This is a genomic window from Prauserella aidingensis, from assembly GCF_024171865.1.
Classification (GTDB): Bacteria; Actinomycetota; Actinomycetes; order Mycobacteriales; family Pseudonocardiaceae; genus Prauserella; species Prauserella aidingensis.
The window spans coordinates 1-56,483 of sequence record NZ_JAMTCN010000026.1 but is presented as its reverse complement, the minus strand read 5'-3'; the positions used below and the strand labels follow the sequence as shown (position 1 = coordinate 56,483).

Annotated in this window: 52 protein-coding genes and 1 pseudogene (1 of these 53 running past the window's edge); 31 read left to right on the top strand and 22 right to left on the bottom strand. The window is 70.5% G+C overall.

All coding sequences use genetic code 11. From position 1 onward, the window contains the following. The 8 genes in view from LY13_RS21010 to LY13_RS20975 are tightly spaced (at most 12 nt apart) and all read left to right on the top strand, a layout consistent with a single transcriptional unit that may run on beyond the window. On the top strand, positions 1-290 hold the 3' end of the coding sequence (locus LY13_RS21010; protein ID WP_253830329.1) for a branched-chain amino acid ABC transporter permease. It extends 706 nt beyond the left edge of the window; 290 of the gene's 996 nt are visible here — the last part of the coding sequence; the start codon falls outside the window, past its left edge; the stop codon is at positions 288-290. Beyond that, on the top strand, positions 287-1,348 hold the full coding sequence (locus LY13_RS21005; RefSeq protein ID WP_253830328.1) for a branched-chain amino acid ABC transporter permease: 1,062 nt from the start codon (positions 287-289) through the stop codon (positions 1,346-1,348). The genes LY13_RS21010 and LY13_RS21005 overlap by 4 nt, the downstream gene beginning before the upstream one ends. Then, positions 1,345-2,082, top strand: a complete 738-nt coding sequence (locus tag LY13_RS21000; RefSeq protein ID WP_253830327.1) for an ABC transporter ATP-binding protein — start codon at positions 1,345-1,347, stop codon at positions 2,080-2,082. The genes LY13_RS21005 and LY13_RS21000 overlap by 4 nt, the downstream gene beginning before the upstream one ends. After that, positions 2,069-2,770: an ABC transporter ATP-binding protein gene (locus LY13_RS20995; protein ID WP_253830326.1), complete on the top strand. Its 702-nt coding sequence runs from the start codon at positions 2,069-2,071 to the stop codon at positions 2,768-2,770. Before LY13_RS21000 ends, LY13_RS20995 begins: the two co-directional genes overlap by 14 nt. Further along, positions 2,770-4,212 carry an MmgE/PrpD family protein gene (locus LY13_RS20990; RefSeq protein ID WP_253830325.1) on the top strand — a complete coding sequence of 481 codons (1,443 nt, stop codon included), beginning with the start codon at positions 2,770-2,772 and terminating at the stop codon, positions 4,210-4,212. The genes LY13_RS20995 and LY13_RS20990 overlap by 1 nt, the downstream gene beginning before the upstream one ends. After that, positions 4,209-4,883: an aspartate/glutamate racemase family protein gene (locus LY13_RS20985; protein ID WP_253830324.1), complete on the top strand. Its 675-nt coding sequence runs from the start codon at positions 4,209-4,211 to the stop codon at positions 4,881-4,883. Before LY13_RS20990 ends, LY13_RS20985 begins: the two co-directional genes overlap by 4 nt. Continuing rightward, on the top strand, positions 4,880-6,277 hold the full coding sequence (locus LY13_RS20980) for an FAD-dependent oxidoreductase (RefSeq protein ID WP_253830323.1): 1,398 nt from the start codon (positions 4,880-4,882) through the stop codon (positions 6,275-6,277). Before LY13_RS20985 ends, LY13_RS20980 begins: the two co-directional genes overlap by 4 nt. Positions 6,278-6,289: 12 nt before the next feature. Next, entirely contained in the window at positions 6,290-7,759 is a 1,470-nt protein-coding gene (locus tag LY13_RS20975; protein ID WP_253830322.1) for a dihydroorotase, read from the top strand. 26 nt (positions 7,760-7,785) lie between these two features. Here LY13_RS20975 and LY13_RS20970 read toward each other — a convergent pair whose 3' ends face one another. The 6 genes from LY13_RS20970 to LY13_RS20945 form a co-directional block, all read right to left on the bottom strand. Continuing rightward, entirely contained in the window at positions 7,786-8,535 is a 750-nt protein-coding gene (locus LY13_RS20970; RefSeq protein WP_253830321.1) for an IclR family transcriptional regulator, read from the bottom strand. A gap of 321 nt (positions 8,536-8,856) precedes the next feature. After that, entirely contained in the window at positions 8,857-9,783 is a 927-nt protein-coding gene (locus LY13_RS20965; RefSeq protein ID WP_253830320.1) for a GntR family transcriptional regulator, read from the bottom strand. A gap of 61 nt (positions 9,784-9,844) precedes the next feature. Continuing rightward, positions 9,845-10,900: a 4-hydroxythreonine-4-phosphate dehydrogenase PdxA gene (gene pdxA / locus LY13_RS20960; protein WP_253830319.1), complete on the bottom strand. Its 1,056-nt coding sequence runs from the start codon at positions 10,898-10,900 to the stop codon at positions 9,845-9,847. Continuing rightward, positions 10,897-12,252: a four-carbon acid sugar kinase family protein gene (locus LY13_RS20955; protein ID WP_253830318.1), complete on the bottom strand. Its 1,356-nt coding sequence runs from the start codon at positions 12,250-12,252 to the stop codon at positions 10,897-10,899. The genes pdxA and LY13_RS20955 overlap by 4 nt, the downstream gene beginning before the upstream one ends. Further along, positions 12,249-13,262, bottom strand: coding sequence for a 2-keto-3-deoxygluconate permease (locus LY13_RS20950; protein ID WP_253830317.1), 1,014 nt, complete (start codon positions 13,260-13,262; stop codon positions 12,249-12,251). Before LY13_RS20950 ends, LY13_RS20955 begins: the two co-directional genes overlap by 4 nt. A 321-nt stretch (positions 13,263-13,583) precedes the next feature. Further along, complete coding sequence (locus tag LY13_RS20945; RefSeq protein ID WP_253830316.1) at positions 13,584-14,708, bottom strand: AraC family transcriptional regulator; 1,125 nt, start codon at positions 14,706-14,708, stop codon at positions 13,584-13,586. Positions 14,709-14,962: 254 nt separating this feature from the next. Between LY13_RS20945 and LY13_RS20940 the strand changes: the two genes are divergently transcribed. The 3 genes from LY13_RS20940 (at position 14,963) to LY13_RS20930 (ending at position 18,732) form a co-directional block, all read left to right on the top strand. After that, the gene (locus LY13_RS20940; protein ID WP_253830315.1) at positions 14,963-16,090 is read left to right on the top strand and encodes an NDMA-dependent alcohol dehydrogenase; all 1,128 of its coding nucleotides are present in this window, start codon (positions 14,963-14,965) and stop codon (positions 16,088-16,090) included. Positions 16,091-16,165: 75 nt separating this feature from the next. Further along, on the top strand, positions 16,166-17,137 hold the full coding sequence (locus LY13_RS20935) for an alpha/beta hydrolase (RefSeq protein ID WP_253830314.1): 972 nt from the start codon (positions 16,166-16,168) through the stop codon (positions 17,135-17,137). Then, complete coding sequence (locus tag LY13_RS20930; protein WP_253830313.1) at positions 17,134-18,732, top strand: flavin-containing monooxygenase; 1,599 nt, start codon at positions 17,134-17,136, stop codon at positions 18,730-18,732. Before LY13_RS20935 ends, LY13_RS20930 begins: the two co-directional genes overlap by 4 nt. A gap of 14 nt (positions 18,733-18,746) precedes the next feature. Here the strand turns inward: LY13_RS20930 and LY13_RS20925 are convergent, their stop codons facing one another. Next, entirely contained in the window at positions 18,747-20,207 is a 1,461-nt protein-coding gene (locus LY13_RS20925; RefSeq protein WP_253830312.1) for an MDR family MFS transporter, read from the bottom strand. Positions 20,208-20,665: 458 nt separating this feature from the next. Here LY13_RS20925 and LY13_RS20920 point away from each other — a divergent pair, with 458 nt between their 5' ends. Further along, positions 20,666-21,445: a M15 family metallopeptidase gene (locus tag LY13_RS20920; protein ID WP_253830349.1), complete on the top strand. Its 780-nt coding sequence runs from the start codon at positions 20,666-20,668 to the stop codon at positions 21,443-21,445. Between the two features lie 89 nt (positions 21,446-21,534). Here LY13_RS20920 and LY13_RS20915 read toward each other — a convergent pair whose 3' ends face one another. Beyond that, on the bottom strand, positions 21,535-22,479 hold the full coding sequence (locus LY13_RS20915) for a TetR family transcriptional regulator (RefSeq protein ID WP_253830311.1): 945 nt from the start codon (positions 22,477-22,479) through the stop codon (positions 21,535-21,537). Positions 22,480-22,575: 96 nt separating this feature from the next. On the opposite strand from LY13_RS20915, the gene LY13_RS20910 reads away from it, so the two are divergent. Next, positions 22,576-23,061: a hypothetical protein gene (locus tag LY13_RS20910; protein ID WP_253830310.1), complete on the top strand. Its 486-nt coding sequence runs from the start codon at positions 22,576-22,578 to the stop codon at positions 23,059-23,061. Positions 23,062-23,155: 94 nt separating this feature from the next. Beyond that, the gene (locus LY13_RS20905; RefSeq protein WP_253830309.1) at positions 23,156-23,644 is read left to right on the top strand and encodes a glutathione peroxidase; all 489 of its coding nucleotides are present in this window, start codon (positions 23,156-23,158) and stop codon (positions 23,642-23,644) included. 76 nt (positions 23,645-23,720) lie between these two features. Here LY13_RS20905 and LY13_RS20900 read toward each other — a convergent pair whose 3' ends face one another. Further along, a complete protein-coding gene (locus LY13_RS20900) occupies positions 23,721-24,752 on the bottom strand; it encodes a M23 family metallopeptidase (RefSeq protein WP_253830308.1) in 1,032 nt (343 codons plus the stop codon). A 198-nt stretch (positions 24,753-24,950) separates the two neighbouring features. After that, positions 24,951-25,877: a cation diffusion facilitator family transporter gene (locus LY13_RS20895; RefSeq protein WP_253830307.1), complete on the bottom strand. Its 927-nt coding sequence runs from the start codon at positions 25,875-25,877 to the stop codon at positions 24,951-24,953. Positions 25,878-26,080: 203 nt separating this feature from the next. Here LY13_RS20895 and LY13_RS20890 point away from each other — a divergent pair, with 203 nt between their 5' ends. Beyond that, positions 26,081-26,455 carry an ArsR/SmtB family transcription factor gene (locus LY13_RS20890; protein WP_183653987.1) on the top strand — a complete coding sequence of 125 codons (375 nt, stop codon included), beginning with the start codon at positions 26,081-26,083 and terminating at the stop codon, positions 26,453-26,455. 24 nt (positions 26,456-26,479) lie between these two features. On the opposite strand, the gene LY13_RS20885 is transcribed toward LY13_RS20890, so the two are convergent. The 3 genes from LY13_RS20885 to LY13_RS20875 are packed head-to-tail and all read right to left on the bottom strand — an operon-like array spanning position 26,480 to position 29,477. Beyond that, complete coding sequence (locus LY13_RS20885; RefSeq protein WP_253830306.1) at positions 26,480-27,247, bottom strand: SDR family NAD(P)-dependent oxidoreductase; 768 nt, start codon at positions 27,245-27,247, stop codon at positions 26,480-26,482. After that, entirely contained in the window at positions 27,244-28,290 is a 1,047-nt protein-coding gene (locus tag LY13_RS20880; RefSeq protein WP_253830305.1) for a phosphotransferase family protein, read from the bottom strand. The genes LY13_RS20885 and LY13_RS20880 overlap by 4 nt, the downstream gene beginning before the upstream one ends. Next, positions 28,287-29,477: an acyl-CoA dehydrogenase family protein gene (locus tag LY13_RS20875; protein ID WP_253830304.1), complete on the bottom strand. Its 1,191-nt coding sequence runs from the start codon at positions 29,475-29,477 to the stop codon at positions 28,287-28,289. The genes LY13_RS20880 and LY13_RS20875 overlap by 4 nt, the downstream gene beginning before the upstream one ends. A 151-nt stretch (positions 29,478-29,628) precedes the next feature. Between LY13_RS20875 and LY13_RS20870 the strand changes: the two genes are divergently transcribed. Further along, complete coding sequence (locus tag LY13_RS20870) at positions 29,629-30,198, top strand: TetR/AcrR family transcriptional regulator (RefSeq protein ID WP_253830303.1); 570 nt, start codon at positions 29,629-29,631, stop codon at positions 30,196-30,198. A gap of 85 nt (positions 30,199-30,283) precedes the next feature. Here LY13_RS20870 and LY13_RS20865 read toward each other — a convergent pair whose 3' ends face one another. After that, positions 30,284-30,526, bottom strand: a complete 243-nt coding sequence (locus LY13_RS20865) for a ribonuclease domain-containing protein (protein WP_372493869.1) — start codon at positions 30,524-30,526, stop codon at positions 30,284-30,286. A 90-nt stretch (positions 30,527-30,616) separates the two neighbouring features. Beyond that, positions 30,617-31,393 (bottom strand): annotated as a pseudogene (locus LY13_RS20860) (endonuclease I family protein); the annotation flags it as partial. A 421-nt stretch (positions 31,394-31,814) separates the two neighbouring features. Here LY13_RS20860 and LY13_RS20855 point away from each other — a divergent pair. The 4 genes from LY13_RS20855 to LY13_RS20840 all read left to right on the top strand — a co-directional run bounded on the left by LY13_RS20855 (position 31,815) and on the right by LY13_RS20840 (position 35,792). After that, a complete protein-coding gene (locus tag LY13_RS20855) occupies positions 31,815-32,459 on the top strand; it encodes a C39 family peptidase (RefSeq protein WP_372493868.1) in 645 nt (214 codons plus the stop codon). A 290-nt stretch (positions 32,460-32,749) separates the two neighbouring features. Then, positions 32,750-33,955, top strand: a complete 1,206-nt coding sequence (locus LY13_RS20850; RefSeq protein WP_253830301.1) for a quaternary amine ABC transporter ATP-binding protein — start codon at positions 32,750-32,752, stop codon at positions 33,953-33,955. Next, positions 33,955-34,842, top strand: coding sequence for an ABC transporter permease (locus tag LY13_RS20845; protein ID WP_253830300.1), 888 nt, complete (start codon positions 33,955-33,957; stop codon positions 34,840-34,842). Before LY13_RS20850 ends, LY13_RS20845 begins: the two co-directional genes overlap by 1 nt. Positions 34,843-34,880: 38 nt before the next feature. After that, positions 34,881-35,792, top strand: coding sequence for a glycine betaine ABC transporter substrate-binding protein (locus LY13_RS20840; protein ID WP_253830299.1), 912 nt, complete (start codon positions 34,881-34,883; stop codon positions 35,790-35,792). 139 nt (positions 35,793-35,931) lie between these two features. On the opposite strand, the gene LY13_RS20835 is transcribed toward LY13_RS20840, so the two are convergent. After that, positions 35,932-36,363, bottom strand: a complete 432-nt coding sequence (locus tag LY13_RS20835) for a VOC family protein (RefSeq protein ID WP_253830298.1) — start codon at positions 36,361-36,363, stop codon at positions 35,932-35,934. A 172-nt stretch (positions 36,364-36,535) separates the two neighbouring features. On the opposite strand from LY13_RS20835, the gene LY13_RS20830 reads away from it, so the two are divergent. Next, positions 36,536-37,258 carry a GntR family transcriptional regulator gene (locus LY13_RS20830; protein WP_253830297.1) on the top strand — a complete coding sequence of 241 codons (723 nt, stop codon included), beginning with the start codon at positions 36,536-36,538 and terminating at the stop codon, positions 37,256-37,258. 15 nt (positions 37,259-37,273) lie between these two features. Here LY13_RS20830 and LY13_RS20825 read toward each other — a convergent pair whose 3' ends face one another. Continuing rightward, complete coding sequence (locus tag LY13_RS20825) at positions 37,274-38,725, bottom strand: glycoside hydrolase family 28 protein (protein WP_253830296.1); 1,452 nt, start codon at positions 38,723-38,725, stop codon at positions 37,274-37,276. Positions 38,726-39,235: 510 nt separating this feature from the next. Between LY13_RS20825 and LY13_RS20820 the strand changes: the two genes are divergently transcribed. The 7 genes from LY13_RS20820 (at position 39,236) to LY13_RS20790 (ending at position 46,987) form a co-directional block, all read left to right on the top strand. Beyond that, complete coding sequence (locus LY13_RS20820) at positions 39,236-40,198, top strand: LacI family DNA-binding transcriptional regulator (RefSeq protein ID WP_253830295.1); 963 nt, start codon at positions 39,236-39,238, stop codon at positions 40,196-40,198. A gap of 180 nt (positions 40,199-40,378) precedes the next feature. Further along, entirely contained in the window at positions 40,379-40,924 is a 546-nt protein-coding gene (locus tag LY13_RS20815) for a TRAP transporter small permease (protein WP_253830294.1), read from the top strand. Next, positions 40,921-42,216: a TRAP transporter large permease gene (locus LY13_RS20810; protein WP_253830293.1), complete on the top strand. Its 1,296-nt coding sequence runs from the start codon at positions 40,921-40,923 to the stop codon at positions 42,214-42,216. The genes LY13_RS20815 and LY13_RS20810 overlap by 4 nt, the downstream gene beginning before the upstream one ends. 33 nt (positions 42,217-42,249) lie before the next feature. Next, the gene (locus LY13_RS20805) at positions 42,250-43,257 is read left to right on the top strand and encodes a TRAP transporter substrate-binding protein (protein ID WP_253830292.1); all 1,008 of its coding nucleotides are present in this window, start codon (positions 42,250-42,252) and stop codon (positions 43,255-43,257) included. Positions 43,258-43,358: 101 nt separating this feature from the next. Then, entirely contained in the window at positions 43,359-44,234 is an 876-nt protein-coding gene (locus LY13_RS20800; protein ID WP_253830291.1) for an NAD-dependent epimerase/dehydratase family protein, read from the top strand. After that, on the top strand, positions 44,231-45,304 hold the full coding sequence (locus LY13_RS20795) for a mandelate racemase/muconate lactonizing enzyme family protein (RefSeq protein ID WP_253830290.1): 1,074 nt from the start codon (positions 44,231-44,233) through the stop codon (positions 45,302-45,304). Before LY13_RS20800 ends, LY13_RS20795 begins: the two co-directional genes overlap by 4 nt. A 51-nt stretch (positions 45,305-45,355) precedes the next feature. After that, positions 45,356-46,987 carry a thiamine pyrophosphate-dependent enzyme gene (locus tag LY13_RS20790; RefSeq protein WP_253830289.1) on the top strand — a complete coding sequence of 544 codons (1,632 nt, stop codon included), beginning with the start codon at positions 45,356-45,358 and terminating at the stop codon, positions 46,985-46,987. A 176-nt stretch (positions 46,988-47,163) separates the two neighbouring features. On the opposite strand, the gene LY13_RS20785 is transcribed toward LY13_RS20790, so the two are convergent. The 3 genes from LY13_RS20785 to kdgD form a co-directional block, all read right to left on the bottom strand. Next, positions 47,164-48,411 (bottom strand): Nramp family divalent metal transporter, encoded by a 1,248-nt coding sequence (locus LY13_RS20785; protein ID WP_253830288.1) that lies wholly within the window; start codon positions 48,409-48,411, stop codon positions 47,164-47,166. A gap of 174 nt (positions 48,412-48,585) precedes the next feature. Continuing rightward, positions 48,586-50,166, bottom strand: coding sequence for an aldehyde dehydrogenase (NADP(+)) (locus LY13_RS20780; RefSeq protein WP_253830287.1), 1,581 nt, complete (start codon positions 50,164-50,166; stop codon positions 48,586-48,588). Beyond that, positions 50,163-51,089: a 5-dehydro-4-deoxyglucarate dehydratase gene (gene kdgD, locus LY13_RS20775; protein WP_253830286.1), complete on the bottom strand. Its 927-nt coding sequence runs from the start codon at positions 51,087-51,089 to the stop codon at positions 50,163-50,165. Before kdgD ends, LY13_RS20780 begins: the two co-directional genes overlap by 4 nt. Before the next feature lie 106 nt (positions 51,090-51,195). On the opposite strand from kdgD, the gene LY13_RS20770 reads away from it, so the two are divergent. From LY13_RS20770 to LY13_RS20760, 3 genes are all read left to right on the top strand, one after another. Then, on the top strand, positions 51,196-52,134 hold the full coding sequence (locus LY13_RS20770) for a LysR substrate-binding domain-containing protein (protein WP_253830285.1): 939 nt from the start codon (positions 51,196-51,198) through the stop codon (positions 52,132-52,134). A gap of 238 nt (positions 52,135-52,372) precedes the next feature. Continuing rightward, a complete protein-coding gene (locus LY13_RS20765; protein WP_253830284.1) occupies positions 52,373-53,533 on the top strand; it encodes a P-loop NTPase family protein in 1,161 nt (386 codons plus the stop codon). After that, on the top strand, positions 53,530-55,251 hold the full coding sequence (locus LY13_RS20760) for an ABC transporter transmembrane domain-containing protein (RefSeq protein ID WP_253830283.1): 1,722 nt from the start codon (positions 53,530-53,532) through the stop codon (positions 55,249-55,251). The genes LY13_RS20765 and LY13_RS20760 overlap by 4 nt, the downstream gene beginning before the upstream one ends. 96 nt (positions 55,252-55,347) lie before the next feature. On the opposite strand, the gene LY13_RS20755 is transcribed toward LY13_RS20760, so the two are convergent. Together LY13_RS20755 and LY13_RS20750 are read right to left on the bottom strand one after the other, a co-directional pair. Beyond that, entirely contained in the window at positions 55,348-56,130 is a 783-nt protein-coding gene (locus LY13_RS20755) for a MerR family transcriptional regulator (RefSeq protein ID WP_253830282.1), read from the bottom strand. Positions 56,131-56,140: 10 nt separating this feature from the next. Continuing rightward, the coding region (locus tag LY13_RS20750) for an integrase core domain-containing protein (RefSeq protein WP_253829049.1) at positions 56,141-56,483 on the bottom strand (343 nt) is incomplete at its 5' end.

Genomic DNA, 56,483 nt, shown 5'->3' with positions numbered 1-56,483 from the left:
CGTTCGCCATCGGCGCCGCCTGTGCCGGTGCAGCCGCGGCGCTGGCCGTGCCGTTGCTGTCGGTCACGCCGACGCTGGGCGAGCAGTTCAACATCACCGCGTTCGTCGTGGTGGTCCTCGGCGGCATGGGCAACGTCGTCGGCGCGCTCGTCGGCGGACTGCTCATCGGACTGGTCGAGCAGCTCACCACGATCTACCTCGACGGTCAGAGCTCGTTGCTCGGCGTCTTCGTGGTGTTCGTGCTGGTGCTGTTCCTGCGTCCGCAAGGATTGTTCGGGAGGCGAACATGACCGACACCGCAGTCGAGTCGCGGCGGGAGGCGCGGTCCGCGGGACCGGCGCCGCCGCTGCGTCCCCAGAATCGCCAGTTCGCGGTGCTCGCCGTCCTGGTGCTGCTGGCGATCCCGCTGCCGTTGATCCTGCCGTCCGCGCAGGGCGCGGTCGCCGTGCGCATCCTGATCTTCCTGATCATGGCCGTGGGCTGGAACATCATGAGCGGCTTCGGCGGGATGTTCAGCTTCGGTCACGCGGCCTACTTCGGACTCGGTGCGTACACGAGTGCGTACCTGCTGGTCGAACACGGCGTGTCGCCGTGGGTCGGCATGGCAGCGGGCATGGTCGTGGCGGCGGCGGTCGCCATGGTGATCGGCTACTTCTCGTTCCGGTACGACCTCAAAGGCGCGTACTTCGCGCTGGCGACGTTCGCGTTCGCCGAGATGCTGCGGTTGGTGACCACGAGCAGTGACGCGGTCAACGGTGCCGTCGGTTACCAGGTACCACTGATCCAGGGCTCGTCGGTGTGGCAGATGCAGTTCCCGGCCGGATCGCCCGCGTACTTCTGGATCGCGCTGGTGCTGGCGGGCGGGGCCGTGGCGCTGAGCATCCTGTTCCGGCACTCGCCCGCGGGCCGCTACGTCGTGGCGATCCGGGACGACGAGCTCGCCGCCGCCTCGGTCGGCGCGCCGGTGATGCGGCACAAGCTGCTCACCGTCGCGCTCTCCGGTGCGATCACCGCGGTGGCGGGCGCGTTCTACACCCAGTACTACCTGTTCATCGATCCGCAGCTGGCGTTCGGTTCCTCGGTGTCCATCGAAGCGATCGTCACCGCCGTGATCGGCGGGATCGGCACGATCTGGGGTCCGGTCGTGGGGGCGGTGATCGTCGGCTCGCTCGCGGACGTGACCGCGACGTTGCTGGCGACCCCGCCCGAGTTCCTGAGCTTCCTGCAGGGGCGCAGCGGCCTCGACGTCATCCTGTACGCGGTGATGCTGATCCTCATCGTGCGGTTGATGCCGAAGGGCATCTTCGGGACGCTCGCCGACAAGTTCTCGGAAAGGCGGCGCCGATGAGCCTGCTCGAACTGTCCGGTGTGGACAAGAAGTTCCGGGGTCTGCACGCTCTGTCCGATGTGGAGATGTCCGTGTCGGAGGGTGAGATCGTCGGCGTGATCGGGCCGAACGGTGCGGGCAAGACGACGCTGTTCAACGTCATCTGCGGTGCGCTGAAGCCCGACTCGGGGTCGGTGCGGTTCGCGGGCACGGACGTGACCGGCCGCAAACCGGAGACGATCGCGCGCCGCGGCATGGTGCGGACCTTCCAGCTGATGCGCCCGTTCGCGAGCATGACGGTCGCCGAGAACGTGAGCCTGGCCGCGCAGCACCACACGCGTGGGGCGGAGCGACTGCGTGACCGCGCGATGGAGGTCGTCGAACGGGTCGGACTGGAGGAGTGGGCACACCGGCCCGCGACCGAGCTGCCCACGGCCGGCCTGAAACGGCTCGAACTCGCCAGGGCGCTCGCCGCGCGGCCACGGGTACTGCTGCTCGACGAGGTGCTCGCCGGCCTGCTGCCCGCCGAGCGTGAGCCCGTGCTCGACCTGCTGGCCGAACTGCGGGAGCAGGACGGCACGACGCTGGTGTTCATCGAGCACATCATGGCCGCGGTCATGCGGCTGTCCGATCGCGTGCTCGTGCTGGACCAGGGCGCCGTGCTCGCCACCGGTACGCCCGACGAGGTCACGGCCGACCCGCGCGTGATCGACGCCTATCTCGGGGAGGAGCCGACGCCCCATGCTGACGCTTGAGAAGCTGAGCGCCGGATACGGCCGCATGCGCATCCTGCACGAGGTGGACCTGCACGTCGGTGCGGGCGAGCTGGTCGCGCTCGTCGGCGCCAACGGTGCGGGCAAGACCACGACGTTGCGGAGCATCTGCGGTCAGCTCGCGCCGCAGTCGGGGCGGATCGTCTTCGACGGCGGTGACACCGCGGGACGCAGGCCCGACGTGCTCGTCCGGGACGGTCTGGTGCACGTGCCCGAGGACCGGGCCCTGTTCGGCACGCTCACCGTCGAGGAGAACCTGCGCATGGGCGCGTGGACCGCCTCGGCCGAGGACACGACGACGCGGCTGGACCAGGTGTACGACCTGTTCCCGATCCTCGCCGAACGCCGTGGCCAGGTGGCGCAGACCTTCAGCGGCGGCCAGCAGCAGATGCTCGCGATCGGCCGCGCGCTGATGGCGGGCCCGCGGATGCTGCTGCTCGACGAACCGTCGACGGGGCTGTCGCCCAAGCTGACGTGGATGATGCTCGACGCGGTGCGCGAGATCCGCGACACGGGCGTGTCGGTGCTGCTCGTCGAACAGAACGCGAAACAGGCGCTCGCCATCGCGGACAGGGCGTACGTGATGGAGAGCGGCTCGGTCGTGCTGTCCGGGGGCGGCGCCGAACTCGCCGACGACGAACGCGTACGGAAGGCCTACCTGGGACTGTGATGGACGGGCAGACGACGACGTCGTCGACGGATGCGGCCGCGGCGGCCACGGCCGAGCTCGGCGCGTGGGTGGCGCGGCTGGAGTCCGCCGCCGTACCGGCCGCGGTCCTCGACCGGCTCGCGCTCGTGGTGCTCGACGTCGTCGGGGTGGCGGCGGTGGGCGCCCGGACCGACGACCAGACCGCGCTGCGGCTGGCGTGGGCGGCGGCCGGGGGACCGGCACCGGTGTTCGGGGCGGGACAGACGGCACCGGTGGACACCGCGGCGTGGCTGAACGCCTCCGCGATGGCGTGCCTGGAACTCGACGAGGGCAACAAGTACGCCAAGGGACACCCCGCTGTGCACGGGTTCCCCGCGGTACTGGCGCTGGCGGCGGAGCGTGACGCGACGGGCGCCGACACCGCCGCGGCCCTGCTGGCCGCCTACGAGGTGGCGGCCCGGTTCGGCAGGGCGACGCGGTTGCGAGCGGGGGCGCACCCGCACGGCAACTGGGGTGTCGCCGGTGCCGCCGCCGGGTGTGCTCGGCTGCTCGGTCTCGGCCCGGACGTGTGCGCCGCCGCGATCGACACCGGAGCCGGCATGCCCGTGGCGGGGCACTTCGACTCCGCGACGACCGGCAACCCCGTGCGCGACGCCTGGCTCGGTGCCGCCAACACCGCAGGCCTCGCCGCGGCGCGCATGGCTGCGGCGGGTGTCGCCCGCAACACCGGCACGGCCGCGCTGTCGCTCGGCTCCCTGCTGGGCGCGTTCGACCCCGGTGAGCTCACCGCGGAGCTCGGTACCCGCTGGGACGTCACGGCCGGCTACTTCAAGCGGCACGCGTCGTGCTCGTTCACCCACCCGGCCGCGGACGCGATGCTCGAACTCGCCGACGGCAGGACCGTCGCCGACGTGCGCGTCGAGACGCACGCCCTGGGCGCCGGTCTGTCCAGGACGGACTGGGACAACCGGCTGTCGGCCATGTTCTCGACGCCGTTCGTCGTCGCGGCGGCGGCCCTGGACGGCGCCGTCGAGCCACGGACCTACGCCGACGGCAGGCCGGCCGATCCGCGACTGCGCGACCTGGCGCGGCACGTGACCGTCGTGGCCGCCGACGACCTCACGGCCCGCCTGCCCGGCAGGCGGGCCGCCCGCGTGACCGTGCGCTACACCGACGGCGACACCCGCACCGCCGAGGTGCCCAACCCGGTCGGCGATGCGGATCATCGGCCCTTCGACCGCGACGCCGTCACCGGGCTTCTCCGCGGCCTGCTCGGCGATGACCCCGTGCTGGACCGGCTGGTGGCGTTCAGCACGGGCTTCGCCGCCTCTCCGCGGGTGGGCGAGGCACTGCGCGGGCTGGCCGGGGTCCCGGCGACGACCCCTCCGGACAGCACGACCCCGGAAAGCACGGTCGCGGAGAACACGGTCGCGGAGAACACGGCCCCGAACGAGGAGGAATGACCGTGGTGCGCGCACTGGCTGTGACGCCCATCCACCTGCCGGACGAGGAGATCCAGAGGCGGCAGGACCGGTACGACCGGCTGGCTCCGCCCGGCCTCGAGATCGTGGTGCGCGACGTCGGCCCCGATGCACCGTCGGCGCTGGACACCGACGCGGCCGTGCGCACGTCGGAACGGGCGGTCACGGCGGCACTCGACACGGCGTCGGCGGATCGTGCGCCGGGCTGGGACCTGGCGTTTCCCGACTGTGTGCTCGACCCGGCGGTGCCCGACGGCGTCACGTCCGGCGGCGCCGCAGCGGGCCCGCCGGTGCACGGGCTGCTGAAGCTCTCGGCCGGCTTCCTCGCCGCCCGTGGTGAGCGGTTCGGCGCCGTCGTCCGCAACGAGGCGATCGGCGCGGAGCTCACCCGGCGGCTCGCGGCGTACGGTCTGGTGGCGTACTCGGCGGGGGTCGAGGTGCTGGACCTGCCGTTCGACGCCATCGCCGACACCGCGGCCTGGAACGCCGCGCTCGGCGAGGCGGTGACCCGACTCGCCGAGCGCGGAGCCACCGCGGTGCTTAACGGCTGCTCCGCGGTGGACGTCGAACCCGCCGACCTGGCCGCGCGCATCGTCGACCCGACCGCGCTTGCGCTGCGGTTGCTGACCGTGGAAGGAGCGCCGACCGCATGACCGGTCCCGACCCGACCGAGACCGACGGCCCCGACCTCGTCGTCGCCGGTGCCGGAGGTGGCCTCGCCGGTGCGCTGCGCGCGGCCGAACACGGGCTGAGCGTGCTCGTGGTCGAGGCCAGCGAACACTTCCGCAGGGGCAACAACACGTCGATGTCGACGGCGATGTTCCCCGGCGCCGGGTCCCGGTGGCAGGCCGAGGCGGGGATCGACGACGGGCCGGAACGGTTCGTCGCCGACATCATGGCCAAGACCCACGGCACCGCGGATGCGCGGCTGGCGCGGACACTCGCCGGGATCAGTGCCCCGCTCGTGGAATGGCTGGCCGATTCGGCGGGGCTGCCGCTCTCGCTGGTCACCGACTTCACCTATCCCGGCCACGCCGTGGCGCGCTGTCACACCATTCCCGGCAGGCACGGCTCCGGAGTGATCGACCATCTCGCCCGGCGCGCCGGTGAGCACCCGGACATCGAGCTGTTGGCGCCCGCGCGGTTGGTCGACGTGCGCCTGGGCGACGGCGGCGACGTCCGTGGGGTGATCGTGCGCTATCCCGACGGCGCGGAGGAGCGGATTCCGACCCGTGCGGTGCTGCTCGCCACGAACGGTTTCGGCGCCGACCGTGGTCTCGTGGCCGAGCACCTGCCCGAGATCGCCGATGCGCTGTACCAGGGCGGCGAGCACTCGCTCGGCGACGCGCTGCGGATCGGTGTCGGCGCCGGTGCCGCATCCGGGTTCCTCGACGCCTATCAGGGACACGGCGCGGTCGGCGCGAAGTCCGGAACGCTCGTCGGATGGGCGACCGTCATCCACGGCGGCGTCCTCGTCGATCTCGACGGCACGCGCTTCGGCGACGAGACGCGCGGCTACTCGGAGTACGCCGCGGAACTCGCCGCCCGCCGAGGGGCGACGGGGTGGATCGTCATCGACGAGACGATCCACGAGCAGTGCCTGCCGTTCCGGGACTTCCGGGACAACGTCGACGCGGGCGCGATCGTGTGGGCCGCCGACGCCGCCGAGCTCGCCGAGGTGACCGGCCTGCCCGCCGAGACGCTCGCCGCCGAGCTCGCCGACAGCGCCGCGGCAGCGCGCGGCGAGCGCGCCGACCGGTTCGGCAGGACGAACTGGGAGCGCCCGCTCGAAGGCAGGCTCGCCGCCGTCCGTGTCGTGCCCGCCCTGTTCCACACGCAAGGGGGGCTGCTGGTCGACGAGCACGCGGCGGTCGTCGACACCGACGACCGGCCGATCCCCGGTCTGTACGCCGCAGGGGGTGCCGCCGCCGGGATCTCCGGCCACGGCGCCGCCGGTTATCTGCCGGGCAACGGGCTGTTGCCGGCGTTCGGCCTGTCCTGGCTGGCCGCCGACGACGTGGCCCGCCGGTATTCGCACACGCAGTAAGGAGAACGACGGATGGCGACGACGGAACTGCTCATCACCGATGTCCGGGTGGTGCGCCCCGACGATCCCGACAACGCGACGCCGGAGGCGACCGACATCGCGGTCAACGACGGAAAGATCGTCCGTGTCGCGGGTGGACAGTCGCGCGAGGACGCCGCGAACGTCGTCGACGGGCGCGGCCTGCTGGCGTTCCCCGGCGTGGTGGACGCGCACCAGCACTGGGGCATCTACAACGAGCTGCCCGCCGACACGCGCACCGAGAGTCGTGCCGGCGCGCAGGGCGGTGTGACGACGGCGCTGACGTACATGCGCACCGGGCAGTACTACCTCAACAAGGGTGGGCCGTACCGGGAGTTCTTCCCCGAGGTGCTCTCGGCCGCGTCGGGCAACGCGTACGTGGACTACGCCTTCCATCTCGCGCCGATGATGTCGCAGCACATCGACGAGATCCCGTATCTGGTCGAGGAGCACGGCGTGACGTCGTTCAAGATCTTCATGTTCTACGGCAGCCACGGTCTCCACGGCCGGTCGGCGAGTCAGAGCGACTTCCTCATGACTCCGCCGGAGGAGCGGTACGACCTGGCGCACTTCGAGTTCGTCATGCGCGGCATCCAGGCCGCGCGCGAGGCGCTGCCGGACTACGCCGACCATCTCTCGCTGTCGCTGCACTGCGAGACGGCCGAGATCATGACCGCCTACACCAAGCTCGTCGAGCAGGACCCGTCGCTGTCCGGGCTGCGGGCCTACAGCCGGTCGCGTCCGCCGCACTCGGAGGGCCTGGCCGTGACGATCGCGTCGTACCTGGCCCACGAGACCGGCCTGCCGAACATCAACCTGCTGCACCTGTCGTCGGAGAAGGCACTGGACGCGGCGCTGCGGATGGCGACGACGTTCCCGCACGTGGACTTCCGGAGGGAGGTCACGGTCGGCCACCTGCTGGCCGATGTGGACACCGCCAGCGGTATCGGCGGCAAGGTGAACCCGCCGCTGCGGGAGCGCGAGGACGTCGAGGCGCTGTGGCGCCACGTGCTCGCCGACGAGGTCGACTGGGTCGTCAGCGATCACGCCTGCTGCAAGGACGAGCTGAAGTTCGGCGAGGACCGCGACGACGTGTTCGTCGCCAAGTCCGGATTCGGCGGCGCCGAGTACCTGTTGCCGGGACTGGTCGGCGAGGGCGCCAAGCGTGGCCTGTCACCGCAGCGGGTCGCGAAGCTGACGTCGTGGAACCCGGCGCGGCGCTACGGTCTCGTCAACAAGGGTGCGATCGCCGAGGGCTACGACGCCGACATCGCGCTGGTCGACCCGACGGTGTCGTGGACGGTCCGCGCGGCCGACTCCGAGTCCACCCAGGAGTACACGCCGTTCGAGGGCTTCGACATGACGGCCAAGGTCACCGACACCTTCGTCCGCGGCCACCACGTGTTCGCCGACGGCAAGGTCCAGGGTGACCCGCAGGGCCGTTACCTGCCCCGCGGTCGCTGACGTACTCGCCGCCGGGTGGGCCGGGATCAGTCCCGGTTCCCGCCCGCGGCGGGCCCGTCGGCCCAGTTCCGGATGATCTCGGCGGTGGCGTTGCGTACCAGCTCGCGGTAGCGCTCGATCTTGTCCGGAGTGAACCGGTACTCGGGCCCGCACACGCTGATCGCGCCGTGCACCTCGCCGTCCGGCGTGACGAGCGCGGCGGCGACGGACCCCGCGCCGCTCTGCCGTTCCCCGAGCGACACGGCGACGCCGTCGGTGGCGATGGCGGTGAGCTGTTCGGCCAACGTCTCCCGGTCCGTCACGGTGCGCTCGGTGAACGCGCCGAGGTCGCCGGCAAGGATGTCGTCGCGACGCCAGTCCGGCAGCTGCGCGAGGATCGCCTTGCCCGACGAACCGGCGTGCAGTGGGAAGCGCGTGCCGATGTCGACGGTCATCTTGATCTCGGCGCGGCTCTCGAACTGTTCGAGGTACACCCGCTCGTCGCCGACCAGCCCGGACAATGTCGTCGTCTCGCCGGTCTGGTCACGCAGCTTCCGGAGGACCGGGGCGGCCGCGATCTTCGCGTCGAAGCGCCGAAGGGCGCTCGCGCCCAGCGCCACGGCGGCGGGGCCGAGTCGGTAGCCGGTCACTCCGGGCGTCGTGGCGAGCACGTCCCGCGACACGAGCGATTGCAGGATGCGGTACACGACGGCCTTGGAGATGCCGAGTGTGCGGCTGATGGTGCTCACGCCGAGATACTCGGGGCCGCCGGTGAACATGAGGAGTACGTCCGCCACCCTCGCGGCGGCCTCCGTCCCGGTCCCGCCCTGGGCCGTCGCGGTGTGCGGCGGAGAGTCCTGCGCCTGCGGGTTCGGCGATCGCGGGTTCCGGGAGGACATGCGCTGTGAGGGGGTGCTGCTCCGCGAGGGTGTGCTGCCGGAGGGCGTGTCGGGAGAGGGAGCGTCGGGAGAGGGCACGGTGCTTTCGGCCACGACATCGTTTCTGTTGCAGGAATGGTGCGGCCGAGTGTCTCACCAGGTGAAATCAACGGTCAAGCAGGTCCACCATCGGGTGACAACGAACGACTGTTCCGCCAGGCGGAAAGATTCCGGTCGTGGTCAGCCGAGGATGCGGGCCAGCTCGGCGAGGAGCCTCCGGGCGCGCTCGAGGTCGACGTCGTCGTCGGTACCCGCGGGCCCGCGGTCGTCGAGGGCCGTGTCGTCGGGGGCGGCGCCGCTGGGGACAGCGTTGTCGGGGGCCGTGTCGTCGGCCGAGTGGTCGACGCCGGACGGGTCGGCCGCGTCGAGGCGCAGTGTCTCCATCGACTCGGAGACGTCGATGTCGAACACGACACGGTCGGCCCGATGCCAGGCGCTGAACCATTCCAGGGGACGGTCGTGCTGATCGGTCGTGCCGCCTTCGAGCAACAGCAGCGGGTCGCCTGCTGCGGTGCCGAGTGCGTCGGCGAGGCGTTCGTCCGCGGCCACGGCGTGCACCTGCCGTCTGCCGCGCATCGGGCGCAGGCCGTAGTCGCGGGTCAGCAGCCGGTGCAGCGACGCGTCGGTGAGGTGGTCGGCGTGCAGACCGGGCACGCGGTCGACGGGCAGCCAGGTGCGCACATAGGACAGTGGGTCGCCGTCGACGAGGCGCAGTCGTTCGAGGCGGACCGTGTCGTCGGTGCCGAGGAAGTCACGGCCACCGGGCGGCGGCGGTGCGGGGGAGAGGTCGAGGATCGTCGTGCGCAGTTGGTGACCCCGGCGGGCGAACTGGTCGAACATGCCGGTCGCACGCTGCACCAGGCGGCGGTACTCGGCGGGCGGCGCGACGATCGTCGGCCTGCCCTGCCTGCGGATCACCAGGCCGTCGCCGGCGAGTCCGGCGACGGCCTGGCGCACGACGCTCCGCGCCACGCCGAACCGCTCGCACAGCGCCGCCTCGCTCGGCAGCGCCTCACCCGGGGGCAGGTCGTGGCCGAGGATCTCCTGACGCAACGTGTTCGCGACCTGTTGGTGCAGCGGTGCGCGCGTGCTGCGGTCGACGCCCATGACGGTGGAGTCTACGAAGCCGGCCGGAGCCGGGAACGGCAGGTCGGCGCCGCCGGGCCGGTCATCGGTCCGCGGCCGACCGGGCGGTCTCCCACACCTGGTTCCAGCCGGGCGCGAGCTCGGCGGCACGCCGTGCGGCGAGCACCAGGCTGGCCTCTCGTGCGACGCCGGTGCCCGCGATGTCGAACGCCGTGCCGTGGTCGACCGACACCCGCACCACCGGCAGCCCGACCGTGATGTTCACGCCGTCGTCGCCGTAGACGGCCTTGAACGGCGCGTGTCCCTGGTCGTGGTAGCAGACGACGACGAAGCGCCACTTTCCGTTGACGGCCTGGGGAACGAGCGCGTCGGCGGGCAGCGGCCCGACGGCGTTGATGCCTGCGGCCCTGGCACGCTGCACGGCCGGTTCGAGCACGTCGGCGTCCTCGTCGCCGAACAGCCGGTTCTCGCCGGCGTGCGGGTTCAGGCCCGCGACGCCGATCGCCTCGTCGGGGATGCCCAGTGCGCCTGCGAACGAGCCGACGAGCCGGAGCACGTTGTCGGTCCGCTCGGCGTTCACCCCGGTGATCGCGTCCCGCAGCGAGACGTGCGTCGTGAGGTGGAAGAAGTACAGCTCGCCCGCCGAGAGCACGAGGCTGAAGTTGTCGACGCCGAACTCGTGCGCGAGCAGTTCGGTGTGGCCCGGCCAGTTGTGCCCGCCCGCGTGCATCGCCGCCTTGTTGAGCGGCGCCGTCACGATGCCGTCGACCTCGCCCGCACGCGCGAGCGAGCACGCCCGCATCACGAACCGCGCCGCCCCATCACCGGCGTCGGGGCTGAGCTCGCCGTACGGCACGTGGCCGAGCGACGGCCCGTCCTGGACGACCTCGATCGCGGCCGGATCGTTCGTCGCGTCGGCGGGGCGGTCGATCACGCGGACGACGCCCGCGTCCCGGCCGAGCACCTCGGTGACCGCGCGGCGCAGCGCGTCGGCGTCCCCGACGACGACGGGACGGCAGATCGCGCGGAGCTCGTCGTGGTCCAGCAGCGTCCGCGCCGTGATCTCGGGGCCGATGCCCGCGACGTCGCCGAGCGTGAGGGCGAGGGTCGGCACTTGGGTCTGCGTTGCTGCCGTCAACGGTCACTCCTTCTTCTGCGGACCGCGTCTGCGGCCGTGATCAACACGTCGGATTCGCCGAAACCACCGGCTTTGGTCGCGATCGGCAGGCCCTCGGCCCTGCCGCCGACGACGGTGCCCGTCGCGACACCCGCCCCCGCATCGGTGCCGGTCGCGTCGAGCCGGATGCCACTGCTGCCGAGACCCGCCAGCAGGGCGCGGGCGCCGTCGCCGCCGGTGACGACGAGCCCGGCGGGCTCGGTGGTCCGGACCAGTTCGGCCGCGGCGTCGGCGAGGCGATGTGCGACGAGGCCCGGTGGCACGTCGGTGTCGCCGCGTTCCGGGGCGCTGAGCACCACGGTGGTCGGTCCGGACGCGGCCGTGTCCGTGGCCGTCGGCGGGTGGGCGAGGTGCTCGAGCAGGGCGTGCCAGGCCCCGTCGTCGAGCAACTGGTCGGGCGTGGGCCGGTGATGGGTGGCACCCGCGTCGACGAGCGCCTGCACCTGCGCGCGCGCCGCGGCGTGCAGGCTCGTCACGACGACGAGGACCGCGGCGGCGGGGTCGGTGGGTGCGGGTGCGGACTCCGGTGCGGTGGCGGGTGCGGCCGGGCGCCACCGGCGGGCGAGCGCGCCCGCCAGTCCCGCCGCGCCGACCGGCAGGCCACCGTCGCCGAGCACGTCGAGGGCGCGTGCGAGCCGGTCGAGGTCGTCGTCGGTGGCGGCATCCACCACGACCACGGGGCCGGCCTCGCGGAGCCGGGCGGCCCACTCCGCCGGGCCGCCCGCCGGGTCGAGGCGTACCTGCGCGGCGCCGAGCAGGGTCGGCAGGTGGCTCTCGGTCACCGGCGTGACCGGGTCGCGGCCCACCGGGGTGTCACCGACGGGCACGCCGTCGACCAGCACGGTGCCGTCGACGACCGTGCGGCCCACCCCGGGGAACGCCGGGCACACGACAGCGACCGCGTCCGGACCCAGCTGCCCCAGCAGCGCGTCGAGCTCGGCACGGATCGGGCCGCGCACCGTCGAGTCGATCTTCTTGAACATCCGGTTCGCCCGCGTGCCCGCGGCCGCCTGCAGGACGCGCTCCGCGGCCTCGGCGTCCGGGCACGCCCGCGAGTCGCTGCTCACCGCGACCACCTGGACGTCACCGCCGCCCGGCTGCAACCGCAGTTCGGCCGTCCACCCCGCCTCCGCGAACTGCACCGCGGTGTCGCCCGCTCCGGTGACGTCGTCGGCGACGATCACGACGTCGTGCGCGTGCGGTGCGCCGTGGATCGCCACGTCGTCACCTCCTGTGTCGCCGTCTCCTGTGTCGGCGGGTGCGGGGTCGGCCGTCGGCGCCCTGCCGACCCCTGCGGCGCCCGCTGCCGTCATGCCGATTCCACCGGACCGGCCGGTTCCGCCGCCGGATCCTGCTTCGTGAGCTCCCCGGAGCGCTTGAGCACGAACGCGGCGATCGACGGCGCGAGCAGTGCGGTGACGAGTGTCGACGCCGCGATCTGGGCGGTGGCCGTGCCGACGTACTCCTGGAACGTCGGGTCGGCCGCGGCGACGACCGCAGGTGTGGCGATCGCGTTGCCCGCCGTCGTGCCCGCGGCGAAGCCGATGCCGGACATCTTCCCGCGGCGCAGCAGGAACCGGTAGCCGAGGTAGACGAGGAAGCCGGTCACCGGCGCGACGATCACACCGAGGACGAGGCCGCTGACGCCGCCGGTGACGATGTCACCGAGGTCGATACCGGTGCCGAGCGCGAACGCGAAGAACGGGATGACGATGTTCGGCACCGGCGCCACGACCTTGCGCCACTGGGAGTCGATGTTGCCGACGAGTACGCCGAGCAGGAACGGCACGATCGCGCCGACCAGTGCCAGCAGCGGGATGTCACCGAGCCCGGAAGCGCCGAGGAACAGCAGCGTCAGGAAGGGACCGTCGTTGACGGCGCTCGCGATGTAGGCGCCGCGGTCGCGCTCGTCGCCGTACTGACCGGTGAACGCCAGCCACAGGCCGCCGTTGCTGTTGTCGACCGCCGCGAGCAGCGCCAGCAGCGAGATGCCGAAGATGCCGTCGATGCCCACGAACAGGCCCAGCAGCACGGCGAGGCCTGCCGGGATGAGGCTCTTGGTGAGCAGCAGGGTGCCCGCGGTCGCGAGGATCGGTCCGCCGGTGCGCGCGCTCACCTGGGTGCCGGTGGCGAAGATGAGCAGTGCGATCAGCGGCAGCGCGCTGTCGGCGAACAGTGCGGTGGTGAAGCTGCCGATCTCGAGCGCGCCGGACGCGAACGTGCCGATGATCGCCCCGAGGATCAGGGGGAGCAGCATCAGCCCGCCGGGGATCCGCTGCATCGTGGCGAACAGCGGGACGCGCGAAGTTTCCTGGTTGCTCACGCCGGCCTCCTTGTCGGCATCGGCGCGAGCACTCGCGCCGAGAACTTGTACGCATAAGTTGTACGGACAAGATGGCACACTACGCCGTCCGAGGGAACCCCCGGTGTCAGGGTCGCGTGTTTCGCATTCAAGAGCCCGTGTTGCAGGTTCCGGGGCCCGCGTTGTCGTTTCCGGGGCCCGTGTTGTGGATTCGAGGGCCCGTACGGTGCGTTCGGGACGTCGTCGCGTGGCGGCCGTAGGAGGGGATGGCCGTAGGAGGGGGCGGCCGCAGGAGGGGAGGCTGCTCCCGCCCGGCATGCCGAGCGGTGACGGAGCGACCCGTCAGGTGGCCGTCCGCACGTCCCAGCGGCGACGTGCGCGGGTGACGCTGGACCAGTCCTGGTATCCGAGGCGGCGGGCGATCTCGTAGCGGGGGACCGACGGATCCTGCAACAGTCGCTCGGCCACGACCCGCCGCACCTCGTCGAGGACCGCGCGGAACGTCGTGCCCTCGCTCTCCAGGTGTCGGCGCAGGGTGCGCGGTGCGTAGTGCAGCCGTTCGGCGACCGTCTCCAGCGTGAGGTCCAGCGACGTCTGGTCCAGCAGGAACGCCCGAACTCGCGCCGCGACTCCCGTGTGGTGGAGGCGTTCGGCGCGGATGCGCTCGCACTCGGCGGTCATGAGCTCGGCCGTGTGGCGGTTCGCCATCGGCGGGACGCGGTCCAGGTAGGCGGCGTCGAAGACGAGTTCGGTCCGCGGTCTGCCGAACGCCACCGGCGCGCGGAAGTGTGCGCGGTACGCCGCGGCGTCGTCCGTCCGGTCCAGGGGAAACGCGAACCGCACCTCGCGCAGCGGCACGCGGCCCGCGCCGGGGAACAGTTCGCGCTGGATCTGCATCGTGGCGGCGGCGTCCCGTTCGACGGCGAACCGTCGTACGTCGGCGGGCACGTCGTCGGCCTCGAAGGCCAGCACGTAGTCGTCGTCATCGCCGAGACGTGCCGTCATGGTGGAGAACGCGAACGTGAGCAGTGCGTAGCGCAGGCCCTTCTCGACCGTTTCGCGTACCGAGCCGCACGTCGCGAGCAGATAACCGAAATGGCCGTACGCCGTCAGGTGGTAACGGGCGCCGAGCTCCACCCCCACGCCCGGCCGGCAGCAGCACGCGACGACGAGGTTGCGGATCACGGTGAGCTCCTGGTGCGCCTCGATCAGCGCGACCGGGTCGGGCAGCAACGTGGGGTCGATGTGCGAACCGTCGAGCAGTGCCTGCCGGTCGAGACCGTGCTCGGCGGCCCAGTCGAGGAGGATCGACACCCCCACCATCGTTCGCGGGTGGTCCCACGAGTCGGTGATCGCCGCGATGAGCCGGTTGGAGTCGACGACGGCGCGGCCGTGCGCGCCGTGGGGTCGGAGGGTGTCGGGTCCGGTGATCGGTGGAACGTCGTCGGCAACGCTGCCGGGGTCCATCCGGCCAGTTTCGCCGAGCCCGTATCGCGCGTCAACGCGCGCCGTAACCGCTGGTCGATGCCGCCGGTTCGGCCGAAGTCATCGTCCCCGGGCGAGGCCGGCGTGGCCGGAACGGTGCTGTTGTGGCCGCGAATGCGCTATGGCCGCACCCTCGGGCGATCGTACGTTGATGCGAGCATCGTGACTCGGGTCACACACTGGTGTGCGGTGGCCCGCACGAGCCGCACCTGTCCATCGACGTACGGGAGCAGCGCATGAAGGTGAAGGCGGCAGTCCTCGAGGAGATCGGCGCACCGTGGCAGATCACGGACGTGGAACTCGGCGACCCGGTGGCGGGCGAGGTGCAGGTGCGCCTGGCCGCGTCGGGACTGTGCCATTCGGACGCGCACGTGGTGTCGGGCGCCAGTCCGGTGGCGTTCCTGCCGGTCGTCGGCGGGCACGAGGGTGCGGGCGTGGTCACGAAGGTGGGCCCCGGCGTGCGCGGGGTCGAGGAGGGCGACCACGTCGTGCTGGCGTTCATCCCGGCGTGCGGAACGTGTCCGGCGTGTGCGTCCGGACTGCAGAACGTGTGCGACGAGGGTGCGGGTCTGCTCACCGGCAAGGCGATCGCCGACGGGTCGTTCCGCGCGCACGTCGGCGGCAGGCCCGCGGTGCAGATGTGCCTGCTGGGCACGTTCTCGCCGTACGTGACGGTCAACGAATCGTCCGTGGTGCGTATCGAGAAGGACATCCCGCTCGACAAGGCGGCCCTGCTCGGCTGCGGCGTGTCGACGGGCTGGGGCTCGGCCACGGAGATCGGCGACGTCCGGCCCGGCGACACGGTGGTCGTGATGGGTGTCGGCGGCGTGGGCATCAACTCCGTGCAGGGTGCGGTGTTCGCGGGCGCGCGGCAGGTGCTGGCGATCGACCCCGTGGAGTACAAGCGGAAGGCGGCGCTCGACTTCGGGGCGACCCACGCATACGCGTCCGTCGACGAGGCCGTGGCGGAGCTGCCGGACCTGACGTGGGGCCGCAACGCCGAGGTCGTCATCGTCACGGTCGGCGAGATCCACGGCGAGCACATCCAGCAGGCACTCGACATGACCGGCAAGGCGGGCCAGGTCGTCGTGACCGGCATGGGCGACTTCCGCGACACCGACGTCTCCCTGAACCTGTTCGAGCTGACCCTGCTGCAGAAGCGGGTGCAGGGTGCGATCTTCGGTGGCACCGGTCCGCGGACCCAGATCCCGCGGTTGCTGCACCTGTACCGGGCGGGGCATCTCGAGCTCGACGAGCTCGTCACGGCGACGTACCGCCTCGAGGACATCAACCAGGGGTATCAGGACCTGACCGACGGCAAGAACCTCCGCGGCCTCGTCGTGTTCTCCGGGGACGACGGCTGATCCGTACCGGTTCCCGCCACCGTTTCCCACCACTGTGGACAGTCCGTGACCCCACGTGATTCCAGGAGGTTCGACATGCCGTTGGACGGCCCGTCCCAGGCGCTGCTGGCCCAGCTCGCCGAGTCCGGAACGCCACCGATCCACGAGTCCACTCCCGCGATCGCGCGCATGAGCGGTCCCGTCTTCGCCGGGATGAGCGGGCCCGGCCCCGAGGTGGCCGAGGTGACCGACCTCAAGCTCCCCGACGGTGACGGCGGCCGGTTCCGGATGCGGGTACTGCGGCCCGCCGGCACGCCGCAGTCGATCATCGTGTACTTCCACGGCGGCGGCTGGGTGATCGGTGACATCGATCTGCAGTACGACCACGTCGGCCGCAGGTTGGCGAACCTGACGTCGTCGACCGTCGTGCTGGTCAACTACCGCAAGGCTCCGGAACATCCGTTCCCGGCCGCGATCGACGACAGCTACGCAGGCCTGACGTGGGCCGCCGAGCACACGGCCGACCTCGCCGGCGACGGTGCCCCACTGATCGTCGCCGGCGACAGCGCGGGCGGCAACATCGCGGCCGTCATGACGCTGTGGGCGCGCGACCGGTCGGGGCCGTCGATCGACTACCAGGTGCTCGTCTACCCCGTGACGGACTGCGACTTCGACACTCCGTCTTATGTGGATCCGGAGAATCAGTTGCTGCTCAATCGGGAGACGATGCGGTGGTTCTGGGACCACTACCTGCCCGACGAGGCCGCACGCACGACCCCGGACGCCTCCCCGCTGCGCGCGGCCGACCACGGCGGACTGCCGCCCGCGCTCGTGTACGTCGCACGGTACGACCCGTTGCACGACGAGGGCGTGGCCTACGCCCGTGCGCTCGCCGCCGCCGGCGTCCCGGTCGCGGTCGAGGAGGCGCCCGACCAGATGCACGCGTTCTTCCAGATGGCCGACATCCTTCCCGGTTACGAGGAGGGGATCGGGCTCGTCTCACGCCACATCAACGAGTTCGTCGCCCAACGGCGGACCGAGCGGGGAAAGGTGGGGGCCACGCCATGACAGAGGACCGGGGCGACCACGACGTGATCGTCATCGGCGCCGGGTTCGCAGGTCTGTACCAGCTGATCCGCCTCCGTGACGCCGGGTACGACGTGCGCGTGCTCGAAGCGGGCGGCGACGTCGGCGGCACGTGGTACTGGAACCGGTATCCGGGGGCGCGGTGCGACATCGAGTCGATCGAGTACTCCTACTCGTTCGACCGTGCCCTCGAACAGGAGTGGAACTGGAGCGAGCGGTACGCCTCGCAGCCGGAGATCCTCGACTACATCCGTCACGTCGCGGACCGCCACGACCTGCGGCGCGACATCACGTTCGGCACGCGCGTCGAGGCGATGCGGTGGGACGACGTCTCGGAGCGGTGGACGGTGCGCACCCATGACGGCCGTTCCCGCACCGCGCGGTTCGTGATCGCCGCGACCGGGTGCCTGTCGGTGCCGTCGCGCCCCGATGTCGAGGGCCTGGAGGACTTCGGGGGCGAGCTGTACTGGACCTCCCACTGGCCGCACGACGGCGTCGACCTCGAGGGGAAGCGGGTCGCGGTGGTGGGCACCGGCTCGTCGGGACTGCAGACGATCACGGCGATCGCCCCGGTGGTCGGCTCGCTCACGGTCTTCCAGCGCACCCCGTCCTACGCGGTGCCCGCGCACAACGGCCCGATCGGCCGGCGGCTCGAGGACGTCAAACCCGGCTATCCGGCTTTCCGCGACGAAAGCAGGTTCTCCCGGCTCGGCTTCCACTGTCGTGAGGGCGAGACGGGGTACTTCGCCGAGACGGCCGCGGGCGACGTCCGCCGCGAACTCGACGACCGGTGGTCCGACGGCGGCCTGTGCTTCACGCAGTCGTTCCGCGACGTGCTCTTCGACGTCGACGCCAACGAGGCGCTCGCCGAGTACGTGCGGGAACGCATCCGGGAGAAGGTGCACGATCCGGAGACGGCCGAGAAGTTGACGCCGCGGTCGTATCCGATCGGCGCGAAGCGGATGTGCGTCGACACCGGCTACTTCGAGGTCTACAACCGGGACAACGTGTCGCTCGTGGACCTCGGGGAGGAGCCGATCTCGCGACTGACCGAACGCGGCATCGTCGCAGGCGACGTGGAGCACGAGTTCGACGTGATCATCATGGCGACCGGGTTCGACGCGATGACCGGCGCGCTCACGGCGATGGACGTCCGCGGCACCGACGGCACCCTCGCGGAGAAGTGGGCGGCGGGCCCGCGCACGTATCTGGGGCTGATGGCGGCCGGGTTCCCGAACCTGTTCATGATCACTGGGCCGCAGAGTCCGTCGGTGCTGTCGAACATGATGACGTCCATCGAGTACCACGTCGACTGGGTCACGCGGGCGCTCGAGTATCTGCGTGCCCGTGGCGAGCACCGCATGGAGCCGGACGTGGAAGCCGAGGACAACTGGGTGAACACCACGAACGACGTCGGTGATCTGACGCTGATGCCGCGTGCCGCGTCGTGGTACATGGGCGCGAACATTCCCGGCAAGCGGCGGGTGTTCATGCCGTTCGTCGGCGGAGTGGGCACGTACAAGCAGATCGGTGACGGTGTGGCCGTCGCGGGATACCACGGGTTCGAGACGGCGTGACGGGGGAGCGGGCGTCAGTGGCCGTGGCCCGCGGTCGCCGAGCTCGACTTGTGCTTGCTCAGCAGCAGCGAGGTCGCCATCGCGATGAGGCCGATGGTGCCGGCGACCATGAACGACACGCGCAGGCCGTCGGCGTCGGGCCCCGCCGATTCGGCGGAGCTGGCGACCGCGGCGACGGTCACGAACACCGCCGTGCCGAGCGCGCCCGCCACCTGTTGCAACGTGGCCAGGATGGCGCTGCCGTGCGAGCTCAGCTGCTCGCTCAGCGAACCGAGCGCCTGGGTCATGAGCGGCGTCATCATCAGTGCCAGGCCGATCATCATGATCACGTGGTAGATGACGACGGTCTCGATCGCCGAGCCGGGGCCCAGCGTCGTGAACAGCCACAGCCCCGCGGCCATGGCGACGGTGCCGGGGATGACCAGCGGACGCGGGCCGACGCGGTCGTAGAGCGAACCGACCGGCCTGCCCAGCAGGCCGAGCGCGAGGCCGCCGGGGAGCACGGCCAGGCCGCTCTCGAACGCCGAGGCGTCGAGCACCGTCTGCAGGTATAGCGGCAGGAGGATCGAGGCGACGCCCAACAGGCACATGAACAACAGGCCGGTGAGCGTGAGCGAGACGACGAAGTTCCGTGACTCGAACGGCCGCAGATCGAGCAGCGCGCGGTCACGGCGCTGCAGCCTCAGCTGCCGCCACACGAACACCGACAGCACCGCGAGGCCGGCGCCGATCGGCAGCCACGGCGGCGGGCCGTGACCGCCGCCCTCGCCGATCGACGACAGGCCGTAGAGCAGGCCGCCGAAGCCGAGCGCGGACAGGATCACCGAGAGCACGTCCAGCGGCACGTTCCGCGTCTCGCTGTCCAGCTTCAGCCAGCGCGCGCCGATCAACAGCGCCGCGACCGCCAGGGGCAGCACCAGCCAGAACATCCAGCGCCAGCCGAGCCCCGACAGGATCGCGCCGCCGATCGTCGGCCCGAGCGCGGGCGCGACCGCGATCACGATGCCGATCGTGCCCATCATCGAACCGCGGCGGTGTTCCGGGATGAGCCGCATGACCGACGTCATCAGCAGCGGGATCATCACGGCCGTGCCGCAGGCCTGCACGACCCGGCCCGCGAGCAGCACGGGGAAACCCGGCGCGAGCGCCGACAGCAGCGTGCCCGCGCTGAACGAGGTGAGCGAGGCGAGGAAGACCTGTCGCGGGGTGAAGCGTTCGAGCAGGAACCCCGTGGTCGGGATGACCACGGCCATCGTCAGCAGGAATCCGCTGGTCACCCACTGTGCGGTCGTCGTCGCGACGCCGAGCTCCTGGCTCAGCTGCCGCAGCGCCACGCTCAGGATCGTCTCGTTGAGGATCATGACGAACGCGGACGCGACCAGCATGCCGATCAGCAACCGCGCCTTGGGATCCGCCTCCCGATCCTGCTGCCCGAGCCCCTCCGCCTGGGTGCCGGTCTGGGCAGTGTCGGTCATACATCCCCCTCGTGAACGTGAGTGCTCGGTGCGTCCGGAGCGCGGCGACGCGCCCCGGTGCGGTGGGTGCCGAACGTGCTTCCGGACAGCGCGCTTCCGGACACGGTCCTCCCGGACGGGTGCCCCTCCGGGAGAACGCACTTCCGGACAACGCACCCCCGGACAACGCACCTCCGGGCGGCGTGATTCCCGGCGGTCCGACACGGATTCACCGGACGCGAGCGTGAGTCTAGATTGGCACACCGACGGAATCGGTCGCGAACGGGTTTCGAGGGCACCTGTGGCCGGTGACGTGTGTCTCAGCGGCGATCACCCCGCCACCGTTCGGATGGTCCATAGTGGACGCCGGTGTCCCACGGACGGACCTTCTCCGGCCCGGCGTGCGCTGCTAGGAAACGCGCATGAAGCTGACTCGATGGCGAAAATCCCGACGGGCAACTCGTGGTGTCGTCGGCGTGATGGTGACGGCCCTGCTGGGCGGCGTGATGCTGAGCGGTGTGCCCGCGGGTGCGGCCGACACCCGTGGCCCCGATCGCGCACCGGAGTCGTTCGTCGCGCTGAGTGATGTCGACCCGACGATCCGGCACGACATCCGGTACGTGACGGCGCACAACTTCGTCGGCAGGCCGGTGCGCGGCTATCACGAGCCGCTGTGCCTGCTGACCCGTGAGACCGCGGAAGCGCTGCGGGAGGTGCAGCGTGCGGCGCTGGCGCGGGGATACACCCTCAAGGTCTACGACTGCTTCCGGCCGCAGCGTTCGGTCGACGACTTCGTCCGCTGGGCCCGGCAGGACGGCAACGACCGGATGCGCGACGAGTTCTACCCGCGCATCGACAAGTCACGGTTGTTCCCGGAGGGCTACATCGCCGAACGGTCCGGGCACAGCAGGGGCAGCACCGTCGACCTGACGCTGGTCGCACTGCCCGAGTCGCCCCAGCGTCCGTACCGGCCGGGCGAGCCGCTGACCGCGTGCTTCGCACCCGAAGGGGAGCGGTTCGGCGACAACTCGGTCGACATGGGCACCGGGTACGACTGCTTCGACGAGCTCGCCGCGACGGAGTCGTCCGGGGTGGGCGAGCAGGCCCGCGAGAACCGGTACCTGCTGCGGGATCTGATGGCCGGTGGCGGTTTCTCGAACTACCCGGCCGAATGGTGGCACTTCACACTCGACGACGAGCCGTACCCGGACACCTACTTCGACTTCCCCGTGGCGCGGAGGGCGCTGACCGACGGCTGAACACGGGCCGGCGTCGGAGCCGGCGGACGACATCGGGGCTAACGGCACGCGGTGCCGTTAGCCCCGATCCGTGTTCACAGCACGTGGGCTCACGGTGCCGACGTCGTGTCGTCGGAGAGGGCGGCGTTGATCCGCCGGACCAGTTCGTCGGCGGGCACCGACGTGTGGAGCACGGCCACCACGGGTTCCGCGGTGCCGGACTGCTCCGGCGTCGAGGAGCCGGTCGTGGCCGCTTCTCGGGTGTGCGACGAGGGGGACGACTCCTGCGGTGCCGCGTCGCCGGTGTCGGCGGTGCTGCGGGCAGAGGCGTCGTCGGTCGTGACCGTGTAGGGCGGATTCGCCTGCCGGACCATCGCGAACGCCCGGTCGGCGAGGCGGTGCGCGTCGACCTCCCCTCCGCTGTGCAGCCACTGGCGCAGCACATGGTTGTGCGCGGCCGCCACCGCTGCGGCGATGATGGGGGCGCGCATGTCGGCGGCCGGATCGCCCGCGGCGTGCAGTCGCTCGCGCAGGAATCGGGTGAACACGCGCTGATAGCGGTCCACACTGGCGACTTCCTTGTCGCGCAACGACGTCACGGTCCGGGTGAGCCGGTAGCGCTTGAGCGAGACGTCCGGGTCGGCCAGGTAGGCGTCGAGCACGAGCCGGACGGCCCGGCACACCGCGTCGACCGGCGCCTCGGCCGCGGGATCGGACTCGGCGAGGGTGCGTTCGATGTCGGCCAGCAGCTCGTCGTGATTGGGGAAGATCGAATCTTCCTTCGACCGGAAGTAGCGGAAGAAGGTGCGCCTGCCGACGCCCGCGGCCGCCGCGATGTCGTCGACGGTCGTCGTGTCGTAGCCGTGGGCCAGGAACAGGTCGATGGCGGCGTGGGTGAGTGTCCGCCGGAGTTTGCGCCTGCCCGCGGCGGTGCGACCGGCGCGCGGCCGCGGGGAGTCCGACTCCGACGGTCCGGCCGGTGCGGTCCCGGACTGTGACGACCCGGACCGGGACGACCCGGACTGGGGCGACGGCGAGGACGTGGTGGCGGACATGGCGGGAAACGTAGCAGAAAACCCCTTGCTAACGGCACTCAGTGCCACTAGCGTGGGTGTGCACGTGGAGCGACGATGCACCGCAGGAGGACCGCGATGACCCTCGAGCTGGACGAGTCCCAGGGCGCCCGTCCCGACTACCGCGGCACGTACGGCTGGCCCGTCGAACAGCACGCCGGTGGCCAGCGCCTGATCACCGGGTCCGGGGTCGCGGCCGTCGTCGTCCCGCGCGCGCTGTCCGACACCGTCCTCGCGGACCTGCGGAAACTCGACTGTGCCGGTCCCGCCCTCGCCTTGCCGACCCGGAGGGAACGCGTCACCGTCCTGCTCGCCGAGGCCGACGACTTCGGCACGGCGCATCGGCCGCTGCCTGCCGGGGTCCGCGTGCTGCCCGCCGGATCCGTCGTCCCGCTCCCGGACGGCAGGGAGGCCTGCGCCGCCCGGTGGCTCGTCGCCCCGGATGCGAGTCGGCGTTGGCTGCCCAGCCTCGGTGCGGTCCTCGCGGCCGTCTCCTCGGTGCCCGTCGTCGGTGGCCGCGGTGCGGCCGAGCACGGCATTCCGCGCGAACTGCTCACCTGGTGACAACGCCGGGTAGAGTGCCCGCGCCGCCCGCCGGTGCGTGCTCTGCCGCGGGCGGTTCGTGTCCCCCTGCGTCTAGTCTGCTGGAGCCGTGCCGATGACCCTCACAGACCTCGAACTCCGAACCCTCGCCGGTGAGCCGGCCACTCTCGGCGGCCTCGACGCGCGCCTGCTGCTCGTCGTCAACGTGGCCTCGAAGTGCGGGCTGACCCCGCAGTACAAGGGCCTCGAGCGATTGCACGAACAGTACGCCGACCAGGGATTCTCTGTGGCGGGCTTCCCGTGCAACCAGTTCATGGGCCAGGAGCCCGGTTCCCCGGAGGAGATCGCCGAGTTCTGCTCGGCCACCTACGGCGTCACGTTCCCGATGTTCGCCAAGATCGACGTCAACGGCGAGGAGCGCCACCCGCTGTACCGCGAGCTGGTCACATTCGCCGACGCCGACGGCGAGGCCGGGGACGTCCAGTGGAACTTCGAGAAGTTCCTCGTCCGCGGGGACGGGACGCCGCTCGCGCGGTTCCGCCCGCGCACCGACCCCGAGGCGCCCGAGATCGTCGCCGCGATCGAGCGCGAACTCGCAGGCTGAGCGAGGCGAGCCAGGCGAGGCCGCTCACCGGCGCCGGTGAGCGGCCTCGCCTGCGTCCCGTGGGGTTCCGACGGCGTCAGATGTCGACGCCCCGGCTCCGCAACCACGGCAGCGGGTCGATCTTGTTGCCGTTCTCGTGGATCTCGAAGTGCAGGTGCGGGCCGGTCGACTGACCCTCGTTGCCCATCGTGGCGATCTGCTCGCCCGCGGAGACCTGCTGGCCCACCGACACGGTCGCCTCGTTGATGTGGCCGTACACCGAGATCAGGCCGCCGGAGTGCTGCACACGCACCCACATGCCGAAGCCGCTCGCCGGTCCTGCGTCGATCACCTCGCCCGGCAGCGTGGAGTGGATCGGCGTGCCGATGCTGTTGGCGATGTCGATCCCGTAGTGGACGGTGCCCCATCGGGCGCCGTAGGTCGACGTCAGTTGGCCCTCGGCAGGCTTGGCCGCGCCTCCCGGTGCGGCCACCTGTGCGGTGGCGGCCGACAGCCGGTCGATCTCGGACTGCGCCTCCTGCTTCTTGGCCTTCGCGGCGCTGAACGCGCGCTGGGCCTCGGTCTTCGCGGTCTCCGCGGCCTGCTCGTTCTGTGACGCCTCCCGCAGGGCGGCGGTGGCCTGCCGCTGGGAGGTGCGCCGCTTCTCGAGCGCGGCGCGCATCCGGTCGAGGACGCTGAGCTGGTCGTCACTGATCGCGTTCAGCAACGACGAGCGTTCGAGCATCTCGGTCGTGCTCTCGGCGCCGAGGTAGGCCGAGATCGAGCCGATCGCGCTGCCCTGCCGGAAACTCGCGGAGGCGAAGCGGTCGACGTCGTCACGCAGGCCGTGGATGCGGGCGGCAGCGTCCTCGGCCGCGCCGCGGCTTTCCTCGACGCGCGTGCGGGCCCGGTTCGCGGCCTGCTGCGCACGCTCGAGCTTGCGATTCGCCTCGGTGTAGCGCTGGTAGGTCTGTGCCAGTGCGGCCTGGGCCTCGCTCAGCTGGCTGCGCGCGGACTCCAGGTCGCCGGGGGACTCCTGGCCGTGGACCGGGCTGGTCGGGGCGACGACGAGCGCCAGTGTTGCCAGCGCCACGGCCGCCGCCCGGCTGAGCGCGTGGGGCGCACTCATGCGGGGTCTCCAATTGTGTCGGTCGGACGCGTCGGGGGAAACACGTCACTCGGGTCGGGGAGAGGACCGAGGATGCGTACCCGTCGGCACGCGGTCCAGCGGCTTTGAGAAACGCCACAACGGTTCGATCACGGGACGGCCTCGATCGGACACAGTGGTATCACCCGGAAGGGGGAGACGGGTGGCCGGGGTGCCGGTTCAGCGGTGCGCCTCGGCCGCACCGGCCGCGGGTTCGGTGTGCACCGTCGCCGCCGTCAGCCGGGGCACGGCGCCGGTGAGCGCACGTTCGACCTCGTGGGATATCGCGTGCGCCGAGGTGACGTCGAGTGTGCCGTCCACGGCCACGTCGAGTTCCGCGCGGAGACTGTGGCCCAGCCAGCGCACCCGCACCTGCCGGACCGCCTCGACACCCGGGACCGCGGCCGCGGCCTGTTCCACACGTTCGGTGACGTCGGGTTCGACGGCGTCCATGAGCCTGCCCAGCACTTCGCGCGCGGCGCCGCGCAGCACGGCGAGGATCGCGACCGTGATGAGCAGGCCGATGATCGGATCGGCGATCGGAAACCCGACCATGCTGCCGAGCGCACCCGCGACGACGGCCAGCGAGGTGAACCCGTCCGTCCTGGCGTGCAGTCCGTCGGCCACGAGGGCGGCGGAACCGATCTCCCGGCCGACGCGGATCCGGTAGCGCGCGACCAGCTCGTTGCCCGTGAACCCCGCGACGCCCGCGAGCATCGCGACCCACGCGTGGGACATGGGCTGCGGGTCGAACAACCTGCTCACGGACTCGTATCCGGCGAGCGCCGCCGACGCGGCGATGAGGACGACCACGACGACGCCCGCGAGATCCTCGGCCCGGCCGAAGCCGTAGGTGTACCTGCGTGAGGCCGCGCGCCTGCCCAGGACGAACGCGATCGCGAGGGGGATCGAGGTGAGGGCGTCGGCGAAGTTGTGAATGGTGTCGCTCAGCAGTGCCACCGACCCGGTGATCAGCACGAGACCGAGCTGCACCACGGCGGTCAGCAGCAACCCCGCGAACGACCACGCGAGTGCGCGCAGCCCTTTCGCGCTTGTCTCGAGAGCGGTGTCGACCCGGTCGGCGGAGTCGTGGCTGTGCGGGGTCACGAGGTGACGGAGTCGGGCGGCGACGCTTGTCCCGTGCCCGTGCCCGTGCCCGTGCCCGTGCCCGTGCCCGTGCCCGGTCGGCCGTTCGTGATCGTCGGCGCCGTGATCGCCGTGTGTGTCCTGAGGTGTCACGACATCACTATCTGCGTACTCACGCAGATAAGCAAGTGCGCAGGCAGTCGACATGCAGTAGCGTGTGCGGCATGCACAGTTCCGTGCCCGACTTCGACATGCCGAACGACGAGCAGGTCGACCTGGCCGCGGAGACGTTCCGGCTGCTCGCCGACCCGACGCGGATCAAGGTGCTGTGGGCCTTGCTGCAGGGCGAGTCGTCGGTCGCGTGCCTGGCCGAACTCGCCGGTGCCGCGCCGACGGCGGTGAGTCAGCACCTCGCGAAGTTGCGGCTCGCCGGGCTGGTCACGGGGCGGCGCGAAGGCACGTTCGTCTACTACTCCGCCGCCAACAACCACGTGCGCGGACTGCTCGCGCAGGCGCTGTTCCACGCGGACCACATCGACCGCGACCTGCCACCCGCGGCCGACCCGGCCGCGGACAACGCGCACCACGCGGTGTCCTGACCGGGTCGTTCTCGTGCAGGGTCGTCAGTGACCCGACATGCCGCCGTCGACGGCGAGGGTGGAGCCCGTGATGTACGACGAGGCCGGGCCCGCGAGGAAGACGACGGCTGTGTCGAGCTCGCGCTGCACGCCGAGCCTGCCGAGCGTGGCGGTCTGCTGCACGAACGGCAGCAGCTTGTCCTCGGGGATCTCGGCCGTCATCTCGCTGGCGAAGTAGCCGGGGGCGATGGCGTTGACACGGATGCCCTTGCGGCCGGACCACTGCTGGGACAGGTCACGGGTCAGCCCGATGACGCCCGCCTTGCTGGCGGCGTAGGACGCCTGCGGGGCGAACGACTTGATCAGGCCGAGCACGCTGGCGATGTTGACGATGCTCGAACCGGACTCCATGCGCTTCGCGCATGCCTGCGCGGCCAGGTAGGCGCCGTTGAGGTTGATGTCGACGACCCTGCGGAACTCGTCGGGGTCCTCCTTGAGCGCCGGGACGGCGGTGCCGACGCCCGCGTTGTTGATGAGCACGTCGATCCGGCCGAACTCGTCGACCGCCGCGGCCGCCATCGCGTCGACACTCGTGGCGTCGGCGACGTCGGTGGCCACGGTGAGCGCGCGCCTTCCGGTCGCGCGTACCCGCTCGGCGGTCTCCGCGAGGCGGTCGGCGCGCCGGGCGGCGAGGACGACGTCGGCGCCCGCCTCCGCGAGGGCGACGGCGAATCCCGCGCCGAGACCGGAACTCGCGCCCGTCACCACGGCGACCCTGTCGTCCAGCCGGAACAGGTCCAGTACGCCGCTCATGCGATGTCTCCCTTCAATGCGCGCAGTCCGCCCGCCGCGAGCGGCGCAACGGCCTCTCCGACGTGGTCGAATCCCTCACCACGTGTCATGCCCTGCCGATACCGCGCGTGGATGCCCTCGGCCACCACGGCGATCTTGAAATACCCGAGCCCGAGGTAGAACTCGAACCGGCTCAGGTCGCGTCCGCTCGCGTCGGCGTAGCGTTGCGCCACGGTGTCGGCCGACGGCAGTTTCTCGCTGGTCGAGGCCGCCGACCCGGACAGCACCGGGGCGAACGACGGGTCGGCGTAGACGAGGTGGAGGCCGAGGTCGGCCAGGGGATCGCCCAGGGTCGCCATCTCCCAGTCCACGACCGCGCGTACCCGCCCGGGGTCGTCGGGGTCGAGGATCGTGTTGTCGATGCGGTAGTCGCCGTGCACGATCGACGCCCCGCTCTCGGGCGGGCACAGCTCCGCCAGCCGGGTGCGCAGCGCGTCGATGTCGGGCAGGTCCCGGGTCCGCACGCGCTGCCACTGGTCGTACCACCGGCGCACCTGCCGCTGGAGGTAACCGGCCGGCTTGCCGAAGTCGCCCAGCCCCACCGCCTCCGGGTCGACGGAGTGCAGTGAGGCCAGCACGTCGACGAGTGCGTAGCCGCAGCGTTCGATGTCGGCGTCCGGCAGTTCGTGCAGCTGCCGTTCGGTGCGCAGCACGGGCCCGTCGACGTACTCGACGAGCGCGAACGGCACGTCCAGCACCGTGTCGTCGTAGGCCACCGCCGGTGCGACGGGCACGTCGGTCCCGGACAGGGCGGCGACGACGCGGTATTCGCGCAGCATGTCGTGCGCCGACGGGGTGAGGTTGCCGAGCGGAGGCCTGCGCAGCACCCAGCGGTGCGTGCCGTCGGTCAGCAGGAACGTGAGGTTCGACTTGCCGCCCGCGATCAACTCGGCCTCCAGCGCGCCGCCGAAGCCGGGGACGTGTGCGGAGAAGAAGTCGGTGAGTGCGGGCAGGTCGAGACCGTCGGGCGACGATCCCGGCCCGGCGTTCTGCGTCGTGGTCATCGGCGCGCCTCCTTGTCATGGCGGCGCAGCACCCGCCGCGCGATGGACCATCGGTGCGTCTCCGAGGGACCGTCGTAGATCCGGAACGGCCGGACCTCACGCAGGAACCGGCTCAACAGCACGTCGCCGGACACGCCGAGCGAGCCGCAGATCTGCAGCGACCGGTCCACGACCCGCCAGATCGCCTCGGCGCAGAACGTCTTCGCCATCGAGGTCGACTGTGCCGCCGACCGCCGCTGGTCGAGCTCCCAGCACGCCTGTGTGATGAGCCCGCGCGAGGCGGCGATGTCGATCTCGTTGTCGGCGATCATCTGCTGCACCATGCCGAGTTCGCCGAGCCGGGAACCGAACGCCTCGCGCTCGGCCGCCCGTGCCACCGCGATGTCCTGCGACCGCCGTGCGATGCCGAGCCAGCGCATGCAGTGCGTCATGCGGGCGGGACCGAGGCGCACCTGGGCGTACCGGAATCCTTCGTCGACCTCGCCGAGCACCGCGTCGTCGGGCACTCGGCAGTCCTCGAACAGCACCTCCAGGTGCCCGCCGTAGAGGCTTTCGTCGAGCGTGTCGATGTGGCGCACGAGCCGCATGCCGGGGTTGTCGGCGTCCACGAGGAACATGGTGGCGCCCGCCCCGCTGTCGGTACCGGACGTCCGCGCCATGCAGATCGCGTAGGCCGCGCCGTCGGCGCCGGTGATGAACCACTTGCGGCCGTTGATGCGCCAGCCGCCCTCCTCGCGTTCGGCGACCGTGGCGAGCGCGTTCGGGTCGGACCCTGCGCCCGGAGCGGGCTCGGTCATCGCGAAGCACGACCGCACCTCGCCGGTGGCCAGCGGGCGCAGGTAGCGCTCCTTCTGCTCGTCGGTGGCGATCGCCTCGAGCATGTGCATGTTGCCCTCGTCGGGCGCCGCGATGTTGAGCGCGAGCGGGCCGAACAGCGAGTACCCGGCCGCCTCGAACACGGCGGCGCGTCCGCGCATGTCCAGGCCGTGACCGCCGTACTCGGGCGACACGTGCGGGGCGAACACCCCGGCGTCCTTGGCGGCCCGTTGCAGTTCGGTGCGCAGGTCCTCGCTGCGGGCGACGCCGTCGTGCTGCTCCTCCAGCGGGATCACGACGTCGCGTACGAACCTCGTCGTGCGTTCGACCAGGTCGGCGACGTCGGGAGTGGGACTGAGGTCGACGGCCATCGGCGACTCCCGGCTCGGCTAATGGATGTTAGCCGGAACTGTAGACGTCGCGGTGGTTCGCGGGCAAACAGTCGTCGGTATTGGGGTGCACACTTGCCCGTACGGCTATGATCGGTTAGCCGTGCAGACCGGATCGGATCGAGGAGGGGCCGTGGACCGGTTCGAGGACATCCGCGCGGCCGCCCTCGAGTTGTTCACCCGGCAGGGCTTCCGCGCCACGACGATGGCCGACATCGGGGCCGCCGTCGGCATGCGCGGACCCAGTCTGTACAAGCACGTCGAGTCCAAACAGGACCTACTGGCGCGCATCATGACCACGACGATGGAGGCGCTGTCGGCGGGATACCGCACCGCCGTGGCGAGCTCCGACGACCCGGCGCAACGACTGCGCAGGGCGACCGAGGCGCACGTGCGCTACCACGCGCGGCACCGGCTCGAGGCGTTCGTCGGCAACCGGGAGATCCGCAGCCTCGTCGACCCTCATCGCGCCCGCGTGCTCGCGTTGCGTGCCGAGTACGAACACGGCTTCCGGGAGCTCGTGGCCGACGGCGTGGCGGCCGGGGTCTTCCACGTCGACTCGGTGCGACTCGCCTCCTACGCCGTGCTCGACCTCGGAATGGGAGTGTCGGCGTGGTACCGGGAGGACGGCGAACTCACCGAGGACGCGGTGGTCTGGCAGTACAGCACGTTCGCCCTGCGCCTCGTCGGCCACACGCGATAACCACGGACCGCGCCACCGGAACGGAACGACCACGGGCCGGTGCCCGCGCGGAGGCGGGCACCGGCCCTGATGCGCGTTCGGTCCGTCAGGAGTCGAGATCGACGGCCTGGAACGTGTTGTAGTAGTCCGGCGTGTAGTAGAACTCGCCGCCGTCGCCTGCGATCACGCGGTCCGAATAGCCCACGTGGAACAGCTGGTAGTAGCCGTACTCGCAGTCGGGCAGGACGCCCTCCCGGTTCTCGTAGGTCTGGCCGGTCCGGCCGCTGCGGACCTCCTCGATGGTGGACCGGGCGTCCGCGGGCAGTGACGACAGGCCGACGGTCTCCAGGTCCGTCGCCTCGCCGCAGCCGGGCTCCGGCTCGGGCTCCGGTTCCGGCTCGGGCTCGGGCTCCGGTTCCGGCGCGGGGGTGGAACCGTCGCCGAAGATCTCGCCCGCCCACTCGGGATGGTCGATGAACGGGTTCCGGTTGTTCTGGAACTGCTCGTAGATGACGTCGTTGCGCGTGCGTTCCCTGTCGCTCACCGGGTCGGCGGCGTGCCAGTCGAGCAGCACCGAACTGCGGCCCATCAGTGGCTGCGAGCCGTTGTTCACCTGATCGTTGAGCTCCAGGTCGGGGGCGCTGTCCTCTCCCTCGTAGCGCACCGCCATGTAGAAGATCATGCGGGCGACGTCGCCCTTGACCTCGTCACGCGGCTCGTACGAGTCGTCGTCGGTGAAGTTGCCGGGCGCACCGTCGACCTCGCCGCCGCCGTTGTCGAAGTCCTTGTTGCCACGGATGCTGTTGACTCGCACATCCGTCGGGCGCAGGTGATGGGCGTCGGCGCCGGGACCGGAGGTGCCGAAGTCGCCGTGCGACTTGGCCCAGACGTGTTCCCGGTTCCAGTCGCCGCTGCCACCACCGTTGGCGTCCTTGCTCCGCGATTCGCCGCTGTAGAGCAGGACGACGTTGTTCGGGTTGTTCGGGTCTTCGTCGCTCGCCTTGAGCGCGTCCCAGACCTCGTCGTACGACAGCTGCGTGCTGTCTCTGATGATGTCGTTGAGCGCGCTCTTCAGCTCGTCGCCGGTCAGGCCTTGGGCGGCGTCGTAGTAGCCGGCGGGCACGTCCGCCGCCGCCGGAACCGGTGCGAGCATGCCCGCGGTGACAGCGAAAGCCGACAGGGCTCCCACCGTCCATCGGGTGATACGTGTCCGCATCGCGGGACCTCGATTCTGCAGTCGTCACACAGGGCGGCGCTCACTTTCACACGAAAGAGCAAAATGAAATAACCGACGAACGTCTGCGGGTCGATGAACAGGCCGTTACGGGAATGTGATGCGAGAGCATCGCCGCGTGGATTGCTCCGAGTGGACGAGTTCACCTGGCCCGTACGGCGTCATTTCTCGCCGCCTGCGGAGATTTTCGGAGGTGGAGAGTTCTCCGGTCGCGACCAGGGTTCGCCGGATTCGGACGTTCGGGGGACGTTTTTACCGGAGGATTCTCGCCCGCCGGAGGCTTCTTTCGTCACTTCTGCGGGTGTTGCCGGCAACTTTCCACCCCTATTCTGCCGCGGCCGAAACGGGCGAAAAGGACTCTTTTCGGCGGATGTTCGGACGAGATGGGAGTCGTCGGATGAAGATGCGGAAGGTGGCGGTCACCGCGGGCGCGGCGGTGGTCGCGCTCGGGTTGTCCGCAGCGGTACCCGTGCAGGTGGCCGCCGTCGAAACGGCGTCGGTGCAGCAGCAGTCGACATCACCGTGGCTGGCCGCGCAGGCGGGCGAGGTCACGCTCGACATCGATTACCAGGTGCAGCAGACGTCCTACTGGTGCGGGCCCGCCGCGACACGGATCGCGTTGTCGGCGCAGGGCGTGTACCGGAGCCAGGCGGACCTGGCGGCACAGCTGGGCACCCACACCGGTGGTACGGACCACATCAGCCAGGTCACGTCCGTGATGAACTACTGGGTCGGCGGCTACCGGACCACGGAGATGCCCAACGATCCGCCGACGCAGGTGCAGAAGAACCGGCTCTGGAACGACGTCGTCACCAACATCAACGCCGGCCAGGCGATCGTGGCCAACATCGTGGCCCCGCCGGGGAACCAGCCGCCGGGGTATCCGCCGAACCAGACGATCTATCACTACTTCACCGTGGTCGGCTACGACGACTACTACGGGACGGTGCAGATCGCCGATCCCGCGTCGTTCAGTGGCTACCAGATGTACTGGCTGACCTTCGACCAGTTCGCCTCGTTGATTCCGCCGAAGGGCTACAGCGCCTGAGGCTCGCCGTCCGCGTGCGCGCTCCTCGTCCGCGGAGCGCGCACGCGGACAGCTTCTCGCCGCACTCCGGGCGTGCGGCGAGGGCTTTCCCGGACGGTCGCGTGATCTATCGCCGAACCGTCACGGGAGAATCCACGTGATTTTCCACCTTTTATATTCCGTCCATTCTTCGACGTGGTCACGGATTGTTTCCGTCGGGTGTCGACGAGTAGTTCACCCGCTCTTTTCGTCGGAATTCGGACTACCCTGGAACTCGGTTTTCCTTGCTGCCGCCAGAAGGGTGGACCGAGGTGCCTTCTATCCAGGTGGAAAACCTCTACAAGGTGTTCGGCCGCCGTGCCGACGAGGCGGTCCGCGCCCTGCTGAGCGGGGACGACGGCACGGAGTCGACCGTGCCGGGCACCACCGCGGCCGTCGTGGACGTGTCGTTCGACGTGCGTTCCGGCGAGATCTTCGTCGTCATGGGACTGTCCGGGTCGGGTAAATCGACGTTGCTCCGGATGCTGAACGGTATCCTTCCCGTGACCCACGGCCGGGTCCAGCTGGACGACGCCGAGCTCACGGCAATGTCGGCGCGGCAGATTCGCGACATGCGCAAGCGGCACATGAGCATGGTGTTCCAGCATTTCGCACTGTTTCCGCACCGGAGCGTGCTGCAGAACGCCGCATACGGATTGCAGATCCAGGGACTGGGGAAACGGGAACGGCTCGATCGGGCACAGCAGGCACTGTCGTTGGTCGGACTCGACGGCTGGGAGGACCGGCTGCCCGAACAGCTCTCCGGTGGGATGCAACAACGAGTGGGGCTGGCGCGGGCGCTCGCGGCCGACACCGACGTCCTGTTGATGGACGAGGCGTTCAGCGCTCTCGACCCGCTGATCCGGCGGGAGATGCAGGACCAGCTGCTCGCTCTGCAGCAGCAGTTGGGCAAGACGATCGTGTTCATCACGCACGACCTCAACGAGGCGATGCGGCTGGGTGACCGGATCGCGGTGATGCGGAGCGGCCGGATCGTGCAGATCGGCACCGCCGAGGCGATCCTGACCGAGCCCGCCGACGACTACGTGTGCGAGTTCGTGCGGGACGTGGATCGGGCGCGGGTCCTGACGGCGCGGTCGGTGATGGACAAGCCGCTGCACACGGTGTCGTCGTCGGCGTCCCCGGACGAGGCGCTGCGGATGATGGACGAGCACCGGTTGACGGCGGTGCTGGTGGTCGACGCGGCGGGCGCGCCGGTGGGCGCGGTGCAGCAGTCCGACGCTCGTGAGGCGGTCCGGCACCGGAGACCGGCCGTGGACGCCGTGCAGCGGCCGGTGTCGCGGGTTCGGGGCGACACCGCCGTCAGCGACCTGTTCACCGCGGCGTCGGGACCGCTGCCGCTGGCCGTGGTCGACGAACACGGCACGCTGATCGGAGTCGTGCACCCATCGGCGCTGCTCGCGGCGCTAGGCGAAGTGGAACGCGCCCCCGACCGCACCGAAGGGGAGGGCCACTGATGCGCGCCGTGGCGGTCGCGGACTGGGAGGTGCCGAGGATTCCCCTCGGCGAGCGGTTCGCCGACCTGGTCCAGTGGTTGCAGGACAACTTCGGGGACGTCTTCACCGCGATCTCCGAGGGGCTCGACTCGGCGGTCACCGCGCTGGCCGAGTTGCTGACGTGGCCGCCGACGTGGGTGATGATCGTCGTGTTCGCACTGCTCGCGTTCTGGCTGCGCGGGTGGAAGTTCGGGATCGCGGCGCTGCTCGGGTTCGTGCTGCTGGACGGCTTGGACTCGTACGACAGCGCGATGCAGACGCTCTCGCTCGTGCTGCTGGCCGGGGTCGTGGCGGTGATCGTCGCGGTGCCGCTGGGCATCCTCGGCGCCCGCAGCGACACGGCGAGCAGGATGATCAAGCCGGTCATGGACTTCCTGCAGACCGTGCCGCAGTTCATCTACCTGATCCCCGCGGTGATCTTCTTCGGCATCGGCGTCGGCCCGGGCATCGTGGCGACGGTCATGTTCGCGCTCGCGCCGGGGGTGCGGCTCACCGAACTGGGAATTCGGCAGGTCGACCGCGAGATGGTCGAAGCGGGGGAGGCGTTCGGGTCGTCCCCCACCCGCATCCTGACGGGAATCCAGATTCCCCTGGCCATGCCGTCGATCATGGCGGGCGTCAACCAGATCATCATGCTGTCGCTGTCGATGGTCGTCATCGCCGGCATGGTCGGCACCCCGGGGCTCGGGGCCGACGTCTTCGAGGCCACGACCCGGCTGCAGCTCGGCGCGGGATTCGAGTACGGCGTGAGCGTCGTGATCCTCGCCATCTATCTCGACCGCATCACCGCGTCGTTGTCCGCGAAATCCGCGGTCAGTCGCGCACGCAGGCTCGCGGGAGCGGCGTGAGCACGGGCGCGGGCCCTCGGTGAAAGGAGGACGGACGGATGAGAAGGACAACGTCACGCGCGTTGCCTGCGGTGCTGGCCGCGCTGCTGGCCATGGTCACCGGCGCCTGTGGTGGCGGCGGTGACGACGGCGGAGGCGGTGAGGGCGGCGGCAACGACCTCGCCATCGGCTACATCGCGTGGGACGAGAACATCGCGCTGGCCAACCTGTTCAAGGCCGAGCTCGACGAGCGCGGGTACAACGTGGAGCTGCGCCAGCTCGACGTCGCGCCCACGTGGCAGGCGGTCGCCCAGGGCGAGATCGACCTGTTCCAGGACGCCTGGCTGCCCACCACGCACTCGGACTACTGGGAGCAGTATCGCGACCGGGTCGAGGACCTCGGGGTCTGGTACGACCAGGCAACGTTGAACATCGCGGTGCCGCAGTACGTTCAGGGCGTCGACTCGATCGCCGACCTGAAGCAGAACGCGGACCGGTTCAACGGCACCATCACGGGTATCGAACCGGGTGCGGGGGAGACCCGCCTGGTGGAGACGAAGATGATTCCGGACTACGGCCTGGGGTCGGCGATGACGCTGCAGAAGTCGTCGACGACGGCGATGCTGTCCGCATTGGACAGGGCGATCCGCAACCAGGAACCGATCGTCGTGACGCTGTGGCACCCGCACTGGGCCTACTCCCGCTACGACCTGAAGGACCTCGAGGATCCGAAGGGTTCGATGGGCGAGGCGGAGAAGCTGCACATGATCGGCCGGGAAGGGTTCGGGCAGGACTTCCCGGACCTGGCCGGCGTCATCAAGAACTTCTCGTTGACCGACACGCAGCTCGGTGACCTCGAGAACGCCATTCAGGAGGCCGGATCGGGTCAGGAGCTCCAGGCGGCCCGGCAGTGGGCGAACCAGAACAAGCAGCTCATGGACGAGGCCTTCGGCGGTCTCCAGGGGCAGTGACGGCGCACCGGACCGGGCCGGCGGGTGGGACGTGCCCGCCGGCCCGGGCGGGCGTGGCCGCATCGCGTGCGGGCGCCCCGATGGTTCGCCGGTGCCGGCCGGCCGCAGGGTAGGGCGCCTCGGCGCACGCAGTCGGGTGTCAGACCGCGAAAACTTGGTCGTCGTCGGCGAACGCCTTGAATTCGAGCGCGTTGCCCGCCGGGTCGCGCAGGAACATCGTCCACTGCTCACCGGGCAGGCCTTCGAACCGCAGGTACGGCTCGATGACGAACGTCGTCTCCGCGGCGCGCAGCCGGTCGGCGAGCGTGTGGAACTCCTCGACGGTCAGGAGCAGGCCGAAGTGGGGCACCGGCACGTCGTGCCCGTCGACCGGGTTGTGCACGCCCTCCTGGCGGGCAGGCGCGAGGTGCGTGACGAACTGGTGGCCGTGGAGATTCCAGTCGATCCAGGTGTCCGAGCTGCGGCCCTGTTCGAGCCCGAGCACGTCGCCGTAGAAGTGCCGCGCGGCATCGAGGTCGTCGACCGGCATGGCCAGGTGGAAGCGCGGGATGGGGGAGTCGAGGACGGTCACGGGAGCCTCCTGGGTGCGGCCGGCGGGCGGGTACGGGCATGCGATGCGGTGCCGCGCGTGCACGGCACCCTGGTGGGCCGGCACAGCCTGCGAACCCGCCGTGTCCGAACGGCTGTCCGCGAGGACGTGCCGGCTTGTCTGCATGTTAACATTGCGACAAGAGGAGGTGCGGATGTCCGAGCGGACCGTCACACCGGCTCGTCGACGAGGGCTCGCCGACGAGGTCGCGGACTCGGTGCGCGAGGCGATCTTCGACGGCACGTACCCGCCCGGTGCGCAGCTGCGGGAGGTCGAGCTCTCGCGGGCGCTGGAGGTCAGCCGCGGGCCTGTCCGCGAGGCGCTACTGCGCCTGGAACGGGAAGGCCTGGTGCGGACGGCCTGGCACCGCGGCGCGTGCGTCGTCGAACTGACACCCGACGACGTCGTGGAACTGGACAGTCTGCGCGGCGCGCTGGAAGGACTGGCCGTGCGCCTGGTCGCCGACCGGGCCGACGAGCACGGTCTCGCCGAGATCGACACAGCCGCGGAGGCCATGGGCCGCGCCGCCGACGCCCACGCGATGGTGCGTGCGGACATCGCCTTCCACGACGCCGTGTACCGGGCGGCCGGGCACCAGCGGCTGCGCGAGGCGTGGGACGCGATCCGCTCGCAGGCGCACCTGTTCCTGCTGACCCGCGTCGGCCTCGACGCGGACGTCACGCATCTGCCCGCCGAACACCGCGAGCTCGCGGCCGCACTGCGCGCGGGCGACACCGACCGGGCGACGCACCTGTTCGCCGAGCACCGGGCACACGCGTTCGCCGTGCTGACCGACGGGCACACCGCCACGGCGTCCCCGGATCCCGCACCGCGGGAGTCCGAACAGGACGACGTGCGGCGTGCCCGCCGAGGATGATCCGGTCGGCTACGGTCAGCTCAGTGGGCCTGCGTCGATGACCTCGTCGTAGTGGCGGTCGTTGATGTCGACGTTGTCGAGGTGGAGGTTGTCGACGTGTTCGAGTTCCATCGGGGTGTCGACGTCGGAGAAGGTCGAGTCCCGGATGGTGACGTCGCTGATGGGTGACTGTTCGTAGCCGCGGAGGTAGAGGCCGAACTCGCCGCCGGTGCTGTGGACGTTCTCGATGCGGATGTCGCGCACCGTCGGCGTGTGCTCGCCGGCGTCGCCTTCCTCGTACTGGAAGTTGATCCGGATGACCTCGCCGCCGATCTGCGGTATGTCGTTGTCACGGAAGTAGACCTGTTCGACGGTGCCGCCGCGCACGGAGTTCGTCTTGATGCGCAGTGCGCGGTCCAGGTTCTCGCTGTCCATGACGTTGTTCTCGGCGAAGACGTTGTAGACGTCTCCGGACATTTCGCTGCCGATGGTCACGCCGCCGTGCCCGTCGGCCATCGTGTTGTCGTGGATGACGATGTTCTGGCTGGGCACGCCGATCCTGCGGCCGTCCTCGTTGCGTCCCGACTTGATGGCGATGCAGTCGTCGCCGTTGTCGAAGCTGGAGTTCTTGATGACGACGTTCTTGCTGGACTCGGGGTTCACGCCGTCACTGTTGGGGCCGACGGGACTGTCGAGCGTCACATTGTCGACGGTGACGTTCTCCGACAGGACCGGGTGGATCATCCACATCGGAGAGTTGGTGAGGGTGACGTCCTCGACGAGGATGTTCTCGCTCTCGTAGAACTGCACGAAGTTCGGACGCAACTTGCTGTCCTCGAACCGGCGCTGCTCGACCGGTACGCCGTCGGCGGCCCACTGGAACAGCTGGTCACGGTGCTCGGTCTCGATGACCCCGCCGTCGCCGTTCGGCTCCTCCTTCCACGGCCACCAGTGCTCGTCGTCGGCCTGGCCGTCCAGGGTGCCGCCGCCCGTGATGGCGACGTTCTCCGCGCCGTGGGCGTAGATGAACGGCGAGTAGTTGTACAGTTCGACCCCTTCCCAGCGCGTTTTGACCGCGGGGAGGTAGTCGGCCGGATCCTGGCTGAACCGGACCGTCGCTCCGTCGCTGATGTGCAGTTCGATGTTGCTGTCGAGGTGGATCGCGCCGGTGTGGAACTCGCCTGCCGGGACGACGACCTTGCCGCCGCCCTTGTCGACCGCGGCGTCGATCGCCTCGGCGATGGCCTCCGTACTGTCCTTTTCGCCGGTGGGGTCGGCGCCGTAGTCGGTGATATCGAACGGACGCTGCGGGATGTTCGGGGGCTTGACCTCCTTGCGGATCTGTTCGGCCAGCTCCCAGCCCTGCGGTTCGGCTTGTCCGGGTGCGGTGTCCGGCGGGTCGCCGGCCGCTGGGGGAGTGAAGACGGACACCGCGAGCGCCGCGCCGAACACGGCGGTCAGGGTGCGGGTGAGGACTGTTGACGACATGCGTTCTCCTCGCTGGTACTCGACGGTGAGCACACCTGTTCCCCGGCCGGTCCCGGGCGGGGACGGTTCCCGCGACCGTGACGTCGATCCGATGTCTCACTCGGTGACCGACACCGGCACGTGACTGACGTCGGCGCGTGACCGACACCGGCACGTGACCGACACCGCGGGAAACCGGTTTCTGATGGAACAGCAGGCGGATTCGGGTGTCAATGGGAAAAGTCGGACGGATCGGAACCGGGCGAGTCTGCGTGTCACCTCGGCGAGGCGCTGCCGAGTCCACCGGAAGCTGCTCAAGGCAGGAATCTCCCGGGCACGGAAACACGGGTCGCGCACGGGGGGCGGGCCTGACGTGCGATAAGCTCGCGGCGAACGTCCCACATCGGTGAAACCGCTTTCCGTACATCGGCCCCGCGCGTCGTGCGCGGCGGTGCGGGACGTCGACGTCGAGAACGGAGGGGTGGGCCCATGGAGCCCGGCGAACGTGCGCACTCGGTCACGATCAGGGACGTGGCTCGGGCCGCGCAGGTGTCACCCGCGACCGTATCGCGGGTGATGAACCGCAGGAGCACGGTCGACGTCGAACTCGCCCGCAGGGTGCAGCAGGCGGCCGCGTCCCTCGGATACCACCCGAGCGCCATCGCACAGGGGTTGGCGCGGGGCCGGACCGAGTTGGTGTCGATCCTGGTGCCGGACCTCGGCAACCCGATGTTCCAGTCGGTGTTGCGCGGGATCAGCCGCGCCGCGGGGGTGGAGGGCTATCGCGTTCTCGTCACCGACAGCCACGAGATGCCCCTGGAAGAACCGTTCCTCGCCCAGGAGACGCGGTTGCGCACCGACGGTCTCGTGCTCTGCTCGCCGCGGTCGCACGATCAGGAGTTGCTGGAACTGGCGGGCAAACTCGAACCGTTCGTCCTGGTCAACCGGCATGTCGAAGGTCTACTGGCGCCGACCGTCGCCGTGGACTACGCCGCGGGCATCCGTGCGCTCGTGGCCCACCTGGCCGGGCTCGGCCACCGGCACGTGGCCTACCTGTCCGGCCCCATGGCGAGCGTGTCCAACCAGCAACGGCTCGACACGCTGCACGCGTCGGCCGAGGGGCGGTTCGAACTGACCGTGCTCGAGTGCGGCTCGATGCACGAGGACGGCTACGAGGCCGCCGACCGGGCTCTCGGCACGGGCGCCACCGCGATCATCGGGTACAACGATCTCGTCGCACTCGGGGCGCTCGGCAAGTTCCACGCCATCGGTGTGTCCGTTCCGGACCAGGTGAGCGTGGTCGGGTTCGACGACATCGCATTCGCCCGGTACGCCTCGCCGATGCTGACCACGGTCGCCGTGCCGCAGGAGGCGCTCGGCGAGGAGGCGTGGCAGCGCCTGTCGGCCGTGCTCCGTGGCGAGGAGCCTCCCGCCGACGTCTGTTTCACACCGCGTCTCGAGGTTCGGCAGAGCACGGCCAGAAACCCGCGCTGACTCGATCGCCGCGTCGGCGTGTGGCCGTGACGGTGCGGCGGATCCGGCTTCCGGTCTTGACAGCATCGCGGCCGCGGCTAGGGTGAGAAACCGGTTTCTCGCACGGAACGTTCGTGCGGGCTCCATCAATGCCGATCGGAGTTTTCTCGTCCCATGTCAGAGTCCCCATCGAGGCCGTCGGTGCCTGCCCGGACGTTACGTCTGGGGCTCGTCGCCGCCGACCGGACGACCGATGCGCTGACCCTTCTCGGCCTCGTGGCCATGGTGCTGGTGGTCAGCTGGCAGGTCTTCGCCCGATTCGTCCTCGGGTTCACGCCGGGCTGGGCTTCCGAACTCGCGCTGCTGTTGTTGTGCTGGCTGGCATTTCTGGGAATCGCCAAGGGAATCCGCGAACACAGCCACATCGCGGTCGGTTTCGTCGTCGACCGACTGCCCCGGCCCGTGCGCGGTGTGGCGATCCGGATCGCGCCTGCGCTGATGGCCGTGTTCGGCTGCTATCTCGTCGTGCAGGGCGGTGAGTTCACCCGGCTGATGATGTCGTCGACGCTGCCGGGCACCGGCCTGCCCACGTCCGTGCAGTACGCCGCGATGCCGGTCGCGGGCGTGCTGATCGCCGTCTACAGCGTGCTGCAGCTGTTCGGGCGGATCCCGCTCGATCCACCGGACCCGGTGCCGGCGTCGGACACACCCGGTTCCGGCCGGGACGGAGAGGGTGACGACCGATGATCGACCCCATCGCGGTTCTGCTGTTGTTCGGCGGGTTCGCCGTCCTGATGCTGCTGCGCGTGCCGATCGCGTTGTCGCTCGCGGTCTCCTCGATCGCCGCGGCCCTGTGGATCGCCGTTCCGCTGCCGCTGGTCGGGCAGAAGATGGTCCAGGCGCTGAACTCGTTCCCGCTGCTGGCCATTCCGTTCTTCATTCTGGCCGGTGAAGTGATGGCGGGCGGCGGCGTCGCCCGCAGGCTGATCGACCTGGCCAACATCGTCGTGGGCTGGGTGCGCGGCGGACTGGCCATGCTCAACGTCGTCGCCAGCACCTTCTTCGGCGGGATCTCCGGTTCCGCGGTGGCCGACACGTCGTCCGTCGGCTCGGTGATGCTGCCGATGATGCGCCAGCAGGGCTACCCGGACACGTACTCCGTGGGCGTCACCGTCTCGAGCGCCACCCAGGGCGTGCTGATCCCGCCGAGCCACAACATGATCATCTTCGCGCTCGCCGCAGGCGGCAGCGTGTCGATCGGCGGCGTGTTCATGGCGGGTGTCGTGCCCGGGTTGCTGATCGCGGCCCTGCTGCTCGTGGCCTGTTACGTGACGGCCAGGAAACAGGGGCATCCCAAGGGTGAGCCGATTCCGGCACGGGACGTGCCGAAGATCGTCTGGCAGGGCCTGCTCGGTCTGCTCACCCCGGTCATCGTGATCGGCGGCATCCTCAGCGGCGTGTTCACGGCGACCGAATCGGCGGCGATCGCGTGCCTGTGGGCCGTGCTCATCACGTTCGGCGTGTACCGCGAGGTTCCGCTCCGGGCCATGGTCGGGATGCTGCGCCGCTCGGTGAAGACGCTCGGCACGGTGTTGTTCCTGATCGCGGCGGCGGGCGCCTACGGGCACCTGCTGACCGTGCTGCAACTGCCGGAGGCGCTCACCGACGCACTGCTCGGGCTGTCCGACAACCCGGTCGTGATCCTGTTGTTGTGCAACGTCCTGTTGCTGGCGCTGGGCTCGATCATGGACATGGCGCCGCTGATCCTGATCACGACGCCGATCCTGCTGCCGGTCGTCACGTCGCTCGGCATGGATCCCATGCAGTTCGGCGTGATGCTGATGCTCAACCTGGGTATCGGCCTGATCACTCCGCCCGTCGGAAGTGTGCTGTTCGTCGGTTCCGCGATCGGCGGGATCCGTATCGAACAGGCGGCGCGTGGAGTGCTCCCGTTCTACCTGCCGATGGTCGCCTGTCTGCTCCTGGTGACCTTCGTTCCCGCTCTGTCATTGACCTTGCCGCAGGCGCTCGGTTTCTGACGGTGATTCCCCGTTCCCCGTGAAAGGAGACATATGCGCAGCGCAGCGCTTCGTCGAATGACCACGGTCGCGCTGGCGGCCACGCTCGGGCTCGGTCTGGCCGCATGCGGCGGTGCAGGCGGCGCCCAGGAGTCGGTCACCTGGCGACTGGCGGAGACCCACCCGGGCGACTATCCGACCACCAAGGCGGACGAATGGTTCGCCGAGGAACTGAAGAAGCGTTCCGACGGCCGGATCACCGTCGACGTGTACCCGGACGCTCAGCTCGGCGAGGAACGGGACGTGCTCGAACAGATGCAGATGGGGTCGGTCGAACTCAACCGCACCAACGCCAACCTCGTCGGCGAGTTCGTGCCCTCGTGGAAGGCCTTCGGTATCCCGTACGCCTTCGACAGCGAGGAGCACTTCTGGAACTACCTGCAGGGCGACGGCGGGAAGGCCAAGCTCGAGGAGCTGTCGGAGATGGGTGTCGAGGGCCTCACCTACTACGACTCGGGCGCCCGCTCGCTCTACACGACCGGGAAGCCGGTCGAGGAGCCGGAAGACCTGGCGGGGCGCAACATCCGGGTGCAGCCCGGGTCGATCACGGCCGAGGTGGTCGAGAAGCTCGGCGGCTCGGCGACCACGATGGACTTCGGCGAGGTCTACAGCAGCCTCGAGACCGGGGTCATCGACGGGGCGGAGAACAACCTGCCCAGCTACGTGTCGACGCGCCACTACGAGGTCGCGCAGAACCTGACCCTGAACGAGCACCAACGGGTCCCCGAGGTGCTGATGATCGCACAGTCGGCGATGGACCAGCTGTCCGAAGAGGACCAGAAACTCGTGCGTGAGGTGGCCAGGGAGTCCACCGAGGTCCAGCGCGAACTGTGGCGGGAAGAGGTCGCCGAGAGCCGCAAGACGCTCGAGAAGGCGGGCGTGACGATCACCGAGCTCGACGACAAGCAGGCGTTCAAGGACGCGGTGTCCGACCTGCGGGACCGCTACGCCGGTCAGTACGGCGACTTCATGGACGCGGTCGAGGCGGCGAAGAAGCAGTAGCGGACGACTGACGTTTCCGCTGCGGACAATCGATGTTCCCTCCCGGTGCGGGTACGCACGCCGTGCCCGCACCGGGAGGGAACCAGGTGTGAGGAGTAGGAATGCGGGTCCTCGTGACCGGTGGGTCGGGGCGACTGGGTCGCAACGTGGTCGGCGCGCTCGCCGCGGCGGGCGACGAGGTCGTGTCGGTGGATACGATGCCGGAGGAACGCGACGACGTGGCGACCTTCCCGGCCGATCTGACGGACGCCGGTGAGTGCTATTCGACGCTGGCGCGCTTCCGGCCGGACGCGGTCGTGCACCTGGCGGCGATCCCGGCCCCCGGGATGCGCAGCGACGTCCGAACGTTCACCACGAACACGGCGTTGGCCTACAACGTCTGCCAGTCCGCGGCCGACCTCGGCGTCGGGCACGTGCTCGTGGCGAGCAGCCCGACGGTGATGGGATACGGCAACCCCGCGGGGTGGCAGCCGTCCTATCTTCCGCTGGACGAGGACCATCCGGTGGCGCCGTGGAACGCCTACACGATGTCGAAGGTGGCCTCCGAGGACGTCGTACGGGCCTTCGCGCGCCGCGGCGAGGGCCGATTCCACATCTTCCGCCCCTGTTTCGTCGTCTCGCCCGAGGAGTGGCGTGGCGCGCCGACGCAGGGCGGCGGCACGGTACGGCAGCGGCTCGAGAACCGGACCCGGGCGGCGGTGTCACTGTTCAATTACGTCGACGCCCGTGACGCGGCGGAGTTCGTCCGGTTGCTGCTGGCGAAGGCGGACCGCGTGCCGAACGGCGAGACGTTCTTCGTGGCGGCGGCCGATGCGCTGGCCGAGAAACCGCTGAGCGAACTGCTCCCCGAGTACATGGCCGTGCCGGAGGAGATCGCCGGGCAGCTGTCGGGCACGGCGTCCGCGTTCGACACGAGCAGGGCACGCAGGCTGCTCGGCTGGGCGCCGACGTACGACTGGCGTACGGAGCTGGTGTGAGCGCCGCCGCGGGGATCACCGACCTGCGGTGTGCAGGCACGCGGCTGCCGCTGCCGGGGACGTGGGACGGTGGGGTGAGCTTCCACGACGTCGTCGTCGCCCGGCTGCGGGACGACACCGGCGCGGAGGGCACGGGCTTCAGCTGGACCCCGCGGGTCGGGGCGAGCGCCGTGCGGGCCCTGCTGGAGGACGAGTGCGCCGACGTCCTGCGCGGCGCGGGTACGCATCCCGAGGTCGTCTGGGAGACGCTGTACGCGCGGCTGCACGAGGCCGGTCCCGGCGGCATCGCGGCGATGGCGCAGGCGGCCGTCGACATCGGACTGTGGGACCTGCGTGCCCGCGAGTCGGGCACCGGCCTGGTCGAGGCGCTCGGCAGGCGCAGGAACGTCGTTCCCGCCTATGCCAGTGGTGTGAACCTCGACTACGACCTCGACGAGTTGTGTGCGCAGGTGAGCCGGTGGGTCGAGGCGGGCCACACCGCGGTGAAGATCAAGATCGGATCCGCGGAGCTGGACCGTGACCTGGAGCGGGTCGCGGCGGTGCGCGAGCTGATCGGACCGCACGCCAAGCTCATGGTCGACGCCAACCAGCGCTGGGACGTGCCGACGGCGTCGCGGGCCATCAACGCGCTGGAACGGTTCGATCCGTACTGGATCGAGGAGCCGCTGCCCGCCGACGACCTCGCGGGACACGTGCGACTGCGGTCGACGACGCGGGTGCCGTTCGCCGTGGGCGAGAACCTGCGGACGGTGCGCCAGTTCCGCGACATGCTGGCGGCGGGCGTGTGCGACATCGCCCAGCCCAACGTGGTCCGCGTCGGCGGCATCACGCCGTTCCTGCGCATCGCGCACCTCGCGGCGGCCTACGACGTGCCGGTCGCACCGCACCTGTTGCCCGAGATGTCGGCACAGCTCGCGCTGTGCGTGCCGGTGGTGTCCATGGTGGAGGCGATCGACAGGGCATCGCTGCAGGAACTGGGCGGGCTGGCCGAACCGTCGGGGGTGTCCGTCGACGCGTCCGGAGCCCGCGCGCACACCGGCCCCGGTCACGGACTGGTGTTCGATGTGTGAGGCTCGACCGCGACAGGGCGCGACCCCACATCCGGAAGGTGATCTCTCCTCGTGACTCCACGTCTCGCAGGCCACGCAGTGGTCGACCAGCTGCTCGCACACGACGTCGACGTCGCCTTCTGTGTGCCGGGGGAGAGCTACCTGGCCGTGCTCGACGGGCTGTACGACGCCCGGGACCGGATCGACCTGATCACCGCGCGCCAGGAGGGCGGCGCGGCCATGATGGCCGCCGCGTACGGCAAGCTCACGGGCCGTCCCGGCGTGTGCCTGGTCACCCGTGGCCCGGGCGCCACGAACGCCAGTATCGGGGTGCACACGGCGCATCAGGACGCGAGTCCGATGATGCTGCTCGTCGGTCAGGTCGGTACCGAGAACCTCGGCAGGCGCAGCTTTCAGGAGGTCGACTATCAACAGATGTTCGGCTCACTGGCGAAGGACGTGGTCCGGGTCGACCGAGCCGACCGGGTCCCCGAACTGATCGCCCGCGCCTTCCACACCGCCGTGTCGGGCGAACCGGGGCCCGTCGTCGTCGCGCTGCCGGAAGACGTGCTGGGGCAGACCACCGACGCACCCGTGGTCCGGCCGGGCGGGACGGTCCGCCCGCGGGTCGCGAGCAGCGACGTGGAGGCGTTCGTGGCCGACATCGGCCGTGCCACCCGGCCTCTGATCATCGCCGGTGGGACCGGATGGGATCAGCCGTCGAGCCGTCGGCTCCAGCAGTTCGCGGAGGCGTTCGGTGTGCCGGTGGCCGCGGCGTTCCGGAACCAGGACGTCATGGCCAACACCTCGGAGGTCTACGTCGGACCGCTCGGGCTCGGCACCACCGACGGACTCTCCGCGGCGGTGAAGGAGGCGGACCTGATCGCCTTCGTCGGCACCCGGCCCGACGCGGCCAGCATGGACGACCACGATCTCCTCGCCGTGCCGCAACCGGCTCAGCACGTGACGCACGTTCATCCGGATCCGGACGTGATCCACCGTGTGTACCGCGCCGACCACGCGATCGTCGCCGGACCGGCCGAGTTCGCCGCGGCGCTTCCCGTCTCGCCGCAGGATGATCGGGCTCCGGCGGAGGGTTCCGCGCTGCAGCCGGAGCGAGCCGCCTGGTGCGGTCGTCTCCGGGAGAACCATCTCCGCAGTCTCGCCACTCCGTCCGCGGCCAGCCCGGACTCCCTCGCGTACATGGAGGTCTTCAACGACCGTGTCCCCGGCGACACCATCATCTCGACCGGCGCGGGCGCGTACACGAGCTGGCCGCAGCGCCACCGCCGGTTCACCGTGTACCCCTCCCAGGCCGGCACCCAGTCCGGCGCCATGGGGTACGGGCTCCCGGCGGCCCTCGCGGCCCGGTTGGCGTTCCCGGACCGAACCGTCGTCGCGTTCGCAGGGGACGGCTGCATCCTCATGACGGGACAGGAGCTGTCGACGGCCGTGCGGTACGGCCTCGACATCGTCGTTGTCGTCGTCAACAACTCGCGGTACGGGACGATCCGGAACCACCAGGAAGCCGCGTTCCCCGGGCGGGTCGTGGGCACCGAGTTGGTGAACCCGGACTTCGTGGCCCTGGCCGGTTCCTTCGGTGCTCACGGCGTCCGCGTGCACACCCCGCCCGAGTTCCGATCGGCCCTGGATGCGTGCCTGGAATCCGGCGGCACGAGCCTGATCGAGATCGTCACCGAGTGATCGTGATGTCGGCGATGTGGTCCTCGGGGCGCCGAACCGGGAGGTCACGCGTGCCGCACGCGAACGGCGCACCCGTTCGCCTCTCGGCGATCCGGGTGCGCCGTTGCGCCGCGTCCTCTCCGCGGGGCCGGGGTGCCGGCACCGTCGGCCGGCTCCTCGGGCCGCTGCTCAGCCGGTCAGAACCACCCGAGCACCACCTCGACACTGACCCAGATCGCCAGTGCGGTGGTCAGGAACAGCACGATGTTCTCGACGACGTTCGCCTTGTGCTCGCCCAGGTGGCTGCGCTTGTTGACGAGGATCAGCAGGCCGACCGCCACGATCGGGACGACGACCGCCTGCAGTCCGGTCACGAAGACGGCCATCTCGACGAACCCGGGCATTCCCGGCACGGACCAGACGATGGGGGAGATGAGGATGAACAGGCTGACCCACTTGAACCACGGGTCGTCCTCGAACTTCCGTCCGTAGCGCTCCCGCCGCGCGGGCCGGACGACGTGCAGGCAGTCGATGACCACCTTGGGGAAGCCGTTCGCGAAGCCGATCACGCTGCTGTAGAGGATGCCGAACGCGCCGATGTAGAAGACCAGAGCGCCGAACTCTCCCAGGTGCAGCGACAGCGCCCTGGAGATGTCCTCGAGGCTGTCGACGGCGATGTTGTTCGGTGCGAGCAGCTCGGCTCCGACCACCCAGACGGCCAGGTTGATGACGATGGCGGCACAGATGCCGAACAGGATGTCGTTGCGTTGGGTCTTCTTGTATCCGACGCCCGTCCAGCCCTTGTCCTTGACGAAGTAGGGGTACAGGAAGTTGGCCATCGACCCTGCCACGGCCCCGATCAGGGAAAGCGCGACCGCGAAGACGCCGAACGTGCCGGTGTTCTCCGGGATGCTGAAGCCGACCGTGGCCTTGACGATCCCGCCCACGTCGGGGAGCGAGTAGATCGCCAACCCGAGGAAGGCGATGGTCATCAGGACGAGGAAGAGCTTCAGCAGCTTCTCGATCGTGGTGTAGACGTTGCGCCCGATGACGAACAGGCTGACCAGCACCACGGCACACGACCAGAGGAACGGCTGCCCGATGCCGAAGATCCACGTCAGCGCCTCGCCCGCGCCGGTGATCATGTAGGCGTTGAGCAGATGGCCGCTGATCAGGATCGCGATGCCGATGAACCACGGGAAGTACTTGGACACATCCCGGTATCCCTCGACGATCGTCTGCCCCTTCGTGTTCAGGACCTGGTACCGGCCCATGAGGTTCACGATGACGAACCGGACGATCAGGGACAGGGCGAGCAGCCACATGAGATTGTAGCCGTAGCTCGAGCCGGACACGGAGGCGGTGACGAGGTCGCCCGCCCCCATCATGCTCAGGACGGCGACGATTCCCGGCCCGAATTTTCGTAGTCGATCCCGAACGGTCACTTTCGGATTCTCGACGGCGGCATTGTTGGCTTCGTGGTCCATCACGGTCCTCTTTGACTGTTTCCGGAGGGAATTGGGCCGAGTCGGGCGTCCCGATGGCGTGGGACGGCGATCGGTGGGGAGAGCGGGCGGGTGCCCGCCCCGGGGTTCGGGACGGGCACCCGCCGGTGACGGCTAGTGCCGTTCGACGGCGCCGTCGACCCGGCGCAGCAGGCCGTCGGGGTTGCCGTCGGCGATCGGGCCGGGCAGCAGGTCCGCCGGCACGTCCTGGTACGACACGGGGCGCAGGAACCGCTCCACGGCGCGGGTGCCGACCGAGGTCGTGCGCGAGTCCGACGTGGCGGGGAACGGGCCGCCGTGCACCATGGCGTGGCCGACCTCGACGCCGGTGGGCCAGCCGTTGAACAGCACGCGGCCCGCGACGAGTTCCAGTGAGGGCAGCAGGGCCGCCGCTTCGGTCTCGTCGCCGGCTCCGGTGTGGACGGTCGCGGTCAGCTGTCCTTCGAGTGCGTCGGCGACGGCGCGCACCTGGGCCGTGTCGCGGCAGCGCACCACGATGCCGCAGGAGCCGAACACCTCCTGCTGCAACGATTCGTCGGCGACGAAGCGTTCGGCGTCGGTGGCGAGCAGCGCGGGACGGCAGGTGACCGGCTTGTCCGATGCGGAGCCGCGGGCGAGCACCTCGACGCCGTCGTGGCCGGACATCGTCGTGACGCCCTGGGAGTAGGCGTCGGCGATCCCGGGCGTGAGCATCGTGGCGGGCTCCGACGCGGCGATCGCGGTCGTGGCCGCGTCCACGAACCGCTGCAGGTCCGGACCGTCCACGGCGACGACGATGCCCGGGTTGGTGCAGAACTGGCCAGCGCCGAGGGTGAGCGAACCGACGAACGCGGTGCCGAGGTCCGCGGCCCGATCGGCGAGTGCGCCCGGCAACAGGAACACGGGGTTCGTGCTGCTCATCTCGGCGTACACCGGGATGGGGTGCGGACGCGCCTGCGCGGCGGCCACGAGCGCGAGCCCGCCCTGCCGCGACCCGGTGAAGCCCACGGCACGGATGCGCGGATCGGTGACCAGCGCCGTGCCGAGGTCGGGACCGTGGCCGAACAGCAGGGAGAAGGTGCCCGCGGGCAGGCCCGTCGCGGTGACCGCGTCGCTGACCGCTCGCCCGACGAGCTCCGACGTGCCGGGATGGGCGTCGTGGCCCTTGACGACGACGGGACAGCCCGCCGCGAGCGCCGACGCGGTGTCGCCGCCCGCGACCGAGAAGGCGAGGGGGAAGTTGCTGGCACCGAACACGGCGACGGGGCCGAGCGGCACGTCCCGCTGGCGGATGTCGGCACGCGGCGGCGTGCGGTCCGGCTGTGCGGGGTCGATCCGGGGGATCTCGAGGTTGCCGTCGCGCAGCAGCGTCGCGAACATGCGCAGCTGGCCCGTGGTGCGGCCGCGCTCACCCGTGAGGCGCGCGACCGGCAGGCCGGACTCGGCGTGGGCACGTTCGACCAGGGCGTCGCCGATCGCCTCGATGTTGTCGGCGATGCGTTCGAGCAGCTCGGCACGCCTCGTCACCGGCAGCGCCCGGTAGGTGCCGAACGCCTCCCACGCGGCGGTGCACGCGCGGTCGACCTCGGCCGCGCCACCGTAGGCGAAGGCGGGTTCCAGCCGGTCGCCGGTGCTCGGGTCGACGGCGCGGATCTCCGTGCCGCTGCCTGCGACCGGTTCGCCCGCGATGATCATTCGACCGGTCGGGGTGTTCATGCGTTCTCCTCGGGGATACGGGAAATCAACTCGGTGAGCTGCGTGAGCTCGTCGTCGTCGAGATCGGTCAGCGGGGCGCGAACCGGACCGGCCGGGCGTCCGATGGCCTTCATCCCCGCCTTCACGATGCTCACCGCGTAGCCGGCCTTGCGGTTGCGGATGTCGCAGTAGGGCAGGACGAACTCGGCGAGGTAGCGGTCGACCGTGGCGCGGTCGTGCGCGCGGACGGCGGTGAAGAACCGCTGCGCGAACTCGGGGACGAAGTTGTACATGGCCGACGAGTAGGTCGTCACACCCAATTCCAGGTACGGCAGGGCGAACGTCTCGGCCGTGGGGAGGCCGCCGACGTAGGTCAGCCGGTCGCCGAGCCGCGTGTGGATGCGGGTCATGCGCTCGATGTCGCCGACCCCGTCCTTGAATCCGACCAGGTTGGGGCACGCGTCGGCCAGGCGCGCGACCGTCTCGTCGGTGTAGATCGCGTTGGCGCGGCTGTAGATGATCACGCCGAGCGACGTGGCCGCGCAGACGGCCTTGACGTGTTCGACGAGGCCGTCCTGCGATGCCTCCGTGAGGTACGGCGGCAGCAGCAGCAGGCCGGCGGCACCCGCGCGCTCGGCGGCACGCGCCAGCTCGACGGCGGTGGCGGTGCCGTAGCCGGCCGGTGCGATCACGGGGACGTCGTCGGGTGTCTCGGCGACGGCCGCCGTCACCACCGTCGACACCTCGTCGGGGGTCAGCGAGAAGAACTCGCCGGTGCCGCCCGCGGCGAAGAGCCCGGCCGCGCCGAAGCCGCTCAACCAGGCGATGTTCTCGCGGTAGGCGGGCTCGTCGAAGCTCAGGTCGTCCCGGAAGTGGGTCACCGGGAACGACAGGAGCCCGTCCGACAGCTGCCGGGCGGTTTCGTGGGGCGTGAACTGGGACATCGCGTACTTCCTCCAGGGTGGTCTGGCCCGTGGCGGGAACGCTAGGCTCGTCGAGCAATGCACGTCCAACTCTGATTTCGCATCCTCTGATTCAGGAAATGCATCGATGTTCACGATCCAGCAGCTGACGGGGTTCGTCGCCGTCGCCGAGGAAGGCCACTTCGGCCGTGCCGCCGAACGGCTGACCATGACGCAGCCGCCGCTCAGCAGGCAGATCCAGCAACTGGAGAAGGAACTCGGTGTGAGCCTGATCGACCGCAGCGGGCGGACGGTACGGCTCACCCCCGCGGGGCGGGCGTTCCTGCGCGACGCCCGCCGGTTGCTGCACGACGCCGCGAACGCCGCACAGTCCGCCCGGCGGATGACGGCGGGCCGCGCAGGCCCGCTCAACCTGGGGTTCACGGCGACGTCCGGATACGGCGTCCTGGGTACGGTGCTGCGTACCGTGGCCGAACGGCTCCCGCACGTCGAGGTCGTGCTGCAGGAACTGGTCACGCGGGATCAGCTGGACCGGATCTCGACCGGCACGCTGGACGCGGGCCTGGTGCGTCCGCCGACGCCGCCCGGGGTGGAGTCCCGCCTGGTGGGGACGGGGGCGCTGGTGGCCGCGCTGCCCGCCGGGCACCGGCTGGCCGACGAGCAGAGACTCCCGCTCGAGGCGTTCCACGGAGCCGACGTCGTGGGCTACTCGCCGCTCGAGGCGCGGTACTTCTACGACCTCGTCGTGGGCATCTTCGGCGAAGCGGGGGTGCGGCCGACGTACGTGCAGTACGTCTCGCAGGTGCACACCGCGCTGGCCTTGGTCGAGGCGGGACTCGGGATCGCGTTGGTGCCGTCGACGGCGGCGCGGCTGCGGTTCGCCGGACTCGTGTTCCGGCCCGTCGCGCTGCCGGTCCCGGACCCGGTCGAGTTGCGGGTGGCGTGGCGCGCCGAGAACGACAACCCCGCGCTGGCTGCCTTCCTGGAACTCTTCACCGGCGCGGGCGACGGCGGTGAACCGGCCCTCGACCTCGGCGACGGTGCCGCGGGGAGGAGACCGGACTAGGTCCGGTGTGGACAGTCACCGTCGACGGCCCCGACCTTGACGAGAATGTGCACTCCGGATGATCGGGATTCACTTTCGAAACACGTCAATGTCGACGAGTATTCACCTCCGCAGGATTTCCGGGACGATGAGGGCTCCTTCATCCGGTTCCCATTAAGGGCTCATTCGATGTCGGTAACTTTCTTTTCGTTGACGGCGCGTGGGATCGCGCGCTCCCAGAGGGAAGAGAAAGGGCACCATGAGCGTCGCCACCGATCAGATCGGCCCGCCGGCGGCGACTGCGGTCCGCGTGCACGTTGCAGGGCCGGCGATCGATACGACCACCGAGCCGGAAACGCGGCCGCGGCCGGAACTGTCGCCGGCCCGCCTGTGCAGGGCGAAGAAGGCGTACACGACCCGGTCCGTTGCTGCGCGCATCGACGCCGACCCGACCGGTTACACGCTGCTCGACGGCCCCGACGTCACGCCCAACCCCGGTGACGTCGTCCTGGCCAGGATCGAACGGCTGGGCATGCACACCCGCCTGGAGAGCCCGGTGAGCCGGCGCCAGCTGCTGTACGTGGGTGACGAGATCCTCGTCGCCTACGGCCACCGTTACGCACCCGACCAGTTCGAGGCCGAGGTGCCCGGCGACCTGCGGCCCGTGAACCTCGTCGCCGCCGGCGGCCTGGCTGCCCTGGCGACCTCGAAGCACGCCAAGGTGTCGGATGCGACCGCGATCCAGCCGCTGGGTCTGCTCGCCGACGACCACGGCGTCGTGACCCTCGGCCGGTTCGCCGAACGCCGCCTCGGCGGGCAGGCGCTCGGCCCGCGGATGGGCCCCGGCCCCATGGTCGTCGCCGTGCTCGGCACGTCGATGAACTCCGGGAAGTCGACCACGGTCTCCTCGCTCATCCGCGGCCTCGTGCTCTCGGGCCTGACCGTCTCGGCGGGCAAGGTGACGGGAACGGGCGCGGGCGGCGACCCGCACGGGTTCGCCGACGCGGGCGCCAGCCAGGTACTGGACTTCACCGACTTCGGCTTCGCCTCCACGTTCCGTCTCGCCCCCGCGCAGGTGCGCGCCCTGCTCGCCTCGGTGGTCACCGAACTGTCCACTCCGAACGCCGACGTCGTGGTCGTCGAGGTCGCCGACGGGCTGTACCAGGACGAGACGGCGCAGCTGCTGACGCACCCGACGTTCCGCTCCGTCGTCGACCGTGTGGTGTTCGCCGCCGACGGCGCCGCCGGTGCGGTCGGCGGCATGGACGTGCTGACGCGCGCCGGCCTGCAGGTCGCCGCCGTCAGCGGGGTGCTGACCTCGGCGCCGCTGGCGATGCGTGAGGCCCGATCGATGCTCGACGTGCCGGTGGTGGAGACCTCGGACCTGGCCGAACCCGACGTCGTCAGGACCGTGTTGTGAGCACTGCAGGCGGAGATGAGCCCGACGAACACGGCGGCGACTCCGCTGCGGAGGCGACCGCGTTGCCACGGCTGCTCACCGGGCGGCGGCGCCTCACGTTCGCGCTGTTGGTGTGCGCCGGATTGGGGCAGGCGGCCCTGGCCGGCGTCACCGCGTTCACCATGCCGCGGCTGCTCTCGTCCGTTCCGGGCGACCGGTGGACGTGGCTGGGCGTGCTCCTGCTGGCGGCGGTGTGCATGGGCGGCGTGCGCGTCGTCGAGTGGATCCTCGCGGAGAAGCTGAGCCAGGACTACGTGCACCAGATCCGTCTCGGCCTGCTTGGCGCGGCACTCGGCGACGGGCGCGGACCGTCGGTCGGCATCACCATCGCCCGCACCACCAACGACCTGACGGCGGTGCGCAACTGGATCGCCTGGGGTGTCGCACCCCTGGCCAGCGGCATCCCACTGATCCTCGGCGTGCTGGTGGTGCTCGCAACCCTGCACCCGGTACTGACCCTGGCCGTGGTGGGACCCGTGGCCGTACTGGGCTGTGTGTTCGCCGCGCTCGCGCGCGTCGCGTACGTGCGCGCGCGGACGGTGCGCAAGGCGCGTGGCCGGCTCGCTTCCCAGGTCGCCGACACGGTGGCGGCCGGTTCGGCGATCCGCGCGGGCGGGGGCGTGCACCGCGAACTGGGGCGGCTGCGCAAACTCAGCGGCTGGGTGCAGAAGACCGCGATCCAGCGGGCGCGGGTCGCCGGGTACCTGCGCGGCACGGCCGTGTCCACCGCGGCACTCGCCACCCTCGGCGTCGTTGTCGTCGGCGCCGGCGCCGGACTCACCCACGCCCTCGTGGCCACGACGATCACCATCGTCGGCGTGCTGGCCACACCGATCCACGACCTCGGCCGGATCGTCGAGTACCGGCAGTCCTTCCTCGCCGCCCGGCGGATCCTCGCCCCGGAGTTGGCGCGCGCGACACCGTCCCGGACGCCGGCACGCGGCGGTGCCGGTGGTGAGGAGGTCGGGGCCTCGGCGGAGGTGCATGTCCACGACCTCGCGGTCGACCGGGTGCGGCTGCCCGGTCTCGTGGCCGCACCCGGCGCGCGGGTGGTTCTTCGGGGAGAGTCGCCCGAGCGTGTCGCCGCGGTGCTGCATCTGTTGGCGGGCACCGGATCCGAGGCCCGCGGCTGGGTGCGCGTGGCCGGTCGCGACCTCGGCAGTCTGCCTTCCGCCGCACGCCGCCGCCACGTCGGCTACGCGGCGCGCGGCCTGGCGCTCGAACGCGGCACCGTCGCGCGCGCCGTGCGCTACCGCAGCCCGGAATCCGACCTGCCGGTCGACCGGGCACTCGAGGCGGTCGGCCTCGCCGCCCGGGTACGCGCGCTGCCGGACGGGGAGCGGACGATGCTGCGGCGCGGCGGCGAACCCCTGTCGCCGTCGGAACGTGCGCGGTTGCAGCTCGCCCGCGCGCTCTACGCCCGGCCGCCGCTGGTGGTGCTCGACCACATCGAGGACGAACTCGGCGCAGGCGGCGCGGAACTCGTGCAGCGGCTGCTCGCCGACTACCCCGGTGTGGTCGTCCTGGCCACCGAGGAACCCGGACGGCTGCGGTCCGACGACGCCGACTGGGACGTGTGGGATCTCGACGACGAGGCGACCCCGGGCCGCGTCATCGCGGCCGGTTACGCCCGTCGAACCACTGCGCGCAGTGCCCTCAGCAGGAGCGGGGTTGCCTGAGTTCGCTCCACGACGACGACTGATCCCGGACCCGGTCCCGATCGTCGCGGCGCTCTGCCTCCGGGGCCTTCGCCGCGGTCCTCACTCTCAGGCTGATCATTCGTCGAGGGGCTGCATGAACGACCACAGGCCGCCCTCGGAGTCGCGCGCGCCGTATTCGAGAACTCCGTAGGGCATCTCCGTCGGTGCGTAGACGATGTCGCCACTCGCCTCGCGCACGCGCTCGTGGTGGGCGTGGCAGTCGTCGACGTTCACCGCCATGCAGTGGGTCGCGGCGCCGAGGGTCGCCGGGGACGCCAGTCCGTGCTCGGGGGCCTCCCGGTGCATCCAGACGACGCCGTCGCCCGCGCGGACCTCGCCGTGCACGACCGTGCCCGAGTCGTCACGGGCCAACGGCCCCGGAGCGAAGCCGAACACGTCGACGAGGTGCCGCTGGGCCGCCTCGATGTCGCGGTAGACGAGCAGGGTGAGACGCCGCGTCGCGACGGTGTCCGAGTCGGTGTGCGGCAGGCCGGCCATGACGCCGACGAGTTCGGCGTCGGCAGGGTGGTCGCCGCGCACGAGCCGGTCCTCGACGGTGCGCGCGCGCTCGCGCAGGCGGGAGAGCTCGCCGATCCGCCGGTCGAGCGCGCCGAGCTGCCTGCTGGTGATGGTGAGCAGGTCGGCGCCGTCCGGGTCGACGTCGGCGAGGGGCGTGTCGAGTTCGCGCAGCAGCCGGATCCGGTACAGGCGGTCGAGCTGGGCGGCATCGTACCGTCGCCGTCCGGCGGAGTCGCGTTCGGGCGCCAGCAGGCCGAGCTCCTCGTAGTAGCGCAATGTCCGTTCGGTGAGGCCCGTGCGCTGCGACACCTCGCCGATCGTCATCGTCGTCGTGGTCATACCGGCGACGCTAGGTGTGTGATTCGGAGAGGTTGGTGACGCGGTCGGCTGGTGGGGCTCCGTGGATTGCGGTGTGGGGTCGGTGGAAGTTGTACCAGTCGAGCCAGTCACCGAACGCGCGCTGGCGTTCGTTTTCGGAGTGGTAGGGCTGTTGGTAGGCCCATTCGTCGAGCAGGGTGCGGTGGTAGCGCTCGACTTTTCCGTTCGTTTGTGGGCGCCAGGGGCGGGTGAACCGTCGGGCGATGCCCAGGTCGGCGCAGGCTTGTTGCCAGGTGTTTTTGCGGTAGGACCAGGCGTTGTCGGTGAGCACTCGCTCGATGGTCACGCCGTGACCGGCGAACCAGGCATGTGCC

Bases quoted from the DNA above. Each gene is read 5' to 3' on its own strand.
- LY13_RS20805 (WP_253830292.1), top strand. From the start codon at position 42,250: ATGCGCAGCGCAGCGCTTCGTCGAATGACCACGGTCGCGCTGGCGGCC.
- LY13_RS20770 (WP_253830285.1), top strand. From the start codon at position 51,196: ATGTTCACGATCCAGCAGCTGACGGGGTTCGTCGCCGTCGCCGAGGAA.
- LY13_RS20890 (WP_183653987.1), top strand. From the start codon at position 26,081: ATGCACAGTTCCGTGCCCGACTTCGACATGCCGAACGACGAGCAGGTC.
- LY13_RS20935 (WP_253830314.1), top strand. From the start codon at position 16,166: ATGCCGTTGGACGGCCCGTCCCAGGCGCTGCTGGCCCAGCTCGCCGAG.
- LY13_RS20990 (WP_253830325.1), top strand. From the start codon at position 2,770: ATGGACGGGCAGACGACGACGTCGTCGACGGATGCGGCCGCGGCGGCC.
- LY13_RS21000 (WP_253830327.1), top strand. From the start codon at position 1,345: ATGAGCCTGCTCGAACTGTCCGGTGTGGACAAGAAGTTCCGGGGTCTG.
- LY13_RS20955 (WP_253830318.1), bottom strand. From the start codon at position 12,252: ATGACGGCAGCGGGCGCCGCAGGGGTCGGCAGGGCGCCGACGGCCGAC.
- LY13_RS20925 (WP_253830312.1), bottom strand. From the start codon at position 20,207: ATGACCGACACTGCCCAGACCGGCACCCAGGCGGAGGGGCTCGGGCAG.
- LY13_RS20800 (WP_253830291.1), top strand. From the start codon at position 43,359: ATGCGGGTCCTCGTGACCGGTGGGTCGGGGCGACTGGGTCGCAACGTG.
- LY13_RS20985 (WP_253830324.1), top strand. From the start codon at position 4,209: ATGACCGTGGTGCGCGCACTGGCTGTGACGCCCATCCACCTGCCGGAC.
- LY13_RS20975 (WP_253830322.1), top strand. From the start codon at position 6,290: ATGGCGACGACGGAACTGCTCATCACCGATGTCCGGGTGGTGCGCCCC.
- LY13_RS20905 (WP_253830309.1), top strand. From the start codon at position 23,156: ATGACCCTCACAGACCTCGAACTCCGAACCCTCGCCGGTGAGCCGGCC.
- LY13_RS20980 (WP_253830323.1), top strand. From the start codon at position 4,880: ATGACCGGTCCCGACCCGACCGAGACCGACGGCCCCGACCTCGTCGTC.
- LY13_RS20940 (WP_253830315.1), top strand. From the start codon at position 14,963: ATGAAGGTGAAGGCGGCAGTCCTCGAGGAGATCGGCGCACCGTGGCAG.
- kdgD (WP_253830286.1), bottom strand. From the start codon at position 51,089: ATGTCCCAGTTCACGCCCCACGAAACCGCCCGGCAGCTGTCGGACGGG.
- LY13_RS20945 (WP_253830316.1), bottom strand. From the start codon at position 14,708: ATGGACCCCGGCAGCGTTGCCGACGACGTTCCACCGATCACCGGACCC.
- LY13_RS20920 (WP_253830349.1), top strand. From the start codon at position 20,666: ATGGTGACGGCCCTGCTGGGCGGCGTGATGCTGAGCGGTGTGCCCGCG.
- LY13_RS20755 (WP_253830282.1), bottom strand. From the start codon at position 56,130: ATGACCACGACGACGATGACGATCGGCGAGGTGTCGCAGCGCACGGGC.
- LY13_RS20830 (WP_253830297.1), top strand. From the start codon at position 36,536: ATGTCCGAGCGGACCGTCACACCGGCTCGTCGACGAGGGCTCGCCGAC.
- LY13_RS20810 (WP_253830293.1), top strand. From the start codon at position 40,921: ATGATCGACCCCATCGCGGTTCTGCTGTTGTTCGGCGGGTTCGCCGTC.
- LY13_RS20930 (WP_253830313.1), top strand. From the start codon at position 17,134: ATGACAGAGGACCGGGGCGACCACGACGTGATCGTCATCGGCGCCGGG.
- LY13_RS20855 (WP_372493868.1), top strand. From the start codon at position 31,815: ATGCGGAAGGTGGCGGTCACCGCGGGCGCGGCGGTGGTCGCGCTCGGG.
- LY13_RS20765 (WP_253830284.1), top strand. From the start codon at position 52,373: ATGAGCGTCGCCACCGATCAGATCGGCCCGCCGGCGGCGACTGCGGTC.
- LY13_RS20910 (WP_253830310.1), top strand. From the start codon at position 22,576: ATGACCCTCGAGCTGGACGAGTCCCAGGGCGCCCGTCCCGACTACCGC.
- LY13_RS20900 (WP_253830308.1), bottom strand. From the start codon at position 24,752: ATGAGTGCGCCCCACGCGCTCAGCCGGGCGGCGGCCGTGGCGCTGGCA.
- LY13_RS20915 (WP_253830311.1), bottom strand. From the start codon at position 22,479: ATGTCCGCCACCACGTCCTCGCCGTCGCCCCAGTCCGGGTCGTCCCGG.
- LY13_RS20845 (WP_253830300.1), top strand. From the start codon at position 33,955: ATGCGCGCCGTGGCGGTCGCGGACTGGGAGGTGCCGAGGATTCCCCTC.
- LY13_RS21005 (WP_253830328.1), top strand. From the start codon at position 287: ATGACCGACACCGCAGTCGAGTCGCGGCGGGAGGCGCGGTCCGCGGGA.
- LY13_RS20840 (WP_253830299.1), top strand. From the start codon at position 34,881: ATGAGAAGGACAACGTCACGCGCGTTGCCTGCGGTGCTGGCCGCGCTG.
- LY13_RS20965 (WP_253830320.1), bottom strand. From the start codon at position 9,783: ATGGGCGTCGACCGCAGCACGCGCGCACCGCTGCACCAACAGGTCGCG.
- LY13_RS20780 (WP_253830287.1), bottom strand. From the start codon at position 50,166: ATGAACACCCCGACCGGTCGAATGATCATCGCGGGCGAACCGGTCGCA.
- LY13_RS20825 (WP_253830296.1), bottom strand. From the start codon at position 38,725: ATGTCGTCAACAGTCCTCACCCGCACCCTGACCGCCGTGTTCGGCGCG.
- LY13_RS20995 (WP_253830326.1), top strand. From the start codon at position 2,069: ATGCTGACGCTTGAGAAGCTGAGCGCCGGATACGGCCGCATGCGCATC.
- LY13_RS20885 (WP_253830306.1), bottom strand. From the start codon at position 27,247: ATGAGCGGCGTACTGGACCTGTTCCGGCTGGACGACAGGGTCGCCGTG.
- LY13_RS20880 (WP_253830305.1), bottom strand. From the start codon at position 28,290: ATGACCACGACGCAGAACGCCGGGCCGGGATCGTCGCCCGACGGTCTC.
- LY13_RS20875 (WP_253830304.1), bottom strand. From the start codon at position 29,477: ATGGCCGTCGACCTCAGTCCCACTCCCGACGTCGCCGACCTGGTCGAA.